Source organism: Paenarthrobacter sp. (assembly GCF_031180005.1).
Taxonomy (GTDB): domain Bacteria; phylum Actinomycetota; class Actinomycetes; order Actinomycetales; family Micrococcaceae; genus Arthrobacter.
Genome location: NZ_JAPSHI010000003.1, coordinates 56,538 through 113,216 on the forward strand (window position 1 = coordinate 56,538; position 56,679 = coordinate 113,216).

A 56,679-nucleotide genomic window follows, 5' to 3' on the forward strand; every position below is an offset into this window, starting at 1 on the left:
GCGGAAAGGAGTCGGGTGTCAGTGCCATCCAAGGGTTGCATAATGCGCAAGATTAGCACGGAGCTGAACGCCAAAACAGGGCAGAATGCTCAACTTCAACAAGAGTAGTTGTACCTGATGCGTGTTGTGAGTAGGGTCACAATTAACTCCGGCGAAGGTGCCGGAGGGCCGGTCTGCGACAGGATCACAAGTCCCGCCAGCGCCGACGAAAACGAGCCGGAAGGTTGCGATCACCTGTGTTAACGGATCAGGCGGGCAAGGGAGTGCACCATGACACTCCACGCCCAGGACATAGTGCACAAAATCCCTTGAGGACTGGCGGCGATCTGCTCCAGTTGGTGTCGCCGGACGGCGAGCGCATCAGCCACCCCGAATTTGATATCTGGGTCAAGGACATCGGCGATGAGCAACTGTGCTCCTTGTATGAGGACATGACCGTTATTCGCCGCATTGATGCGGAGGCTACGGCATTGCAGCGGCAGGGGGAGCTGGCATTGTGGCCGCCGCTGCTGGGGCAGGAAGCGGCCCAGATCGGCTCCAGCCGCTCGCTGAGGGACGATGACTTCGTCTTCCCGAGCTACCGGGAAAGCGGCGTGGCCTATGTCCGTGGCGCCCACCTCTCCGAGATTGCCCGCGTCTGGCGAGGAAACGCCTCTTATGGCTGGGATCCCCTGCGCATCAATCTGGCGACACCTCAGATCATTATTGGTTCCCAGAGCCTGCACGCAACCGGCTACGCCATGGGTGTCCAGTTGGATGGCGCCAACACTGCGGTCCTTGCCTACTTTGGCGATGGTGCCACGAGTGAAGGCGACGTGAACGAGGCCATGGTGTTCGCCGCGAGTTACCAGGCTCCCGTGGTGTTCTTTTGCCAGAACAACCATTGGGCAATATCCGAGCCCGTTCGTGTGCAGTCCCACGTTCAGCTGGCTGACAGGCCCACCGGCTTCGGTATCCCGAGCATGCGGGTTGATGGCAACGATGTCCTGGCTGTCATGGCTGCGACTCGGGTCGCCTTGGACAGGGCGCGCAAGGGCGGCGGACCTACCTTCATTGAGGCCGTCACCTACCGCATGGGTCCGCACACCACCGCTGATGACCCCACCCGGTACCGTGACCCCATCGAACTGGAGGATTGGGCCGCCAAGGATCCGATCCTGAGGCTGCGCAAACTGCTGGAGGCCAAGGGACTGCTGACCGAGGACGTTGAAACCCGCGTGAAGGCCAAGGCCGATGCGGTGGCCGCGGAACTTCGGTCCAGTTGCATCGATATGCCGGACCCGCAGCCGTTGGATGTTTTCAACCACGTCTACAGCACACCCAATTCCTGGATTGAACGCCAGAAGGACCACTACTCGCGCTACCTGAACAGTTTCAACCAGCCAGTCGAGGAAGGTGCACTCTGATGTCCAAGCTCACTTTTGCCCGAGCCATCAATGCCGGCCTCCGGAAGTCCCTCGAGAACGACCCCAAAGTAGTCCTCATGGGAGAAGACATCGGTTCGCTCGGCGGCGTTTTCCGCGTCACGGATGGGCTGCAGAAAGATTTCGGGAAGCACAGGGTGATCGATTCGCCGCTGGCCGAGTCCGGCATTATCGGCACCGCAGTTGGCTTGGCCTACCGTGGCTACCGGCCGGTGTGCGAGATCCAGTTCGATGGCTTCATCTACCCGGCGTTCGACCAGATCGTCAGCCAGGTAGCCAAGATGCATTACCGGACCCAAGGGCGGGTAAAGATGCCCATCACCATCCGTGTTCCGTTCGGTGGTGGCATTGGATCGCCGGAGCACCATTCCGAATCACCCGAGGCGTATTTCACACACACCTCCGGCCTCCGGGTGGTAGCTGTCTCAAATCCGCAGGATGCCTACACGATGATTCAGCAGGCCATCGCGTCCGATGACCCCGTCCTCTACTTCGAGCCCAAACGGCGTTACCACGACAAGGGCGACGTGGATGAGACCCTTGACCTTTCCACTGCACTTCCTTTGGACAAGGCTGCCGTGGTCACGAAAGGGTCTGACGTGACGCTGGTTGCCTACGGTCCCCTCGTTAAAACCGCCAAGGACGCTGCCATGGCCGCGGCCGATGAGGGCATTTCCGTGGAAGTCATAGATCTCCGCTCCCTGGCCCCTGTGGACTACCCCGTCGTCGAAACTTCTGTTCGCAAGACCGGTCGGCTGGTTATCACCCACGAGGCCGGCCAATCCGGTGGCCTCGGCGCCGAGATCGCCGCAAGCATCACCGAACGCTGCTTCCATTATTTGGAGTCCGCTCCGGTCCGGATTACCGGTTTCGATGTTCCCTACCCTTACTCGAAGCTCGAAATGCACCACTTGCCGGACCTGGACCGAATTCTCGACGGCGTGGACCGCGCCCTGGGCCGCCGCAATTCGCTGAGTGGACTGGAAGGATGACCGCCACCATGATCAAGGAATTCAGGCTGCCGGACCTTGGCGAGGGCCTGACCGAATCGGAAATCCTGAGCTGGAAAGTGGCGGTGGGGGATACCGTTACGCTGAACCAGGTCATCGCCGAGGTTGAAACCGCCAAGGCCGTTGTCGAGTTGCCCTCGCCGTTCGCAGGAGTGGTGGCGGAACTTCATGAGCAGCCCGGCACCGTGGTGGAGGTTGGCAAGCCGATCGTTTCGTTCGAGGTTGACGACGCCGGCTCCTCCAACGGGGGCAGCGCACCTGTTGCTGGTAAAGGGTCTGCTGGGACGGGGTCCGCTGATGGCGTATCCGCTGGTGACGATTCCTCTGGTGACCGGGCCGTCGTCGAGACATCGCCCAAGGGTGCCGCCGCCGCTGCCGCCGATGGGGTGGGGAGCCCCGCGAAACGTGAGCCGAACCTGGTGGGGTACGGCGCCGTCGTCGAACATTCCGGTCGCCCAACGCGGCGTGCCCGCGGTCAGGCCCAGGAAATGAAGTCTCCAATCCCGGAGGCGCCGGCAGGCGCCGAGCCAGTGGCGTCACGTCAAGTAGAGCCTGAAACCTCCGAGCGACCGCGCTCCACCCCGCCGGTCCGGAAGCTCGCCCGTGACCTGGGGGTAGACCTGGAGCTCGTTCCCGGAACCGGACCGGGCGGGCTCATCACCCGCGAGGACGTTCAGAACTTCTCCGGTACACCGGAACCTCCAGCTGAGGCTCCAGGTTCTGCTGCACAGGGTGAGCGGGAAACCCGAACGCCCATTAAGGGCGTTCGCAAGTTCACAGCCGCAGCCATGGTGCAGAGCGCGTTCACTGCCCCGCATGTGACGGAGTTCCTCACGGTGGACGTCACGGCAACCATGGAATTGCTGGCCAGGCTCAAGGGCAATAAGGCATTCGAAGGCTACAAGCTGACGCCCCTGACCATTGCGGCCAAGGCGGTTCTGGTGGCGTTGCGGAACAACCCATCGTTGAACTCGCGGTGGGATGAGGCCAACCAGGAAATTGTCCAGTTCAATTACGTGAACCTGGGCATCGCAGCCGCAACACCCCGGGGCCTGACGGTCCCGAACATCAAGGACGCGAACCGGCTGACGCTGCGTGAGCTCTCCACGGCGCTAACTGAACTGACTGATACGGCGCGGACAGGAAAGACGTCGCCGTCGGACTTGTCTGGCGGCACCATCTCCATCACCAACATCGGCGTGTTCGGCATCGACGCCGGAACTCCCATCCTGAACCCGGGCGAGGCCGCCATTGTGGCCCTCGGCGCTGTGAGGAAGGCGCCGTGGGTTGTTAACGACGAACTCGCCGTTCGGCAGGTCATGTCGCTCAGCCTGTCCTTCGACCACCGCTTGGTGGATGGGGAACAGGGGTCACGATTCCTTGCGGACCTCGGCTCACTCCTGGCCGACCCTGCCATGGTCATGACCATGATCTGACGCGTCCGAAGCTGCGCCCGGCCCATCCCTTTACGAGTGCTTGCAGGAGACTGCAGCTAAGGGGTGGGCCGTCGCGCGCGTCGGCCGGTGGGCGGTGTCAGTCTTCGGTTGGCGTGGTGCGGTTGGAGTGGACGTTGCGCCAGCTATGCTCCGGCTCAAAGCCCAACAACCTGCGGGCTTTGTCAATGGACAGCATGGTTTCGTGCTCGCCAAGTTCCTTGAGGACCTCGACGCCGGGGAAGACTTCGGCAGCCAATTCGGCGCTGCTTCGGCTCATCACGGTATCGGCGGCGGCAATGATGAAGGTCTCAAAGCCCTGTTCTCCATGTTCCAAGGCCCTTACCACCGCAAGGGCGCCATCCCGGGCGTCGATGTAGCCCCAGAGGTTCCATTTCCGGAGGTTTGCGTCGGAGTTGAAGGACGGGAACGCGTCGTAGTCCTCGGGGTCCATGACATTTGAGAAGCGCAGCGCCGTGATGCTCAACTCCGGATCCCATCGCGTCAGTTGGATGGCCATCTGCTCTTCCAGATGCTTAACCAGCGAGTAGGTGCTTTCCGGCCGGGCCGCGTACTCCTCATCCACGGGAATGTAGGGAGGCTCGATGTCGAAGGGGAGTCCCAGCACGGTCTCGCTGGAGGCATAGACCACCTTCTTGATGCCCGCTCTCCGCGCCGCCTGGAACACGTTGTAGGTGGAGACCATGTTGTTCTCAAAGATTGCAGCATCCGGGGCCAGCCCCGGTGCTGGAATGGCTGCCAAGTGAACTATCGCGTCCAGGCCGTCGTGTTGGTCATCCAGGCCCAGGATGACATCGAGGACCTGGCCGTAATTTCGAAGGTCAACGTTGACGTAACCCCGGCCGCGCGTGCCTGCGCGGTCCATGTTGAGCACCTCGTGGCCGTCCTGCGTAAGACGTCGGACCACGCTCCTGCCCAGTTTTCCGCTTCCGCCGGTGACTGCAATCCTCATGGGGCGCTCCTCGATAGTGGCTGGTACCCAGGCATGTGGCTTTCCAGATTCGACATGGGTTCGGGTTTCAGCCTAGGCGGCGCGGCGGCAGAAAACAGCCACTCAAGCTGGCCCTGGGAGTCCTAGGTACGTCGGAACGACCCACTGCTGGCTTGTGCGCAGGGCAGTCAGCAGTTTGCAAAATATATAGACCGGTCTATTATTTGGTTATGGCAATAAAAGGGAACCTGACAAAAGCACGGCTCACGGAGTCCATGCTCCAGCTCATCCAAACAAGTGGCTACAGCGGCACGGGGCTGAATTCCGTGATCGAACACGCGGCAGCACCGAAGGGGTCGGTTTACTTCCACTTCCCCGATGGGAAGGAGGGGCTTGGCGTCGCAGCGGTTGAGCTCGCCGCGAAACAGTTCGAAGCACTCATTGCAGAGGCCGCAGTTTCCGCGGGGAGCGCGGCTGAGGCTGCCCGCGCCGCGATTGAGGCCTTGACCGCCATCGTCAGCGAGAGCAACTTCCGGCTGGGTTGCCCCGTCTCCGTCGTCACCCTGGAGATGGGCGCGGAAAGCGAGCGGCTGAGGCAGGCGTGTGCAGCTGCCTTCGAGTCGTGGATCACCCCGACATCCGCGCTCCTCGAAGCCAGTGGTCTTGACGCCGAGGAGGCCAAATCCCTGGCAACCGTTGTTGTATCAACGATCGAGGGGGCGGTGATCGTCTCTCGCGCCATGCAAAGCACCCAACCCCTGCTGTCGGCCGCTGATGTCGTGGCAGAGCTCATTAACCAGCGCTGCAAGACCGTTGGCGGGACGCGATGACACCACATGAAGACTCCCGTCATGCCCTGGTCTTCGGGGCTTCGGGAATGGTCGGCCGGCACCTCGTCCTGTCCCTTGCTGAAGCTGGCGCTAACGTCACGGCGGCAGTTCGTACCCCAGAGTCCGGAGCGCGGGTCGAGGGATGGGCCAGGGAGCATGGTTTGGTGGGGAGCATCAGCACGACGATCGTCGACTTCGATGCTCCAGAGATCGTCGAGGGCGGCCCCTCGGCATTCCCGTTCATCACCGAGATCCATAACTGCGCCGGGTTGTATCGGTTCGGAATGACCGCGCAGGAGGCACGCAGTGCGAACGTCGGCATCGTCGAGAAGCTCATTGACTTTGCCGGAGAACTCCCCAATCTGCAGCGTGTCGTCCACGTCTCGGGCTACCGCGTCGGCGGGCAGGACCCCGCGACCGTTCCATGGTCAGAGGACCATCGCGCCGCGGTCTACGAGGAACTTGGAGCCTATGAAGCCTCAAAGGTGGAATCCGACGCCATCTTTCAAGCCCGGGCGCTGGAGCGGGGAGTCCCTTGGACCATCGTCAATCCGGCCAGTGTGATCGGGGACAGCGTGACCGGTGAGTCCGATCAACTCATCGGGCTGGCCACCACCATTGGGCAGATCTGGGACGGCACCATGGCCGCACTGCCTGGAAACCAAGAAACGTTCCTCCCGGTCGTCACGGTCGACTATCTGGCGGCCTTCATGACTGCAGCGGCGGTCGATCCGGTTGCTGACGGCAAGGCCTATTGGATTCTCGACGACGCCACCCCGCCGCTTGCAGATCTGCTCACGCACGTTGGCCGTCATCTCGGTGTCAAGGTCCCGCGGTTAAGAATGCCGATCGGTGTCATCAAGCGGCTCCCGCAGCGGATCACCAAGGCAGATCCTGAGACGCTGACGTTCATGTCAGCTGACCGGTATCCGACAGATTCAGCCATCGAGTTCGCCGCCAGGCACAGGATTCCGATGCCGGATGTGCTGGTGTCGCTGGAGCGGTGGGCCGACCACCTGGCTGCGCATCGGTTTGGCGCAGTCACGGCTGACGGTCGTCGATTCGCAGGCGTTGGCGGTCTAAGGACATTTGAGCTCGGCGTAGCCAGGTCCAGCAGGGTGGTCTTTCCCGGCTTACCGCTCAACGCAGATACGTGGGCCGAAGTGGCGTCGGGTATCGGCGCCCGGGTTGTAGACCTGCCCGGACTCGGCCTGAGTGGTGGAACAGGCGTTCAGGACTGGGAAAAGTGGCTGCCTGCTGTGTTGGGTGGGGAACCTGCTGACCTCATTGGCCACTCGATCGGTGCGGCTGCGGCGGTAGTCGCGGCTGACCGGCTCCCCGGGCAGGTCAAGTCCCTCACGCTGATAGCACCGTTCTTTCTCCAGGTCCCGATGGGTGGCCCGGCCGGAAAGCGGCCGCTCGTGTCCGCCTACTTGCGACACGTCAACCCGGCGCGGCTGTCACACCAACTGACCGGGTCAGGAGGGAGCGCGGCTGCTCTGGAGTCCAGTCTCAGTGACCTCAAGCGAAGCAGCGCCAAGAGGGTATCCGAGCACCTGGCCCTTGCGGGATCGAAGCCGTGGCGTACCGAGCTTCGGGAAGCGCTGTGGCGATTCACCGGCACGGTCCGCATCGTCACGGGAGGTGATGACCCCCTGGCCCCGGGTGTGGTTGAGCAGCTCAAGTCACTTCCGAATGTTCAGCTGATCTCGGTGCCGGGCGCCGGGCACCATCCGCAGCTGACGCATGGTGATGATCTCGTCGCGCTCATCAAGGGATCGCTCGAGTGAACAGGGCGCCCCGCACCGTGTGAGAATCCGCCAACGAGGCGTGGCGATCACGCTGAAGTGAGAGCCGCCAAAGCCATCTGTTCCAGGATCGGCCTGGCCGACTTCACAGCGATCTTCCTGCCGTGGTGGCGCACCGAGTGGGGTGTGGAGTTGATCAAACCAAAGGCTGCGTGTGCACGGACACGGAGGCCGGGGACGTCTGCGTCCGTGTGAATGCGGGCCAAGACGTCTACCCACGTTTCGACGTAACTGCGCTGGAGGGATCTGACTTCTGCCTGGTCGGCGTCGCTGAGGCTTCCGAAGTCCCGGTCCTGGACACGGATGACGTCAGGATTGCTGAGGGCGAAATCGACCTGAAACTGGATGAGTCCCTTCAGTGCGGTCCGGGGATCTTCGGACTCCGACACCACCCGCAATCCACCGTCCAGCAAGTCACGGCTGACGCTGAGTAGTAACTCTCCCAGGACCGCTTGCTTGCCGGGAAAGTGCCGGTAAACGGCGGGGCCACTGACGCCTGCTGCTGCTCCGAGGTCCTCGAGCGACACGCGGGTAAAACCGTTCTCCGCAAAGAGTCCGGCAGCAGCGGACAACAAGGCCAATCTGCGGAGCTCCTTCGCCTGGCCGCGCTGCGTGGCGGCGGCGCGGGTGCCGTTGATGCTTGCTTCCTGACCTGCGGTCACATCTTCCTCCTTGCGCCAGTCCGGCCCAGCGCTTGCTGGACCGCCTGTGCTGGACATCACAGTTAATAAAGACTAACCTAAATTTCAGTTACGTGGCACTAACCGAAATGGCCTGCGGCCGGGAATGGAACAGGGGTCAATGGAGACAATTGCCAGTCTGACGGGAGCCGCCAGTGGCACCTTTGAAGCCAACCAGCAAGCGCAACTGGCCCTGGTGGAGGAGCTGAGGGAGCGCCTGGCGACGGCGGCCCTTGGCGGCCCTGCCAAGTCCCGGGAGCGGCACATCGCCCGCGGGAAACTTCTGCCGCGGGAACGCATTGACTACTTGCTCGATGACGGCAGCCCGTTCCTTGAGATCGCACCCTTGGCTGCGAATGGCATGTACAACGACGATTCCCCGGGCGCCGGGGTCATTGCAGGCATTGGCCTGGTCCATGGCCGCCACGTTCTGGTGATCTCCAATGACGCCACGGTCAAGGGGGGCACTTACTATCCCATGACCGTGAAGAAACACCTCCGGGCCCAAGAGATCGCCTTGGAAAACAAGCTTCCGTGCATCTACCTCGTGGATTCCGGGGGAGCTTTCCTGCCCAAGCAGGACGAAGTCTTCCCGGACAAGGAGCATTTTGGCCGGATCTTCTATAACCAAGCCAAAATGTCCGCCGCCAAGATCCCGCAGATCGCCTCCGTCATGGGGTCGTGCACGGCCGGCGGTGCCTATGTACCCGCCATGAGTGATGAGACCGTCATAGTCCGGAACCAGGGCACCATCTTCCTGGGCGGTCCGCCCCTGGTAAAGGCAGCGATTGGTGAGATCGTCACAGCGGAGGAACTGGGCGGCGGCGACGTCCATTCAAGGATTTCCGGGGTCACGGACCACCTGGCCGAGAATGACCAACATGCCTTGGAGATCGTTCGGGACATCGTGGCGACGTTGCCGAAGCCGGCGCAGCCGGCCTGGGACGTGTCCGACGTCGTCCTGCCGCCCGTCGTCGATCCTTCAGAGATCTACGGTGTGGTTCCCACGGACGTCAACGCCCAATACGACGTCAGGGAAGTCATCGCAAGGTTGGTTGATGGATCCGAATTCCACGAGTTCAAGAAGAACTACGGCACCACCCTGGTGACCGGATTCGCGCACCTGCACGGCCATCCCGTGGGTATCGTAGCCAACAACGGCGTCCTCTTCAGCGAATCGTCCCTGAAGGGCGCACACTTCATTGAACTCTGCGATCAGCGCGGCATACCGCTGATCTTCCTGCAGAACCTCTCCGGCTTCATGGTGGGCAAGGACTACGAGCAAGGCGGCATCGCCAAGAACGGCGCCAAAATGGTTACAGCAGTGGCTACTGCCCGTGTGCCCAAGCTGACAGTGGTCATCGGTGGTTCCTTCGGCGCTGGCAACTACTCCATGTGCGGCCGGGCATACTCGCCACGGTTCCTGTGGATGTGGCCCGCGGCCCGCATCTCGGTGATGGGTGGAAACCAAGCCTCCAGCGTCCTGGCCACCGTCAAGAGGGATCAATATGAGGCAGCTGGCCAGGAATGGTCCGCGGAGGACGAAGAAGCCTTCAAAGCTCCCATCAAGCAACAGTACGAGGACCAAGGAAGCCCCTATTACTCCACCGCAAGATTGTGGGACGACGGCATTATCGATCCTGCTGACACACGGCACGTCCTGGGAATGGCCTTGGACGTCGTCTCACGCCAACAACTGCCCGAGACCTCCTTCGGTCTCTTCAGGATGTGACCATGAGCCTCCCAACAACAACCACAGCCCCACCCAGCGCGGCGGTCCAAGCCCGTACCTTCAGCGCCGTCCTTGTTGCCAATCGCGGGGAGATCGCCTGCCGCGTCATCAGGACCCTGAAGGAGATGGGCATCCGCTCTGTGGCCGTGTACTCGGACGTGGACAAAGATGCCAAGCACGTAGCCCTCGCCGATACTGCTGTCGCCATCGGTGGCACGGCGCCCGCAGACAGTTATCTCAAGATCGACGCCATCATTGATGCCTGCCGACGTAGTGGGGCCGAGGCTGTCCACCCGGGATACGGCTTCCTGTCCGAGAACGTGGAGTTCGCCAAGGCGCTGGACGCCGCCGGCATCACGTTCATCGGGCCGGGAGTTGGTGCCATTGAAGTCATGGGCGACAAGATCCGGTCCAAGAACCACGTGATGGCGTACGACGTGCCGTGCGTGCCCGGCATCGCCAAACCGGGGCTCACGGATCAGGAACTGATCGACGCCGCCCCGGGAGTCGGCTTTCCCTTGCTGATCAAGCCCTCAGCCGGTGGTGGTGGCAAGGGAATGCATGTGGTGGAACGGCCCCAGGACATGGCCTCAACGCTGGCCACAGCCAGGCGCGTGGCAGCAGCCGCATTTGGTGATGACACTCTCTTCCTTGAGCGGCTCATTCGCGCGCCCCGGCACATCGAGGTCCAGGTCCTGGCCGACAACCACGGCAACGTCATCCACCTCGGCGAGCGCGAGTGCTCACTCCAACGGCGCCACCAGAAGGTCATCGAAGAAGCCCCGTCCGCCCTCTTCGAATCACTGCCCGACGGCGCAGGGGAGCGGGCCCGCATCGGCGAGGCCGCCTGCAACGCGGCACGTTCGGTCAACTACAGCGGCGCGGGAACCGTCGAATTCCTGATCTCCGACGACCACCCTGACGAGTTCTTCTTCATGGAGATGAACACCCGGCTGCAGGTGGAGCATCCTGTCACGGAGATGGTCACGGGCATCGACCTCGTCGAATGGCAGGTGAGGATCGCCGCCGGTGAGGTGCTCACCGTTGCGCAGTCCGACGTCGTACTAAGGGGGCATGCCGTTGAGGCGCGCGTCTACGCCGAGGTGCCTGAACGTAATTTCATGCCATCGATGGGGCGCATTGTGGCGCTCGCGGAGCAGGGCGCAGCGGATGCAACCTTGTCCGGGCACCGACAGGCGCATGCGAACGTGCGGATTGATTCCGCCATGCGGGACAACCTGGAGATCACAGGGGACTACGATCCCATGCTCGCCAAGGTCATCGCGTGGGGCGAGGACAGGGCAGCGGCGCTGGACACCCTTGACGCTGCGCTCGGCCGGTACACCTTGCTGGGCGTGGACACGAACGTTGAATATCTGCGGTTGCTGATAAATGATCCCCAGGTCCGCGCCGGCCATTTGGATACGGGACTGATCGAGCGCAAGCTGCCGTCCATGGAATTCAGGCACGCTGGTCCCGCCGAATTGATCGCCGCCGCAGTCATCCTGTGGCTGGATCGCACGGGTTCGGCGCTCGCGGGCAACGCGTGGAAGACACTCGACTCCTGGCGTATCGGCGGCCGTGGGGCGTGGACAACTACCTTTGGTGTTCCGGGCGGTGAAATCGCCACGGTTTCCATCACAGAACGGGACAGTACCGTCACGGCAACCGTCGATGGCGGGAATCCAGTTCAGGTGAAGGTGACGGATCGCAGCGCGAACAGCATCACGTTGGAGTTCGACGACGGATTTGTCACCTTCGCGGTGGGCATTACCCGGGGTGATGCCCACGAAATCCACGTAGGCAACGATGGCTGGTCCTGCAAGCTGGAGGTCCTGAGTCGTGCTGAGCGTCTGCGGCGGATGCTCGCCGGCATTCAGCGCGAGGACGGGGCTGCGGACCCAGAGGTGCGCTCACCGATGCCCGGGACGGTGGTCTCGGTGTCCGTGGCCGACGGGGATTCCGTCGAGGAAGGCCAGGCGCTGCTAGCCGTGGAAGCGATGAAGATGGAGCACCAACTGGTGGCATCCGTTGCGGGAACCGTCCACCTCACCAGCAAACCCGGCGACCTGGTCAAAGCGGATCAGGTGCTCGCCACCATTCATATAGACAACAACAGCACAGACGAGGAAGTCCAGCGATGAGCACGTTTGAACTCAACGAGGAATACCAGGACCTTAGCGACTCCGTCCGCGAGTTCGCTGACGAGGTTGTCGCACCGGTCTCCGCCAAACACGACGAAGAGCATAGCTTCCCGTACGAGGTTGTGAAGCAGATGGGGGAGATGGGCCTGTTCGGCCTGCCATTCCCCGAGGAATTCGGTGGAATGGGTGGCGACTATTTTGCGCTGGCGCTGGCCTTGGAGCAGTTGGGCCGGGTTGACCAGTCGGTGGCCATCACCCTTGAAGCCGGTGTGTCGCTTGGCGCCATGCCGGTGTACCGGTTCGGCACGGAGGAGCAGAAGAAAGAGTGGCTACCGCAGCTGGCGTCCGGGCGTTCCTTGGCCGGGTTCGGCCTAACGGAACGTGAAGCCGGTTCGGACGCCGGCGGCACCAAGACCAATGCCCATCTGGAAAACGGCGAGTGGGTCATCAACGGCAACAAGGAGTTCATCACCAACTCCGGCACGGATATCACCACACTGGTCACCGTCACGGCAGTCACGGGACATAAAGAGAACGCTGACGGCAGTAACAAGAAGGAAATCTCCACCATCCTGGTACCTACCGACACGCCCGGTTTCAGGGCGGAAAAGCCGTACAACAAGGTGGGATGGAACGCTTCCGACACTCACCCGCTCACCCTGGACAATGTCCGCGTTCCTGAAGTGAACCTCCTGGGCGAGCGCGGCCGGGGTTATGCCAACTTCCTTTCCATCCTTGATGAGGGCCGCATAGCCATCGCCGCACTGGCCACCGGCGCAGCCCAGGGTTGCGTGGACTTGTCCGTGAAGTACGCGAAGGAACGCAGCGCGTTCGGGCAGAACATCGGCAAGTACCAGGCCATCCAGTTCAAGATCGCCCGGATGCAGGCAAGGGCCCACACTGCCCGCCTTGCCTACTACGACGCCGCCTCCAGGATGCTGGCAGGCAAGCCGTTCAAGACCGAAGCGGCCATCGCTAAGATGGTCGCAGGCGAGGCAGCCATGGATAACTCGCGGGACGCCACCCAGGTGTTCGGCGGCTATGGCTTCATCAACGAATTCACGGTGGCACGGCATTACCGCGACTCCAAGATCCTTGAAATCGGGGAGGGCACCACCGAGGTTCAACTGATGCTCATCGCCCGCGAGCTGGGTCTGTAACCGTACGGGAAGGATCAAGGATGATTGACAAGGTTGTTGCCAGTGCCGCGGAAGCGGTGAAGGACATCCCGGACGGTGCCTCACTGGCCGTTGGAGGTTTCGGCTTATGCGGCATCCCCGTTTCCCTGATCGATGCCGTCCACCAACAGGGCACCACGGATCTTGAAACGGTCAGCAACAACTGCGGCGTGGACGACTGGGGCCTTGGCATTCTCCTCAAGGACGGACGTATCCGTCGAACCATCAGCTCCTACGTGGGCGAGAACAAGGAATTTGCCCGGCAGTATCTGGCGGGGGAGCTGGAAGTAGTCCTCACTCCGCAGGGCACCTTGGCTGAGAAGCTCCGCGCGGGCGGTGCCGGCATCCCGGCCTTCTACACCAAAGCAGGTGTGGGAACCCAGGTGTCCGAGGGCGGCCTCCCGGAAAAGTACGACGCCGACGGAAACGTTGCGCTGGCCTCAGCACCGAAGGAGGTGCGCACCTTCAACGACGCGGACTACGTGCTGGAAGAGTCACTGACACCGGACTTCGGCTTGGTCCACGCCTGGAAGGGAGACCGGCACGGCAACCTGGTCTTCCACGCGACAGCGATGAACTTCAACCCCCTCTGTGCCATGGCGGCCAGGATCACCATTGCCGAAGTAGAGGAGTTGGTGGAACCCGGCGAACTTGACCCGGAGCACATCCACACACCGGGGATCTTCGTCCAAAGGGTAGTGGTGGCAACGTCGAACGAGAAACGGATAGAAAAGCGGACGGTAGCGCTGACGGCAGGAGCGGATCGATGACCGACAATACCTACCACGACATCCCGCCCCGCCCGGAAGCCGTCCGGCACGAGTACCGTCGCGCCGACGTCGAACATCACGAGGCCAAAGGCTGGACCCGCAACGAACTGGCCGCCCGCGTTGCCAGGGAACTCACGAACGGGCAATACGTGAACCTGGGAATCGGGATGCCCACGCTGATCCCCAACTACATTCCCGACGGGGTGGAGGTCATTCTTCACTCCGAGAACGGGATCCTTGGCGTTGGTCCGTACCCCACCGAGGACAAGATTGATCCGGACCTCATCAACGCGGGCAAGGAAACGGTCACCACGAATCCGGGGGCTGCGTTCTTCGACTCGGCGTCGTCGTTCGGCATGATCCGCGGCGGTCACGTGGACGTGGCCGTCCTGGGTGCCATGGAGGTGGCCGCGAACGGTGACCTGGCCAACTGGATGATTCCAGGCAAGATGGTCAAGGGCATGGGCGGTGCGATGGACCTGGTGTTCGGTGCCAAGAAGGTCATCGTCATGATGGAGCACGTAGACCGCAGCGGCCGGCCGAAAATCGTCCAGGACTGCACGCTCCCGCTCACAGGGAAAGGCTGTGTGGACCGGATCATCACGGATCTGGCAGTCATCGACGTCGTCAAGGACGAAGGTGACCCGCGCCTTGTCCTCCGTGAGTTGGCCCCCAACGTCACCCTTGAGGATGTCCTGGCCGCTACTGGTGCTGAGCTGTTCGAGGAAGACCAGGAGCTCACCGTATGACGCGAGTGGTTGAGCAGCGCGGGCTGTACTTCGATGAACTTGAAGAGGGCGTGATCTACGCCCACAAGCCGGGCCGCACTGTCACCGAGACTGACAATGTCCTCTTCACCACCATGACCATGAACACTCAGGCACTGCATTTGGACGCGGCCTGGAGCTCAGGGCAGCCGTTCGGGCAGCGCCTGATGAACTCGATGTTCACCCTGTCCACCATGGTGGGACAGTCCGTGACCCAGTTGACGCAGGGGACCATCATTGCGCAGTTAGGGCTCACGGATGTCACCTTCCCCCACCCGCTGTATCACGGCGATACCCTTTATACGGAAACAGTGATCACGGGAAAACGGCTGTCGTCGTCCCGCCCGGGTCAAGGCGTGGTGACCATGCAGCACACCGGCCGCAATCAGGACGGGGCAGTGGTGGCCTTGGCAACCCGGACCTGCCTGATGTGGACCAAGGCAGCGCACGCCGCGCAGTCCTGACCCACGAATTCCAAACTCTCTGTAGGACACCAGCAGCAAGGACCTTCATGCTTTCATCCAACGCGACTCCGTTCACCATGGGTCCGGCCCTCTTGTTCTGCCCTGCAGACCGGCCGGAGCGTTTCGGCAAGGCCGCTGATCGATCCGACGCCGTCATCCTGGACCTGGAAGATGCCGTAGCTCCTCCGGACAAGCCGGGGGCCCGCGAAGCGATTCTGAAGCAGGCGGATTCCGGTGGGCTGGAGCCAAGCCGCACCATTGTTCGGGTCAATCCAGTAGGGACGCCCGAGTTCGACCTCGACCTTGAGGCTTTGGCAAGAACGCCTTACCGCACGGTGATGCTGGCAAAGGCGGAGAGTGCGGAGCAGCTCAGGTCCTTGGAGGGCTATCAGGTCATCGCGCTGTGCGAAACTGCTGCGGGTATCGTCAACGCCTCTGCTATCGCCGCCGAACCGAACGTCGTGGGGCTGATGTGGGGTGCCGAGGATTTGCTGGCGTCGCTGGGTGGCCTCTCCAGCAGGAACGACGACGGCGGATACCGGGCAGTCGCCCTGTACTCCCGGTCCGCTGTACTGCTTGCCGCCAAAGCCGCGGGCAAGGAAGCCATCGACTCGGTGTACGTGAACATCCCGGATCTCGACGGCTTATTGGCAGAATCGGAGGATGCCGTCTCCAGTGGCTTCGGCGCCAAGGCCTGCATCCATCCGAATCAGGTAGCAGTAGTCCGTGAGGCCTATGCGCCCACCCCGGAAGTCATAGCCCAAGCCACCGAGCTACTGGAGGCGGCAGCATCTGCGGGCACGGGAGTGTTCCAGTTCAAGGGCAAAATGATCGACGGACCCATTCTCAAGCACGCCGAAGCGACACTTCGTCGCGCCGGACACCCCGCGAGATGACAGTTAACACCCATGTTCGGCGGGCAAACATGGGTGTTAACTGGCATCTCGGCGGGTGTGCCGAGCGCTAGGCGCGCACCGGCGTCGAGAGTTCCGTCAGTTCAACCACCGCTGGCCGGGAAGCAGTGCTCTTGATGGCCACTGCCTGCCCGTTCTTGGCCGATTCCAGCACCGATTCCATGACGTCCAAGGCGTGGAACGCCAATTGGCCGCCGGCACGGGGTTCCTGTCCGGCCGGAGTCGCGGCGAGGTCTGCAATACCAAAGCCGCGCCCTGAGTCCACGTAGCCGGCCGAGACAGGGAGCGTCTCCCAATCCTCGGCGCCGAGTGCGAACAATTGCACATCACCCTCAAAATAATTGGGGTCCGGGACCATCAGCGAACCCGTTTCACCGTGGATCTCAATGTTGGGGCTCTTCGTTTTTACGGCGTCGAAGCTCATGAACAAGGTGGATAAAGCACCGGACTCATGGACCAGTACTCCGGTGACATGCGAGTCGATATCCACCGGGACTTTTTGGCCTTGCCGCGGACCCGAACCAATCGTGCGCTCGTTGCGGGTGTGGCTCGCAGCGCCCACCACCGAAACCACGGGTCCAAGCAGTGTGACAAGCGCTGAGACGTAGTAGGGACCCATATCCAGCAAAGGTCCACCCCCTGGCTGGTAGTAGAAGTCAGGGTTCGGGTGCCAACGTTCGTGCCCGGGCGTCGCCATGGTGGCAGTCGCGGAAACAGGTGAGCCAATCAGTCCGTCGTCGATCGCTTTACGAGCTGTCTGGATGCCCGTTCCCAGCACAGTGTCGGGTGCGCAACCAACCACCACGCCGGCCGCGGCGGCCGCATCCAGCACCTGCCGTGCCTCCGCCGTGGTGGCTGCCAGCGGCTTTTCACCGTAGACGGACTTGCCTGCTGCGATGGCCCTGAGTGCGATGTCTGCGTGGGCGGCAGGAATGGTCAGGTTCAAGACGAGGTCAACGTCGTCTGCTGCCAAAAGGTCGTCCACGGTAAGTGCCCGGACACCGTCGTACGAGTCCGCGACGGCCTGTGCCCGTGCCGGATCAAGGTCCGCGACCGCCACTAGGTTAATGGAATCCAGCCGGCGGAAGTTGGCCAGGTACTGGGCGATGATGGCACCACAGCCGATGACTCCCACGTTCAGCGGTGTATCGGTCTTCAGCGGCTTGGCCTCGTTTATCGAGATGCCCACAGCATGCCCCTTTCGATGATGGTGCGGACGTTGCTGTCCTGGAGAATTTCCACCCGGTGGCCAGGGGTGCAGACAAAAATCTTTCCTTTGCCCCACTGACGGGTCCAGATGGCGGGAGAAGTGACTTCGCGGTTCCACGGGTCCCACTCGCGGACCTTTTGGGTGGTTGTGGCCAACACGTCGATGTAGTCGTCGGACAGGACCCAGTACTGTTCCGTGTCGAGGTCGAAGTCGCCGATTCCCCGAGTGATGGGGTGGTCGGATGCGGCAGGCAGCATGTTGACGGTGTACGGAACGTAGTTGTCTGACTGTTCGCCGATCTGCTCGTCAGCATGCTTGCCGGGGTGGCAGGCGAACTGGCCGCCGATCAGATGCAGGTAGTCCGAGTTGTTGCGGTACGAATCAGCGATCCCGCCGTGCCAGCCTGCCAGGCCGGTGCCGTTTTCGACCGCAGTGCGCAGGCCCTCGAACTCATCCTTCTCAATGGTGGTCATGGTCACGCATTGCACGATCAGGTCCACGGTGGCCATATATTCGGGGTCGGCGTAGATCTTGGGGGATTCCTCCACACGGACGTCGTAGCCGTTGCCCTTCAGGTAGGGAATGAACAGCTCTGTGGCTTCCACCGGCTGGTGTCCGTCCCAGCCGCCGCGAACCACCAGCGCTGTCTTGTTGTTGCTCGTCATGGTTTCCTTCGTTTTTGGGGCGTATATCAGTGAGTCGGGGTGTTGCGATCAGCGCGTTGCAAAAGCGGCGTCAAAGGCGGCAGCCGGCGGGCGTATGGCGGCGAGTTCCCGGACCATGCGAAGCGCTTGGGGGGCTCCGACCAGCCGGTCCATACCGGCGTCTTCCCACTCGATGCTGGTTGGTCCTTCATAGCCAATTGCATTGAGCGTGCGGAAGATTGGCTCCCAGTTCACGTCGCCGTGGCCCGCTGTGACAAAGTCCCACCCCCGGCGCGGATCAGCCCATGGCAGGTGCGAACCCAACCGGCCGTTCCGTCCGTTGAGTTGCCTGACCGACTCCTTCACATGGACGTGGAAGATCTTGTCCGCGAAGTCCTGGAGGAACATCACCGGGTCAAGGTCCTGCCAGATGAAATGGGACGGATCGAAGTTGAGGCCAAAGTTCTCCCGGTGCCCTACCGCGTCCAACGTTCGTTTGGCGGTCCAATAGTCGTAGGCGATCTCAGAGGGATGGACTTCCAACGCGAATCGGACACCCACCTCGTCAAAGACATCCAAGATGGGGTTCCAGCGGTCAGCAAAGTCCTGATATCCACGCTCGATCATGGCATCCGAGGCCGGTGGGAACATGGCCACGCATTTCCAAATTGACGAGCCGGTAAATCCAGTAACGGTCTTTACTCCCAGCCTCGCGGCCGCGCGCGCCGTGGTCTTCATGGCCTCTGCAGCCCGCTGACGGACGCCCTCCGGCTCACCTTCGCCCCACACCGAAGGGCTCAGGATGTCCTGATGACGTTCGTCAATCGGGTCGTCGCAGACTGCTTGCCCTGTGAGGTGGTTGGCGATTGCATGGACGGTCAGCTTGTGCTTTTCCAGGATGTCCAGCTTGCCCTGCAGATAGTTGTCGTCGGAGACAATGCGTTCGGGATCGAGATGATCGCCCCAGCAGGCGATCTCCAATCCGTCGAAGCCCCACTCTCCAGCAAGCCGTGCAACTTCCTCGAACGGAAGGTCTGCCCACTGACCAGTGAACAGGGTGATGGGTCGAATCATGTTGCTTCCTTTCACACGTTCTGCCAGCGGCTTGCGTTGTCGGCGCTTGTCTCGACGGCGGCCAGCACCTTTTGCACCTGCAAGGCGTCAGCGAACGACGGCGAGGGCTGCTCGGCTTTGCTGATGGCAGTCACGAGGTCCACCACCTGATGCGTGAAGCCGTGCTCGTAGCCGAGTCCATGCCCGGTGGGCCACCAGTTGCCGGTGTAGGGGTGGGACGGTTCGGTGACCATGATTTTTCGGAAGCCTGCGTCGGGTTCCAAGGATGCATCGTAGAACTGCAGGGAGTTCATGTCCTCGAAGTCGAAAGAAATGGAGCCTTTGGTGCCATTGAGTTCCAGGCGCATGGCGTTTTTGCGTCCCAAAGCAAAACGGGTGGCTTCGAAAATGCCGATGGGGCCGGAGCCGCCGCTGTTGGATAAGCCTGCGTCAGCGCCGTCGTCGTGCGTTGCCTCAAAGCGGGCAGTGAACAGCGCCGCGTCGTCCACGGTCACCGGACCGCGTGGACCGTCCACGCCACCGTGTCCGCCAAGGCCCACGAAGTCGCCGCCCACCGGGCGCTCCTTCACGAACGTCTCCAGCAGCGCCGACACACCGGTGATGTTGCAGCCGGTGATCCATTGCGCGGCGTCAATGCTGTGCGCGCCGATGTCACCCAGGGAACCGGACCCGGACTTGGACTTATCCAACCGCCAGGTCAGGGGAGCATCGGCGTCACTGAGCCAGTCCTGAAGGTACTGGGCGCGGACGTGGCGGATCTGGCCCAAACGACCGTCATCCACCATGCGCTTGGCCAGTGCCAAGGCAGGCGTGCGTCGGTAAGTGAAGCCGCACATGGAGAACACCCCGCGTTCGGCAGCTGCCTGGGCTACCCGCGTCATCTTTTCGGCTTCCTCCACCGAGTTGGCCAATGGCTTTTCGCACAGGACGTGCTTGCCGGCTTCGAGCGCAGCGATGGCTATCTCCGCATGGGTGTTGCCGGGAGTGCAGATGTCGATGAGATCGATGTCGTCGCGCTCAATGAGGCGGCGCCAATCCGTCTCAGTAAAGGCCCAGCCGTATTTGTTGGCCGCTGCCCGGACACCTTCCTCGTTCCGGCCCGCCACGGCGGTCAGTTGCGGAGCGAGCGGGAGGTCGAAGAAGCGGGGCGCCGTCCTCCATGCGTGGGAGTGGGCGGCGCCCATGAAGGCGTAGCCCACCATGCCCACCCGCAGGGGTTGAGGTTCTGTCATCGGAGATCCTTTCTACTTGCTGAAGCCTGCAGTGAGGCCGCTGACCAACTGGCGGCGTCCCAGGACGTAGATCACCAGGATGGGCAGGGTGCTCAGGACCACTGAGGCGAGGACGGCAGGGATGTTGACGCTGAATTCGCCTTGGAACGTCCAGAGGCCCAAGGGGAGGACCCGCAGTTCCGGGCTCTGGGTAAGGACCAGTGGAAGGAGGAACCCGTTCCAGACGTGCAGGCCGTTGTAGATGGCCACGGTAACTATGGCTGGCCGCGTCAGGGGGAGTGCCAAGCGCCACATGGTCTGCCAGTCGCTGCAGCCATCCAGCCGCATGGACTCGAACAGTTCGTTGGGAACATCCCTGATGAAGTTGGACAGGATCAGGACCGTCAACGGTATGGCAAACGCTATGGACGGAAGCATGATAGCCAGGAGGCTGTCGTAGAGATTCAGCCGGATGATCATCAGGTAAATGGGAATGATGGTTGCCTGGAGCGGAATGGCCAGGCCCATGAGGAACACACCATTCACGAACTTCAGGTATCTGCCACGTCCACGGACGATCGCGAAGGCGGCCATAAAGGAAATCAGAACGGTAGGGATAACTGAGCCCAACGTGACCATCACGCTGTTCATGAAGTAGGTCGAAAAGTTGGCCTCAAGAACAAGCTGGTAGTTCTCCAGCGTCGGTGAGGCCGGCAGGGCCATCGGATTCTGGCCGAAGTAGCCTTCGGAGGTCTTCAAGCTGGTGATGACAATGTAATAGATCGGAATGATGATGATGGCCAGCCAGATCCAGCCGCCCAGACCGCCGGGGATGTTCAGCCGTTTCATGCGTGTTCTGAGGCTCTGTTTGGCCTTGACCGAAGAGGTCGGGGAACCGGGGGACCCGGTGACCGGATCACTTTTCAGGAGTGTGCTCACCTTACATACCTTCCAATTGGCTGCCCTGTTTGTCTTTGCCTCCAAGTCGTTGGAGGAACAAAGCAAGCGCAAGTCCGATGACAACGAGGACCACCGCGATAACACTTGCCGGTCCCATGAGGTTGGCCCGGAAGCCGCGAAGGTACATATCGAGCGCCAGGATGCGTGTGGAGTTGCCCGGGCCGCCGCCGGTGAGGACAAAGATGAGGTCAAAGTAGGTCAACGAACCCACTACCATCAGCGTCGACGAAGTGATGATGGTGTACTTCAGCTGCGGAAGTGTGATGTGGAAGAACTGTTTAATTGTTCCCGCACCATCGATCTGGGCTGCCTCGTAGAGTGACTTGGGGATTTGCCGGACGCCGCCTTGATAAATAAGCGTGTGGAAAGGAACGAACTGCCAGGCGATCACAAAGATGATCAATCCAAGGGCCAATTGTGGAACCCCCAGCCAGTCCTGGGCCAGGAACGGGAGTCCCAGTCCCATGGCTAAACCGAAGTTGGGGTCCAACAGCGCTTTGTAGGCGATGGCCACGGCAGCGGAGGAAAGCAGCAGCGGCAAGAAGTACAGGACTGCCAAGGCCGCCCGATAGCGTTGGGTGCCTGCCGTGAACACACCCAGCAGCAGGCTGATGGGAGTTTGGACGAGCCAGGAAACAATCATGATCAGGAAGGTCAGGCCAAGGGAGTTGTAAAGATCGGGATCTGCCAGAACCGAGGTCCAGTTTTCCATCCCTGCTGCGCCGATGGCGCCAATGCCGTCCCACCTGGCGAAGCTGAGGATCAGTACCCCTATCAGGGGAATGACGGCGAAGACAACGAAGAAGAACAGCGCGGGTACCGTCAGCCAGGCCAATGCGGACTTTGGCTGCGACGTCAGCTCGTTTTTCGATAGCTCGCTGGGAGCCCTATGAGTGGTGGCGGCGCTCATTTGCCCAGGGTGGCATTCATGTTTTCGGCGAACTGCTGCGGGGTGATCGACTTGAGGAAGAGTTGGTCGATGTTGTTCAGCAATGCCTCGGCAGCAGTCGGGCTGAGGGCCTGGTCCCAGGACTGCTGGAAGTGGGGGGCGTTCTTGCCGAGATCGTAGACGAAGTTCAGGAAGTCTTTGTCCTCGGATGATGCGAGCTTGTCTTCAATTCCATTGACGATCGGAACGGATCCGGAGTTGATGTAGGCATCGATGACGGTGTCAGTCATGATCCCGTCCTTGAAGAACTTTTTCGCCGTCTCCTTTTCCTCGTCGGTAGCCTTAGCCGAGATCGACATGTACTGGGCGGGGTTGCCCACACCGTTCTTTGGATCGCCCTTGCCGCCCGGGAGGGTGGGGAAGCCGACGAAGCCAAGTTTCCCGTCCTGGACGAAGTTCTGTCCGTCCTTCTTCATGGCGCCGTACGTCCAGGAGCCGTGGAGCATCATGGCCGCCTTGCCCGTAAAGAGCAGCGCCTGGTCTGCCTTCGAATCTGCCGTAATGGAGGAGAAGCCCTTGATGAAACCGTCGGCAGAGACAAGTTCCTGGACCTTGGCGCCGGTTTCGATCACTGCCGGATCCATCCAAGCATTGGGTTTGCCTTCGAAAATGGCCTTGAACACCTCGGGGCCGCCGATGCGGTCCAGGAGATACTGCAGCCACATCATGGACGTCCAACGCGACTGTCCGCCCAGTGAGAAAGGAGCTACGCCCATATCGTTGAAAGTCTTCACCAGGGACATGACGTCGTCCCATGTCTTTGGCGGCTGAGCACCGGCCTTCTCGAAGAGTTCTTTGTTGTAGAACAGGACGATCGGGGCAATGTATTGGTTGGGGAGGGCGTAGATCTTGCCGTTGACCGTGGCGGCTCCGAAAGACGACGGGAAGAACTTGTTCTTGAGCTCCGGGTTGGCATCGAACCAGCTGGTCAGATCCTCCACCTGTTCGGCTTCGGCATAGGTCTTCAACGTTCCGCCACCCCAGCCGTAGACGATGGTGGGGGCTTGGCCGGCACCGATGGCCGTCTTGATCTTCGTCTTGAACGCGTCGTTCTGGAAGTACGTCACGGAGATCTTGTTGTCCGGATTGGACGATACGAAGGCATCAACGGCTTTCTGGATAGTCGTCTGGTTCGGTTCTCCTGAAAGGAACCACATGCTGGCTCCTCCACCCGCCGCGCCTCCGGGCCCGGAGGTCCCGCAGGCGGTGGTCGCCATTACTGCAAAGGGCGTCATGGCCGCCAGAGCCAGAAAGGAACGCCGGGATGATTGGAACTGCTTCATTGCTTCTCCAGGGGTAGTCGCGCTGCTGAGCAAGCTTCGGTGCTCACTTCCGAAAGGTGGCCCAGCTCCGAAAAATATCGAAATATTTCGCAGCCATGATTTAGGTCACGGTCCAAACTAAAGGGTTCACAGGCGGCCGTCAAGGCATTTCCAGAAGCAGATTTGTCCTCGGTGACGAGTAGTAAGTTGAGGTTTATGCGGAGTCGGGTCATACTCAACAGATCATCGAAATATTTCGAAAGCAGGAGTTCCGTGGATCGTGACACCCGCCCATCCAAGCTGACCCTTGCAGCCGTAGCTGCCGAGGTGGGTGTTTCTGCACCCACAGTGTCCAAGGTCGTCAATGGCCGCGAGGACGTGGCGGAAGCTACTCGTGCCCGGGTGATGGCAGCGCTTCAACGCACGGGTTACAAGTCGCCGCTCCAACGCAAGAGCGCACCGGTGCACCGTGCGGTTGAAGTAGTCTTCGACTCCTTGAATTCGGCCTATGGGGTGGAAATCCTCAACGGCTTGATGGAGCAGGCTGCGGCGTCGGACATGGAGGTGATCCTCTCCATCACCGGACGGCAGGCTGCTTCTGCACTGGGCCCCGAGGCACGGGCCCAGCGTATGGTCGACGAAGGCCGTGCCGGCATGATCGTGGTGACCTCGGCATTCGGCTCCGCCCAGCTTGAGGCCTTCAACCGCAGGCACATTCCCATCGTGGTGATTGATCCGCTTAATCCACCGCCTGCTGACGTCTTCAGCGTGGGCGCGAGCAACTGGGCTGGAGGTAAGGCGGCAGCATCACACCTGCTGGAGCTGGGACACCGAAAGATCGCCTACATCGGCGGCCCGTCCGCCGCGGAGTGCAGCCAGGCACGGCTGCACGGCTACATGGCTGCATTGATGGCAGCGGGAATAACCGTGGACGACGAGTACGTTTCCGCCGGCCCCTTCAAACCGGAGAACGGAGTCCGCGGAATGAAGGCACTGCTGGCCTTGGAAAATCCGCCCACTGCCATATTCGCTGCCAGCGACAGCATCGCGCTGGGAATCCTTGCCGAGGCTCGGCGGCATAACGTGCGCATTCCCGAAGACATGAGCCTGGTGGGCTTTGACGGAACGCCCCAGGCGGAGGAATCAGTGCCTCCGTTGACGTCCGTATCGCAGCCGCTGCAGGAAATGGGGCGCTCCGCCCTAAGTTTCATATTGCGGCAGATGCGTGGTGAAGATATCGATTCCCGAAGGGTAGAACTGGCCACTCACCTGGTGGTTCGTGAGTCCACGGGTCCGCCGCGGTAGTCGCACCGACGTCAGGAGGGCGTCGAACGCTAGAGCCGCCGCCGCCGTCGATGATCAAGCGAGAGTGGGGGGATCGCATCATATAGCAGCACCCGAACCCAACGTTCACCCGTCTCACGGAACTCCGCGCGGCTTGCGAAACGGTACAGGTAGCTGCGCGCCCTCACCCAACGGGGGCGAGCGCCGTCGAACGGGTCTTGGCGCAACAGCCCAAGCGTGGGCTTGTCGGCCTCCAATAGTCTGTACAGGAACACATAAAACCAGTCCTCATGGACGGTCCGCAGCGGCAGGAACCACATCAGCCAATCCAAGCGCAGGTGGTACGGCGCCCATTGCCGGGGGAGTCGCCGGACGTCGCCGGGCTTGCCCTTGAAGCCGTACTCAAGCCAGTGCTCCTCCGGTGCGTCGGGTTCCTCTGCCAGAGTGCCCTCCACCACAATCTCTATCCGTTGCTTGGTCACCGTCCCGAAAGCTCCATAGGCGTTCACCAAGCGCCACCGGTTGAAACTGGCGTTCATCAACTGATGGCTGGAGAACAGGTTGAGGAGCGGCCGGTAGCTGAACACCAGCAACAGAAGGGTGACAAGCACGACGACGGCGAGCCACCATACGGGGGTATCGGAACCCTCGTGCCACTCCAGCGGGATGAACGGAAAAACCGCATGGGCCACGGGATCACTGACGGCAGCGAAAGCCAGGATGATCGCCACCCAGTTCAGCCAGGCAAAGTTTCCGGTACCCACCAACCACAGCTGGGTCACGATGATGATGCCGGCAGCAATACTCGCCAGCGGTTGAGGCGCGAACAGGAAGAACGGCACCACCAACTGTGCGAAATGATTGCCCACCACTTCCACCTTGTGCAGCGGACGCGGCAAAAGGTGCGCCTGCCTGCTGAGAGGGCCAGGCATTGGCTGTGTTTCATGGTGATAGAACATCGCCGTCATGTCGCGCCACTCGCGACCGCCCCGGATCTTGATCATTCCAGCGCCGAATTCAAGCCGGAATACCAGCCACAGGATAAGAATGAGGATGGTTGTGGGCGGCGGAGTCTGGTCCGAGCCAAGGAACGCCACTATGAAACCGGCCTCAAGGAGAAGGATCTCCCAGCCAAACCCATAGAACGTTTGGCCGACATTAACGATTGACATGTAAAGGAACCAGAGGGCAAGGAAAGCGAGCATAGGCAGCCACGGAGGACCCATTTGGGGGAGGCCCGCCACCAGCAGAATCGACACACCGATCCCCGTCCAGCACAGGGCCTTGAGCAGAGCGTCCGAGTAGCGCCACTGGAACAGTGTGGGTCTCGCCAGCTTGCGGGCCATGTCCAGGAAAGCCGGAACCGGCAACAGCCCGCGCTCGCCGAGGAGTGCCGGGAACTGGTTCAACGTCGAGAGGAACGCAACTGCGTAGAGCGCGGCGATGCCGCGCTGCAAGACCTGCCGGGCGAACTCGTAGTCCCGCGCATCAAACCAGGACATCCACTCCACGATTCCACGGTACGCGGGGGAACGCGGTGGTCAAGCGGCGCCGGGTTTTCCACATACGCCCGAGCCCGTTCGCGGCCCCCGGTGGCGGCTGGGATACTTAAGCAATGCAGCCGCGCAAGATCGTCATCCTCGGGTCCACCGGTTCCATCGGCACACAAGCGATTGACGTCGTCGATGCTGCCCCGCACCGTTTCGAGGTGGTGGCACTCAGTGCCGGCGGAGGAAACCTTGAACTCATCGCGCAGCAGGCTGTCCACACCAAGGCTCAAGCCGTGGGCATTGCCCAAGGAGACCCGGCAGAGCTTCGGCGACTGATCGACGCCGTAGCCGCCCTTGCGGGCGTGCGGGACTTTGCACCGGAGATTTTTGTTGGTCCAGACGCTTCAACGGTCATCGCAGCCATCGAATGCGACGTCGTCCTCAACGGCATTACCGGTTCCATAGGACTGGCGCCTACCTTGGCCGCGCTCGGCACCGGAGCCACTCTGGCCCTTGCCAACAAGGAATCGCTGATTGTCGGCGGTGCCTTGGTCAAAGCTGCTGCCGTCCCCGGCCAGATTGTCCCCGTAGACTCCGAGCACTCCGCCATCGCGCAATGCCTCCGTTCGGGCACGGACCAGGAAGTTGAAAAGCTGATCCTGACCGCATCCGGCGGCCCTTTCCGCGGGCGCACGCGGGAACAACTTCGCAACGTCACACCACAGGAGGCGCTCGCGCACCCCACCTGGGACATGGGCCTCATGGTCACCACAAACTCAGCCAGCCTGGTCAACAAGGGTCTTGAAGTGATTGAGGCCCATTTGCTGTTCGACGTTCCCTTGGACAGGATCGATGTTGTGGTTCACCCACAGTCGGTGGTCCACTCGATGGTCCAGTTCGTGGACGGCTCCATCATCGCCCAGGCATCGCCACCGGACATGCGACTCCCGATTGCGCTCGGGCTGGGTTGGCCGGACCGTGTGCCCCGGGCTGCCCAAGCATGCGACTGGACCCAAGCGACCAGCTGGACGTTCGAACCCCTGGACACGGTGGCCTTCCCTGCAGTGGATCTCGCCAAGGACGCCGCCAAGCAGGGCAGTACGTTCCCCGCGGTGTTCAACGCCGCCAATGAAGAAGCCGTAGAGGCCTTCCATGCCGGGCGCATCCGGTTCACGGACATTGTGGATACCGTGGAATCCGTCCTCAGCGAACATTCAGGCTCTTCTGAGCTAACAGTGGAGTCCGTGCTGGATGCTGAAAAGTGGGCACGCGCCCGAACCCTTGATCGTTTAGCCAGCAGCGCCCTCTAGCTCACAACCCTTACGGAAGCAGTCCCCCGGCATGAGTCCCGTCCTTCTCTTCATTCTCGGAGTCGTCTTCGTCGCAATCGGCGTAGCTGTTTCCATTGCGCTTCACGAGGTGGGCCATCTGGTACCTGCCAAACTGTTCAAAGTGCGCGTCACCAAGTACATGATTGGTTTCGGGCCTACCTTGTGGTCCAAGAAGAAGGGCGAAACCGAATACGGCTTCAAGGCGCTTCCGCTGGGCGGCTACGTGTCCATGATTGGCATGTACCCACCCAACAAGGAAGACGGCGCCGTCCGCCCCTCCAGCACAGGCATGTTCCAGACGCTCGCCACTGAGGCCCGCTCCATGGCGCACGAGGAAGTGGGACCCGGCGACGAAAACCGTGTCTTCTACAAGCTTCCCGTCTGGAAAAAAATCATCGTCATGCTCGGCGGTCCTGCCATGAACATGCTGATCGGGTTGATACTGCTGGCTGTCCTGCTCATGGGCTTCGGCATGGCAACAGCAACCACCACCATCGCGGACGTTTCCAAGTGCCAGGTTGCTGCGGGGGAGACCGTGGACCCCGACTCAGCCGATTGCAAACTGACTCCCGCGGCGGCGGCGGGCCTCCAGCCGAATGACACCATTACTTCCTTCGACGGAAAAGCCGTCACCAGCTGGGAAGAACTCACCAGCTGGATCCGTGTGTCGGCCGGAAAAGACGTGCCCATCACAGTGGAGCGCAGCGGATCAACGGTGGAAACCACCGTGACGCCCGTACTTTCCTCGCGGCCGGTGGTCGGCGCCGACGGCAGGCCTGAGCAGGACGCCAACGGGGTGCTCAAATACCAGGAAGTCGGATTCCTTGGGATAGGGGCCCAAAGCGAACTGGTTCCCCAACCTGCTTCGGCCGTTTTGCCCATGGCCGGAGAGAACATCAAGCAGATATCCGGTGTGATCCTCAACCTGCCGGCCAGGGTGGTTGGAGTGGCGAAAGCAGCTTTCAGCGAAGAGCCCCGCGATCCGAACGGACCCATCAGCGTGGTGGGTGTGGGCCGGGTTGCAGGTGAAGTCGCGGCCATGGAACAGGTACCCATGCAAGCCCGTATCGGCACCCTGATCGGGTTGCTCGCCGGGCTCAACTTTGCCTTGGCGATCTTCAATCTCATCCCTCTTTTGCCCCTCGACGGCGGCCACGTAGCTGGCGCGCTCTATGAAGGGGCGCGACGCCGGGTGGCCAAGCTACTGGGCAAATCGGACCCGGGCGCGTTCGACATCGCCAAGCTGCTGCCAGCCACATATGTGGTTGCAGCGCTGCTGATGGCCATGGGCGCCCTCCTGATCTATGCGGACATCGTGAAGCCCGTGAACATTTTCGGCTGAGTAGGCGGGATAGGCTAGCTCCATGACTGTTTTCGCTGTTGAGTACGTATACGTCGCCGATTCCGGCGCCCTTCGCGACGAAGCCCGCCCGGCGCACCGTGACTGGCTCGCCGGCTTGGCCGAAGAAGACAAACTGCTTGCCAGTGGACCCTACGGTGACGGTGCAGGCGCCTTGCTGATCTTCAAGTCTGCAGGTGAAGCTGAACTCAATGATCTCCTCAAACAGGACCCATTCGCCGAGGCCGGGGTTATCGCAGGTATCCGCACCACCGAATGGGCCCCCAACACCGGCGTCCTGGCCGCCCACGCCTCTTAGCCAAAACGCCCTTCACCACAACGATCCACCCCAACCCAAGGAGTCCACGTGACCTCGGTCAGCCTGGGAATGCCAGCAGCCCCACCCCCCGTCCTTGCCCCGCGACGTAAGACGCGGCAGATCAAGGTTGGGTCTGTTGGTGTTGGTTCTGATTCGCCCATCAGCGTGCAGTCCATGACCACCACGCCCACCACGGATATAAATGCCACGCTGCAGCAAATTGCTGAGCTCACGGCTTCCGGCTGCGACATTGTGCGTGTTGCCTGCCCGTCAGCCGACGATGCCGAGGCTTTGCCGATCATCGCCCGCAAGTCGCAGATTCCCGTGATCGCGGACATCCATTTCCAGCCGAAGTACGTCTTCGCCGCAATTGAAGCCGGATGCGCGGCAGTTCGCGTGAACCCGGGCAATATCCGTAAGTTCGATGACCAGGTCAAAGAAATTGCTGCAGCGGCGCGTGACCACGGAACATCCATCCGGATAGGTGTCAACGCCGGCTCCCTTGAACCCGGCATCATGAAGAAGTACGGCAAGGCCACCCCGGAGGCACTTGTTGAGTCCGCCGTCTGGGAAGCCTCGCTGTTCGAAGAGCACGGTTTCCACGACTTCAAGATCTCGGTCAAGCACAACGATCCCGTGATCATGGTGGCCGCGTACGAGATGCTGGCCGAGAAGGGCGACTGGCCTTTGCACCTTGGCGTGACCGAGGCCGGACCGGCATTCCAGGGCACCATCAAGTCGGCTACGGCTTTCGGTGCACTCCTGTCCCGTGGCATTGGCGACACCATTCGTGTTTCCCTCTCGGCTCCGCCGGTGGAGGAGATCAAGGTGGGCAACCAGATCCTGCAATCCCTGAACCTGCGCCCGCGCAAGCTCGAAATCGTCTCCTGCCCGTCCTGTGGCCGCGCGCAGGTGGACGTGTACACGCTGGCCGAGCAGGTGACCGCAGGTTTGGAAGGCATGGAGATTCCGTTGCGCGTAGCCGTCATGGGTTGCGTAGTCAACGGACCCGGCGAGGCCCGTGAAGCGGACCTCGGTGTGGCGTCCGGAAATGGCAAGGGCCAGATTTTCGTGAAGGGCGAAGTCATTAAGACTGTGCCTGAAAGCGAAATTGTTGAGACACTGATCGAAGAGGCCATGCGCATCGCCGAAGAGATGGGGGAGGCCGATGGCGAAGATGCTGTCAAGGGTAGCCCCGTGGTTAGCGTCTCGTAACGAGACCGGCTTGGGAGTCAGGGTGCTCGGCCGTGCCGACACCCTGACTCTTCGCGCCCTGGCCAGCGAAGACGTGGTAGCCAACGTTTTCATCCTCGCCCACTTGGAAAGCACCGGAACAGCGGCGCCCACCAGCGGCGGTGCCAGTATTTTCGGAGTCTTCGACGGCGAGACGCTCCTCGGCGCGTGCTGGGCGGGAGCCAACCTGGTGCCTGTACAACTCGATCCCGGCCTGGCGGGGTACGTGGCCAGTGCGGCCCACGAAACAGGCCGCCGCTACGCGTCCATTTTTGGCCCGGCGGAAACCGTCCTGGCCCTCTACGCGCGATTCGAGCAATTGGGCCACGGCGCCCACGAAGTTCGCTCCCAGCAGCCGCTGCTTACTATTTCAGGTCCGCCGGTCATCGGCGCCAACCCTGACCTGACATTCGGCACCATGGCGGACTTCGACCGCATCCTGCCAGCCTGCGCAGCCATGTTCGAAGAAGAAGTTGGCTACTCACCCTTCCTCGGCGGTCAGGAGTTCTACAGCAGGCGCGTTGCCGGCCTTATTCGTGAGGGCCATTCGTTGGTCCACATCGATGCCAACGGCACTGTGGTCTTCAAGGCCGAGCTGGGGGCAGTCACGCGGGACGTCACCCAGGTCCAGGGCGTATGGATGAATCCCGAGTTGCGGGGCCGCGGCCAAAGCGGTGGCTACATGGCCGCCGTCGTGAATCTCTCAAAAACCTTTGCCCCGGTGACCAGCCTCTATGTCAACGACTACAACGCCAAAGCCCGCGCCACATATGAGCGGGTCGGCTTCGAGCAAGTGGGCACCTTCGCGACGGTTCTGTTTTAGACCCAACCTCGCTACTTGTAGTCTTATCCCGGTTGGCGAATGCCACCAATCACTCGAACTTCCCTGGGGAACAAATGAATAAGAATGCGTTGCGCGGTTTTGCCGTGTCTGGACTGTTGGTTGTGGGCCTCACGGCGTGCGGCGGTGCCGGAACCTCCACGGAGGCTGCGTCCGCTCCGGCCAGCGAAGTGACCACGCCCACTCCCACGCCGGTAAAGCAGTACACCTTGGATGAATTGACAGCCATCGTTGGGCAGATCAAGGACAAGCAGGGCGCCAAGCTGAGCGTCATGACAACTGCCGATATGTCCGGCACCATGGAACAGACGAAAGCGCTCATGGCGCAGACCGAGGTGCAGCCTGCCGCCTGCAAAGACATGGCCACGGGATCGCTGGCCCAACCGACAGATGGCCTAAAGGCTGCTGTCGGAGTCAGCCAGGATGCCACCACAGGCAGCATCAGCACAATTTCATTGGGAACGGGGCTGGGAGAAGGAGCGTTGAAGAAGGCGCAGGAGAACCTGGGCCAGATTTCCGCTTGCAGCACTATGACTTTGACTGGACCCACGGGCGCGAGCACTGTCACCCTGACGGATTTGGCTGGCAAGAAACCCACAAATGCCCTGCTGGCCTACCGCGTGAATACAGAGTTGTCTACAGGAGAAAAAGGTTCGGTCCTCATGGCACAGGCCGTAGAGCAGGAAGTCCTGGTCTCGGTGATCGCAGTAGGCGGCGCTTCCGAAGACGTCGCCCTTGCCAACCTGACCAACCTCCTCGATCAGTCAGTTGAGCTCATCAAATAGCCCACTTGCTGGCAGTTGTGGCTGCTCAGGCCCAAGTAGGGCCACAACTGCCAGCTAACCGGACGAGTTCAAGTCCCCCGTGAGGTAGCGCTGGATGTTTGGTGCAACGAAGCGCACCACGTCTTCCTGATCGGCTGAGGCCAGGGGCTCGAGCCGGATCACGTAGCGGACCAACATCAGCCCTACCACTTGGGTGGCCACAAGATTTCCGCGCACGCGTACTTCTTCGGGCGTCCCGGGCAACCCCGCCATGATCCTGGACAGGATGGTGCGGTTGACCATTTCGCGCATGAGCGCCGTTTTGGCCCTGGAACCGATGGTTCCCCGGACAAAGGCCACCAAGCCATGCTGAGCAGGGCTTTCCCATAGTCGCAGTACGGCCCGGACAATCGCTTCCGCCCTTATGGCCGGGTCCAGGGTTTCGACGCCGGCAAGTACCTCGGCCGGGTCAGCGGGCAACTCCACGCTGGCGGCAAAAAGCTCGTCCTTTCCGCCGAAAAAGTGGTGCACCATGGCCGGGTCCACCGATGATTCGCGGGCTACTTGGCGCAGGCTCGTTCCCTCGAATCCCTGTTCAGCGAACAGTTTCCGTGCAGCTGCGAGGATGGCTTCCCGAGAATGATCTCCTGAATTTCGGCGGCCTCGGCGCGCCTGTGGGAGGCTCATCGGGTTTGGCGCCTTAGGGTCAGTGATGCCAGGACCAGAACTCCTACAACAATCCCGCCCATGATCAGGGCGTCTTGCCACATTGCGGACGTGGCGTCGACATTTCCAGCAATCTCCTTCAGTGCCTCCACGGAGAACGTGAGCGGCAAAACACCGGAGATTGCTTCCAAGACCTCGTTCATATCGTCCCGGGCCACGAACAGGCCGCACAACAGGATCTGGGGCACCACCACCACGGGCATGAACTGCACTGCTTGGAACTCGGTGCGGGCGAACGCTGAACAGAACAGCCCCAACGCGACGCCCAAGACGGCGTTGATGACGGCGATCATCACCACGAAGCCGGGACTTCCTTTGATGTCGAGGTCGAAAATCCAGTAGGCCACCGCTGTTGCCACCAAGGACTGCAGGGCGGCCATGATGGAGAAGGCCAGGGCATAGCCGAACAGCAGGTCTGCCTTGTGGATCGGAGTGGTCAGGAGGCGTTCGAGGGTCCCGGAGGTGCGTTCCCGAAGCATGGTAATGGACGTGACCAGGAACATCACCACGAAGGGGAAGATGGCCAACATCATCAAGCCCACGCGGTCAAAGGTGCGTGGGAATCCTGGCGGTGAGGTTTCGTTCTCGTAAAGGAAATAGACCGCGGTCAGGAGCAGTGCAGGGACCACGAGGATCAGTGCGACGCTTCGATGGTCGTGCCTCAGTTGTCCCAGGACCCGGGCGGTGGTGGCAATTGTCATGCGGAGATTCAGGGCGTCACCTGGCTTTCTTCCTGGCCCCGAGTGCTCTTGATGACCTGCTCAGCGGCTTTGATGATGGTCAGGAACGCCCTCTCCAGATCGTCGCTCCCGCCGCGTTCGGCCAGCTCTGCAGGAGTCAGTTGAGCCAGCAGCAGGCCATCGCGAAGCAGCAGGAGTGAGGAACAGTGGGATGCTTCCTCCATGACATGGCTGGACACCAGCAGGGTTGTTCCGCCGGCTGCCATGGCGGCAAAACGCTCCCACAACTCGGCACGGAGTACGGGATCCAGCCCCACAGTGGGCTCGTCCAGGATGAGGAGCTGTGGATGGGCCACCAGTGCACAGGCAAGGGACACACGGCTGAATTGTCCGCCGGACAGGTCCGCGGCCTTTTGCCGTGCGAACTTCTCAAGCCCGACGGCGGAAATTGCTTCCGCGGCGTCGGCCGCCGTTGCGCCGTGCATGGCTCCGAAGTAGCGGACGTTCGCTTCGACGCTTAGGTCCGCATAAACGCTTGCACCTTGGGTGACGTACCCGACGTCGTGCCTGAGCGGTGCGCTGCCTGCCGGACGGCCGAGGACGGTAACGGTTCCCCGCGTGATTCGCTGGACGCCGACGATTGCCCTCATGAGTGTCGTTTTGCCGCTGCCGGAAGGGCCCAGAAGCCCGGTGATGCGACCGGCGTCAACCGTGAAGTCCAGGCCTCGCAGGATCTTGGTGCGTGAGCGGGAGACATGAAGTCGCGTCGCCTCGATGGCCGATGGTGTGGGTGTCATTCGGGCCTCCGCTGACTCCATTAATTCACCAACTGATGAATTAAAGCTAGATCCAGCGAACATGCAGGTCAAGGGGTCCACCATCGAAGGCAGTCCTTGAAAATGTGTCTGCTATCACATAGGTTCTTCCCAAGCCGTGTCGTTGGGGTGCGGGTGGTACAGGGGGAATCATGACCAAGACCTTGAAGGGCGCCATCGGCGGCCGTGCCATCCGTGTTTTCGGCAGTGACCAATGCCTCCCAGCCGCAGGCGATCCCGTTCCGCTGGAGGGAACGGCGATCTAGTCCCAGGACAGAGTCTGCGGCCGGCCGGCCGCTGAGCCACGCCATTGCAGGATGACCAGCCGGTTGCGGCCAGGGGCTTCCAAACGCGACGGCGTGGCTCTTCTGTTTTCAAGCTGTCCGGACGCAATCCGGGCCCGTTCAAGCGGCCCAGCCTTCAGCCGGTAGATTAGTAGGCAGTTGTTTTTGCCACATCTGCCATAGAAACGGATACGTACCCGTGGTCCTTCGCCTTTCCCAGCTGTTCCTGCGCACCCTGCGTGAAGATCCCGTCGACGCCGAGGTCGCAAGCCACAAGCTCCTGGTCCGCGCCGGCTACATCCGCCGCGCCGCGCCCGGCATCTACACGTGGCTGCCGCTGGGCCTGAGCGTTCTGCGGAAGGTGGAAGACATCATCCGCCAGGAAATGTCCGCCATCGGAGCCCAGGAAGTTCATTTCCCGGCGCTGCTTCCCCGCGAGCCGTATGAGGCCACCAACCGCTGGACCGAATACGGTGAAGGCCTGTTCCGCCTCCAGGACCGCAAGGGTGCGGACTATCTCCTTGCCCCCACGCATGAGGAAATGTTCACGCTCCTGGTCAAGGACCTGTATTCCTCGTACAAGGACCTGCCGCTGAGCCTGTACCAGATCCAAAACAAGTACCGCGACGAAGCCCGTCCGCGGGCAGGACTCCTCCGTGGCCGCGAGTTCATCATGAAGGATTCCTACTCCTTCGACATCGACGACGCCGGCTTGGACGCAAGCTACATGGCCCACCGTGGTGCTTACCTGAAGATCTTTGCGCGCCTGGGCCTGGAAGTCATTCCTGTTGCCGCCACCGCTGGTGCCATGGGTGGCTCCAAGAGCGAGGAATTCCTGTTTCCCACCGAGATCGGCGAGGACACGTTCGTACGCTCTGCCGGCGGCTACTACGCCAACGTTGAAGCCGTGACCACCGTGGTTCCGGACGATATCGACTTCACAAACGCTCCGGCCGCTGAGGTCCTGGACACCCCGGACACCCCCACGATCGATACTCTGGTGGACGCCGCCAACCAACTCGCTCCCCGCAGCGAGGCCGACGGCGGCGCCTGGACGGCCGCTGACACCCTCAAGAATGTTGTCCTCGCCGTCACGCTGCCCACGGGTGAGCGCCAAATCGTGGTTATCGGCGTTCCGGGTGACCGCGGCGTAGACCTCAAGCGCGTGGAAGCGAACATCGGCTCCCACCTGCCCATCGCCGGTGAAATCGGCCTCGAGGCTGCCAACGAAGAGGACCTCAAAAAGCTGCCGTGGCTGGTCAAGGGCTACATCGGTCCGGGCCTGTCCCTCAACGAGCCCGTCCTTGGCCTTGAAGGGTCCTCCAAGGTGCTCTTCCTTGTGGATCCCCGCGTTGTGTCCGGCACCAGCTGGGTGACCGGGGCCAACGCTGAAGGCAAGCACGTCTTCGGATTGGTCGCCGGCCGTGACTTCACCTGGGACGGCGTCATTGAGAGCACTGACGTGCGCGCCGGCGACCCCGCCCCGGACGGCTCCGGACCGCTGGAAACCGCACGCGGCATCGAAATGGGCCACATCTTCCAGCTCGGACGCAAGTACGCTGAGGCACTGGACCTGAAGGTCCTGGATCAGAACGGCAAGCAGCAGGTAGTCACCATGGGCTCTTATGGCGTTGGCGTGACGCGTGCTGTCGCAGCCCTGGCGGAAGCAAACCATGACGACCGCGGCCTCGTGTGGCCGCGCTCCGTGGCCCCGGCAGATGTCCATGTCGTGGCAGTCGGCCGTGGCGATGAGATCTTTGAAGCTGCTGAAAGGCTCTCGGCCGAGCTTGAAGCTGCAGGCTTGGACGTCATTTTCGATGACCGCCCGAAGGTATCTCCCGGCGTAAAGTTCGGCGACGCCGAACTCGTGGGTGTGCCCACCATCCTGGCCGTTGGCCGCGGGCTGGTAGACGGTGTAGTTGAAATCAAGGACCGCCGCAGCGGCGAAGCCGAGAACATTTCGGTGGACAAAGCCGTGGACTACGTGGTCAACGCTGTACGAACCCGGTGATTTCCGGCTTCGAATCGATCCAGTTCACCACACTCATCCTGATTGTGGTGGCCGGATTCGCAGCAGGCTGGGTTGATGCCGTAGTTGGGGGCGGGGGACTGATTCAGCTCCCCGCCCTGCTGCTGGTCCCGGGCATCACGCCGGTCCAGGCCTTGGCCACGAACAAGATGGGCTCCATTTTCGGGACCACCACAAGCGCGGTCACCTACTATCGCCGTGTCGGCCCGGATCTCAAGACCGCGATTCCCATGGCGGTCATCGCCCTTGCCGGCAGCTTCGGTGGTGCCATTCTTGCCGCGTCCCTTCCGGCCAACGTCTTCAAGCCGATCATTGTGGTGGCGCTGATCGCCGTCGCTGTTTTCACCGCCTTGCGTCCCGGCGCCGGTGAACTGACAGCGCTCCGCCACGATGGCCATAAGCATTACGTGGTGGCCTGCCTTATCGGCGGCGTCATCGGCTTTTATGACGGTCTGATCGGACCCGGTACTGGCTCGTTCTTAGTGATTGCCCTCGTTTCGGCGATGGGCTATGCCTTCCTCGAAGCCAGCGCCAAAGCGAAAATCGTCAACATGGCCACCAACGCCGGTGCCTTGATCTTCTTCCTTCCGCACGGCTCACTGCTCTGGGGCGTGGGACTGCTCCTGGGCCTGGCCAACATGGCGGGCGGCTACCTCGGGGCCAGAACCGCCGTGGCGAGGGGAAGTAAGTTTGTGCGCCTCGTTTTCCTGGTGGTGGTGGCGGGGCTGATCATCAAACTTGGCATGGACGTCTGGAATGAGAATTTCGCAGCATAGGACCGATGCCGGCGGCAAGACCTCGGTGTCAGGCCGCTTCACCGGGATCGGGGAGATCATGCGCAGGCGGCAGGCCGGCCAGTGTGCTGCCGGCCAGGGTGCTGGCGACCCATAGGGAGCGGGCAAGGTCACCGCCGTGTCCAGGTTTGGCGGCATACCACAAAGCATTCTGAACTTCGCGGGCGATGCTCCACTGCCGGGCAACCTCAGGGTCCAATCCAGCGGCGTGGCTGAAGTCCTGGCATCGCTCCAGCAACCCGGCCTCCGGACCGGTCCGCGGAAGGTCGTGGATGCGGTTCCACAGGATGGGGGCGACGGCGAACTCTGCCTCGCCGATTTGTGGTTGAGGATCTATGGCCAGATAGTCTCTGCGGAGGGATTGTCTTTCGGCAGTTGTGGTGGCAAGGATATTCATGAAGTGAAGGTCAGTATGCACCAGGACATCCGTGCCGGAGCGGCGTCCCACGGCCCCGCGCGTCTGGCATACCTCCAGTGCCGCTTCAAGGAGCCACCTCGGGAAGGGGCGGTCAAGGCGCTCCCATTCGGCAGGGAGCTCATCGCTCCATCGCTCGGCGGTTGCGGCAACATGGTCGAAAGCCCGCCACTCGAGTCGGTCATCGGGCGGGATCGAGAGCTCGCGCATGATGCTTCCCCACACGTCCCTGGCTTCGTCCAAGGGAACGTCCTGGAGCCAGCATGATGCGTCCAGCCGTTCGAGCAACATGGAGCAACTTCCGTCGTCGGACGCGAGGAGGCGAACCGCACCGCGGCCATTCCAAAGTGCCAGCGCGTGGCGCTCCACCAGAGCTTCTTCATGGGGGAAAGCGACCTTCAGTGCTGCGGGTGCGCCGCTCCGAAGGACGGGCACCACCAAGGCACCGTGACCGTTCCAAGGCTCAGCGCCCGGCGCCAGGTCCACCGATAGCTGCCATCGGTCCAATGCGGCCGAGATAAGCCCCGGGAGGCTGGCCAGCCAATCCCTGCCCACGGAGTCGCGGTTGTACCGGGCGTGGAGGTCGCCCGGAATAGGTATCATCGCGTGAAGGGTCACGCCAACAGCCTAACTCCGAGTCAACGCGAGCCTCCTAGAAAACGCCGCTCGCTCCCAACAGGGTTCCGATCGAGAATGTAGCCGCCAGCGCCAAAGCCCCTCCGAGGACCACCCGGGCTGCCGCGCGGAAGCGGGCAGCGCCGCCGATCCATGCGCCCACCGCGCCGGTGATTGCCAAGGCCAACAGGACTGCAATAAACGTCAGGGGCACCCGCAACTCCGGAGGAGGCAACAGAATGGCAAGCATCGGAAGTGCCGCTCCGAGCGTAAATGCCACGGCGGAAGCCAAGGCTGCATTCCACGGGCTGACGATGTCGTCTTCATGGATATTCAGCTCGGCAGAGAGGTGGGCGGCCAAGGCGTCGTGTTCCGTCAGCTCCTGCGCGACGGTTCGGGCTGTCTTGGCGCTGAGCCCTTTCGATTCGTAGATCGCGGCCAGCTCGTCGAGTTCATCTTCCGGTTGATCCGCCAATTCACGTTTTTCTTTTTCGATCAACGCTTTTTGAGTGTCGCTTTGGCTGCTGACGGATACGTATTCGCCCAAAGCCATGGAGATGGCGCCACCCACCAGGCCAGCGGTGCCTGCAGCGAGGATGCTGCCGGTGCTGGTGGTGGCTCCTGCCACACCCACCACAATCGCTGCGACCGACACGATGCCGTCATTGGCCCCCAGGACTCCTGCCCGCAGCCAGTTCAGCCGGTGGGCCAGATCGTCCCGGTGGGGTTCGTTTTCATGAGTGGTGGCAGTTTCTGCGGAGGCCATGCATCAAGCCAATCACTGGCAGACGGCCCTGACCAGCATGGCTAGGCTCGCCTATCCACCGTTGGAAGTGGGCGTAGCCGTGGGCGTCGGCAGCGACGGTAGGTCGCCGACGTCGAGCATGAGGCCCGGCAAAGCAGGCAGGGCCGCACCCCAGGCCGTGCTCCTGCGGGCCGCGGCCAGAAGCCCGTCAATAGCCCACGTCCGGGTCTCATCAGTGGACAAGGCAACAAGATCACCGAATCGGGGCAGAGAGGAAAGTTCTACGGAACCCAGGAACGCGGCAGGGTCCTGGGTGAATTGTTCCGGCAGCCGGTAGCCTGCCTCGCCGGGAGGCGCGTCGGCGCAGTTGGCGCTGGTGAGCGATTCTGCCTGCTGGAGCAGTACCTCGTGCGTTTGCAAGTACTTGCCGGCAGCCGCCGAGTTCGAAGTGTCCAGCCGTTTCAGTGTCACCTGATAAACGTAGATCGCTTCCTGCTGCGAGCGAACCACCGAAGCCAGGGCGGTGTCAGTAGTGGCGGATGTCGGCTCCGGGGCGGGGCTGGCCGACGGACAGGAGGCCGCCAAAGGTGTTGCCGTAGGTGCTTTGGTGTCCGCCGCTGTTGGCTGCTGTTGTAACGGCAGCTGCCACTCCGCGGCCAGCCTTTCCGCCTGAAGCAGCTGAGCGGTTCCGACGGCGGCAAGCAGGCGGGCGATCCCGCCGTCGGCCTCGCGGGCATCGTCCAGTCGCTTCTGACCGCTGCCGGCCAAGGCGGTCAGAAAAGAGGCGCGGCGGCTGGTTGGTGCGGCTGCACGTTCTTGATCAGCAGTGGCCGGACCGACGGATGACGGGGCGCGGGACGCTACGCTGTTAGGGCTCTGCAGAGCCTGCGCGTGGGTTGTCAGCAAAGTCACAGCGTTGCCGAGCGTCGGCATTCCCGCATCGGAAGCCGCCGCCTCCACCATCAAGGCGGCTGATTCCCGCAACCGCTGTGTGTCCTCCAACGCCACCACGCGGGCGGTTTCGGAGAAGGGAACCGCCGTGGGAGTGCCGGAATCACGCGGAATAAGCACCATTCCGGTGCCTGCAACAAGCAAAGCCACCACGGTAGCCAGCAAGACCCGGCCCCAGGGTGGTGTTTGTCGTTTTTCGCTTGTCTGCCCGTTCACAACAGACCATGGTGTCACGTGGGCGGGGAAGTCCGTGCACCATGTTCCCGGGAAAATCGTTAGGCTAGTAGTCACAACAACATCTATCGGGAGGCGGCGGGCAACGTGAGTGACTCGGAAGCCACGACTTCAACAGACCGTTCTGAATCGAACTCAGCGGCCACCATCCACAACCCGGAAGAGAGCGGGCTTAAGGCGCTGCTTGAACCGACTGTCCTTGCCAGCAGGCTCTACCTCGAGGATGTTTCCATCCACGTTGCCGGTTCACACCGCACGGTCCACGTCGTCGTGGACCTTCCGCAGGAAGAGACCGGGGGCGTCAGCCTTGACGCCATCGCAGAGGTCTCCCGCGGCCTGTCCGATATTCTGGACAACGATCCCCATGACGACGGCCGTCCGTACGACCTTGAGGTTTCTTCCCCGGGAGTAGGCCGTCCCCTCACCGAACCGCGTCACTGGCACCGCGCCCGCGGCCGCATGGTCAGGGTCAACGTCATTCAGGGGGATAATCTCCTGGGCCGTATCGCCTCGGTTGGGGATGACGCCGTGACGCTCATTCCCGAGCACGAGGTCAAGAAGGGCATGAAGCCCAAACAGGGCGAACCCATCACTATTCCTTTCGACAGGATCCGCCAAGGAAAAGTCGAGATTGAATTCAGCCACCTCCACGAGGCTGCGCTGGAAGACGAGCACAACGGACCTTCCGAGGAGGCCTAATGGATATTGACATGAGCGCACTGAGACTCCTGGAGCGTGAGCGTGAAATCCCGCTGGATCTCCTGATTCCCACCATCGAGCAGGCGCTGCTGGTGGCGTACCACAAGACGCCCGGTGCCTTCGAAAAGGCCCGCGCTGAACTGGACCGCAAGAGCGGTCACGTGACCATTTGGGCCACGGAAATCGATGACGACGGCGAGCCCATTGGCGAGTTCGAGGACACCCCTGCCGGTTTCGGCCGCATCGCGGCAAGCACCGCCCGCCAGATCATCCTGCAGCGCCTTCGCGACGTGGAAGACGACAACGTGCTGGGCGAGTTCAAGGGACGTGAAGGCGAGCTTGTGGCCGGCATGATCCAGCAGGGCAACAACCCGCATATGATTCAGGTCAACCTTGGAGCTGTGGAAGCGTTGCTGCCGCCGCCCGAGCAGGTTCCGGGTGAGAAGTACCTCCACGGAAGCCGCTTGCGCGCCTTCGTGGTGGACGTACACCGCGGTACCAAAGGCCCATCAATCACGTTGTCCCGCTCGCACCCCGGCCTGGTCCGGAAGCTGTTCGAAATGGAAGTTCCGGAGATTGCGGACCACTCCGTGGAGATCGTGGCCCTGGCCCGCGAAGCCGGTCACCGGACCAAGATTGCCGTTAAGGCGAACACTCCCGGCGTCAATGCCAAGGGTGCCTGCATCGGTGAAATGGGTTCCCGCGTCCGTGCAGTCATGACCGAACTTAACGACGAGAAGATCGATATCGTCGACTTCAGCGATGATCCGGCGACCTTCATCGCCAACTCGTTGTCGCCGTCGCGAGTGAATTCCGTCACTATCACGGACGAAGCCACCCGCTCCGCCCGCGTGGTAGTGCCTGATTACCAGCTTTCACTGGCGATCGGAAAAGAAGGTCAGAACGCCCGACTCGCAGCAAAGCTGACGGGCTGGCGCATCGATATCGTCTCGGACGCGGCTCCGGCCAAGACGGACTAACGGTTCAACCGGCGGCCACGCCGCCGGTTCCGCGCCGCGCTGGCGGCGAACTTGGTTTCGGGAGTCCGGGGCCGGGGGGCTAGACTAGATGGAACCGGGCTTACGTCCGGTATCCGCGCGCTTTGGCGTGCCTCAGCTGCATCCGCAGGACCGGGGCCCGTCGGGTGCCAGTAGCGTAAGGCAGGTTGGACACGTCGTGGCTGAACTGCTTGAACATGGCCACCTGCCTGTTCGCACGTGCATCGGATGCCGGAAGCAAGGCTCCCGGTCAGAGCTTGTCCGGCTGGTCGCCCAAGGCGGCGGTTCGTCCGCTGTCCTGGTGGATGAACGACGCCGGATGGCCGGCAGGGGTGCGTGGCTGCACCCCAGCGAAAAGTGCTTGGCATTGGCGATCAAGCGGCGAGCTTTTGGAAGGGCCCTCGCGGGTGCTTCCGATACAGGCGCCGTGGAACGATACCTGATACCCGGTACGCCACTTGTGGAGGCCCAGGCCGCCGCAGGAAAACCGTCCAAACCTGAAAGCGGGTCAGAAAACTGATGGAAACCCGATGAGTTCCCAGCGATGAGTGCGTAACGATGACAACTTTGTTGCGCTCTGCAATGGGCCTTTCAATCGCGCAAGCGGCGAAGGCCCGCAGTAAGAAGTAGACGGTTCGTGCCTGGCTCGGTGCGGACCGAGACAGGAGAAATGTGGCCAAGGTCCGCGTACATGAGCTCGCCAAAGAGCTCGGTATTACTTCCAAAGATGCAGTAACCAAACTGCAGGAATTGGGCGAATTCGTTCGCTCCGCCTCTTCAACCATTGAGGCCCCCGTCGTGAAGAAGCTTCGCGACGCCTACCCGGGTGCCGGCGCTGCCAAAGCCGCCGCACCCGCTGCAGCCCCCAAAGCTCCCGCAGCATCCCGTCCGGCAGCTCCGGCACCGGGTCCTGCAGCGCCGAAGGCTCCGGCCCCGGCACCTGCAGCCCCTGCTCCGGCAGCTCCGGCCACCACTACACCGGCTCCGGCTGCCACTTCACCGGCAGCACCCGCGCCGGCAGCCCCTGCGGCTCCTGCCGCATCCAGCTCGGTTTCGGCCAAGCCCGGCGCCCGTCCTGCTCCCAAGGCAGAGACTCCGGCTCCGGCACGTCAAGGTGGCCAGGCTCCGCGTCCCGGCGGTCCTCGTCCGGGCAACAACCCGTTTGCTACGTCCCAGGGCATGCCCAGGGGCCGTGGTGGCGACGGAGACCGTCCGCCGCGTCCGGGCAACAACCCGTTTGCACCGTCCCAGGGCATGCCCCGAGGCGAACGCCGCAACGACGGCGAACGCCCCGGTGGACCGCGTCCAGCGGCCGGCGCAGGCGGACCCCGTCCCGCAGCAGGTACCGGTGGGCCCCGTCCCGGCGCTCCGCGTCCCGGTGCACCCCGTCCGGGCGCACCGCGTCCCGCCGGCGGTCCGGGTGCCGGAAACCGTCCTACTCCGGGCATGATGCCCAACCGCACTGAGCGTCCGGCTCCCGGTGGCGCAGGCCGTCCGGGTGGCGCAGGCCGTCCCGGTGGCGGACCTGGTCGTCCCGGTGGCGCACCTGGTGCAGGTACCGGTGGCGGGGCTCCCGCCGGCGGTGGCTTCGGTAAGGGTGGCCGCGGTCGCGGTGGCACCCAGGGTGCCTTCGGTAAGGGCGGCGCCGGTCGTGGCAAGCAGCGCAAGTCGAAGCGTGCCAAGCGCCAGGAACTGGAGCAGATGAGTGCTCCGTCGCTGGGCGGCGTATCAGTACCCCGCGGTGACGGCGAGACCATCATCCGCCTGCGTCGTGGCTCGTCCATCACGGACTTTGCCGAGAAGATCGATGCGAACCCCGCATCGCTCGTAACCGTACTGTTCCACCTCGGTGAGATGGCAACGGCTACGCAGTCCCTGGACGAAGACACCTTTGGCCTGCTTGGCGCCGAACTCGGCTACAAGCTCCAGGTTGTTTCCCCGGAGGATGAAGAGCGCGAGCTGCTGGACCAGTTCGACATCAACATCCAGGACGAACTCGACGCCGAAGGCGACGACGTCCTCGAAGCCCGTGCACCGGTTGTCACCGTCATGGGTCACGTTGACCACGGTAAGACCCGCCTGTTGGACGCCATCCGCAACTCGAACGTTGTGGCCGGCGAGCACGGTGGCATCACCCAGCACATCGGTGCCTACCAGATCAGCCACGTCCACGAGGGCACGGCCCGCGATATCACCTTCATTGACACCCCCGGTCACGAGGCCTTCACGGCCATGCGTGCACGTGGTGCCAAGGTCACTGACATCGCGATCCTGGTTGTCGCAGCCGACGACGGCGTTATGCCGCAGACGGTGGAAGCACTCAACCACGCCCAGGCAGCAAACGTGCCGATCGTCGTCGCCGTGAACAAGATCGACAAGGAAGGCGCCAACCCTGACAAGGTCAAGGGCCAGCTGACCGAGTACGGCCTGGTTCCCGAAGAATACGGTGGCGACACCATGTTCGTAGAGGTCTCTGCCCGCCAGAACCTCAACATCGACGAACTGATCGACGCCGTGCTGCTGACCGCCGATGCCGCACTGGATCTGCGCGCCAACCCGGACAAGGACGCTCGAGGCATTGCCATCGAAGCGAACCTCGACAAGGGCCGCGGTGCCGTTGCTACTGTCCTGGTGCAGTCCGGAACCTTGGCAGTGGGCGACACGATCGTGGCCGGTACGGCTCACGGCCGCGTCCGCGCCATGTTCGACGAGAACGGCGAGGCACTCGATGTCGCACTGCCGTCCCGCCCGGTCCAGGTCCTCGGCCTGTCCAACGTGCCGCGTGCAGGTGACACCTTCCTGGTGACCCCTGACGAGCGTACGGCCCGCCAGATCGCTGAGAAGCGCGAAGCTGCCGACCGCAACGCTGCACTGGCCAAGCGTCGCAAGCGCATCAGCCTGGAAGACTTCGACCAGGCCGTTGCCGAAGGCAAGATCGACACCCTCAACCTCATCCTCAAGGGTGACGTATCCGGTGCCGTGGAAGCCCTCGAAGACGCCTTGCTCAAGATCGACGTCGGAGACGACGACGTTCAGCTTCGTGTCATCCACCGCGGTGTGGGTGCCATCACGCAGAACGACGTCAACCTCGCCACGGTGGACAACGCCATCATCATCGGCTTCAACGTCAAGCCGGCCGAGCGTGTTGCTGAACTGGCCGACCGTGAAGGCGTGGATATGCGCTTCTACTCGGTCATCTACGCAGCAATCGATGACATCGAGATGGCCCTCAAGGGCATGCTCAAGCCGGAATACGAAGAAGTTCAGCTCGGTACTGCCGAGGTTCGCGAAGTCTTCCGTTCTTCCAAGTTCGGAAACATCGCCGGCTCGATCGTCCGCACGGGCATCATCCGCCGTAACAGCAAGGCACGTGTCAGCCGCGACGGCAAGGTCATCGGTGACAACCTCACCGTTGAGACGCTCAAGCGCTTCAAGGATGACGCCACCGAAGTCCGCACCGACTTCGAGTGTGGTATCGGTCTTGGCTCCTTCAATGACATCAATGAAGGCGACATCATCGAGACCTTCGAAATGCGCGAAAAGCCGCGTAGCTAGGTTCCGTTTGGAACGGGTCCGTCGGGTAGCCCCGGCGGACCCGTTCCTTCCCCTTTTCTACTTTCCAGGAGGAAGTCATGGCTGATCCCGCACGCGCCGCCAAGCTGGCACAGCGGATAAAGGTCGTCGTTGCTGAGGCCCTCGGACGCCGGGTCAAGGATCCGCGGGTCGAGTCCATCACGGTCACGGACGCCCGCGTCACCAACGACCTTCAGCACGCCACCATCTACTACACCGTTTTTGGTGACGACATAGCTCAGGCTGATGCCGCCAGGGCGCTCGAGAAGGCCAAAGGTGTGCTGCGTCAGGAAGTCGGCCGCAACATCACTGTTCGCCTCACTCCGACACTCGAGTTCGTGGCTGACCAGATTCCGGTCAATGCCTCCAACCTTGAGGAGCTCCTACGTGATGCCAAGCGTCGCGACGCAGAGGTAGCCGCTTTGGCTGCCAGTGCCAAACACGCAGGCGAGGCAGACCCTTACAAGGGCGACTCACCGGAGGACCTCGACGAGGACGACTTCGACGAAGACGCCAAAGACTAGTTTTTTGTGCAGTTGATGCCCCTAAGAAGCGTTCTTAGGGGCATTTGCTGTACTCAAACTCGCTATGATCGGGAGCATGTCGCCGCACAATGCTCAGCAACGTGATGAATACCTGAAGCTGGCCATCAAACTGGCCGTGCACAACGTTTCCGACGGCGGCGGCCCTTTCGGCGCCGTCGTTGTCACCCCGGACGGAACCATCCATGAGGGAGTCAATCGGGTCACCCGGGACCACGACCCCACAGCACATGCCGAAGTGGTGGCGATTCGCCGTGCCGCAGCTGCAACCAAGAGCTTCGACCTCACGGGCTCCGTTCTCTACGCAAGCTGTGAACCATGCCCGCTGTGCTTATCCGCCACCCTCTGGGCCAGGATCGGGCACGTCTATTTTGCGGCAGATCGGCACGGCGCGGCCAAAGCGGGCTTCGACGACGCTGTGTTCTACGAGTATTTCGCAGGCACCAGACCGGAACTGCTGCCCGTGGAGCATGCGCAGTTGGACGCTTCAGATGAACCCTTCGACGCGTGGCGTAGCCACGCGCACCGGACGGCCTACTGAGCCGCCTTACTCAAAGGACCGGAAACTAGACCTTGCCAGGGAGGCGGCTGACGCCGTCGAGCAGGTCTTGTTGACCCCCACAGAGGGCGATCCTGATCCAGCCCTCGCCGATCGAGCCGAATGCCGTCCCAGGAGCGAAGGACACTCCGGACTCAGCGAGGAAGGCCCGCGCCCAGGTCCTGACATCCCCGCCGCTCACGTGCGAGACGTCAGCCCAAAGGTAAAAAGCCCCTTGGGCACCCAGGAACGGAATTCCTTTCTTGGCCAGCACGCCGGAGGCTGCATCCCGGTTACTCCGGTAGTGGTCGCGAACCTGGGAAACATAGTCCTGGGGGCCTGTCAGCGCGGCCAAGGCGGCGTACTGCGAAGGCGACGCGACGCAGGACACGATCGACTCCATCACGTTGTTCATCTTCCGTTCCAACCCGGGCGGGCAGATCAACGCTCCAATCCGGAGGCCTGTCAGCCCGTAGGTCTTGGACAGTGTCAGGGAAGTGAAGACCCGGGCTTCACCGGGGACGTCGCTGTCGAAGCGCGCAGGACTGACATGGGGCACATCGAACGTGAAGGCTTCATAGCACTCATCGGAGATGATCCAGAGGTCATGGCGAACGGCAAGCTCCACAAGTTGGCGGGTGGATTCCTCGCTAAAGACGGCACCCAAGGGATTGGAGGGGGAGTTCAACACGAGGACGCGGGTCCTTGGCGTGATAAGGGTCTCGATGTCCTCGATGTGCGGCTGGAAATCGTTCCGCGGATACAGCGGATACTGCACCGGCACGGCGTGCAGCAGTCTGCTGGTCATGGCGAAGGTGGGGTAGCCGGGATTGGGGATGAGAATCTCGTCGCCGGGGGAGAGAAGGAGGCTCATGGCGAAGTGCAGTCCCTGCTGGGCGCCGTCCACAACATACACACGCTCCGCGCCGAGATCCGCCCTTTGCTGTTCGCGGAAGCGGGCGGCAAAAGCCTCGCGGAGGGCCGGGATCCCGGCATTGGGTGTGTAGTTGGTCTCATCGCGATCCAGGCAGTCCATGCCGGCGTCGAGGATGTGCCGGGGTAAGGCAAAGCCCGGCTCCCCGATGCTGAGGACGATTGCTCCGGGGGTGGACCACGCGGCTTCGGTGATCTCACGGATCTGGTTCACGGGGACGTCGCGGACATGCGCGGCAAGCTCAGGCATGGGAGCCATCCTAGCCACCCATATACTGGTAAGCGTGCTTTCTGGACTGGTAATCGTTGACAAACCGCAGGGATGGACCAGCCATGACGTGGTTGGCCGGATGCGGCGGCTGGCCGGCACCCGGAAAGTGGGCCACGCCGGCACGCTTGATCCCATGGCAACCGGCGTTCTGGTGCTCGGCATCAACAAGGCCACCCGCCTGCTGACCTACATCGTGGGCACGTCCAAGACGTACACGGCCACCATCAGGCTGGGCGAAACCACCATCACAGATGATGCCGAGGGCGAGGTCACGGAGGCCCGCACCGCAGCGGACATTACTGACGATGCCGTTGCCGCCGGCGTCGCCGCGCTGTCCGGGCCTATCCAGCAGGTTCCCAGCAGCGTCAGCGCCATCAAGGTCAACGGCGAACGCTCCTACGCCCGCGTCCGCTCGGGTGAAGAGGTCAAACTCGCGGCTCGTCCAGTCACCATCCACCGCTTCGATATCCATTCCATCACCAGGATCGACGGCGGCAGGGTAGTTGACGTCGACGTCACCGTTGAGTGTTCTTCCGGCACGTACATCAGGGCGTTGGCCCGGGACCTCGGCAACGCCTTGGGTGTCGGTGGGCACCTCACAGCCCTGCGCAGGACCAAAGTTGGCCCTTACTCCCTTGATCAGGCCCGAACGCTGGAGGAGCTCGCAGAAGAGCTCGAGGTTCTGGAGATGTCCCTGGCGGCACGCTCGCTGATGCCCAACCGGGAGCTGAGCGAGGCAGAAACCATCGAAATCTCCTTTGGCCGCCGCATCGCTGCCGGGCCGGAAGCAGGAACGCCGGACGCCGCCACGGCCGAAAAGCCCGCCGCGGCATTCGCGCCGTCGGGGGAGCTTGTGGCACTGCTTGCAGACACGGGCAGCTTCGCTAAACCGGTGCTGGTCTTCGCGCCGGGAACTGGAACAGGGCAGGCAAAATAGGCATGGACGGATATTTCTACGCCATCCTCATCGTTGGACTGGTGTCCACGATCATGTGCGTCGTGGCCGGCTTGATGAAGAAAGCCCCGAACGACCCCACCATCTTTTCCGTGCTCGCCGTCGAGCTTGTGCTCGTGGTGTATTTGGTGGGCTCGATCGTCCGCGTTGCCATGGGTGAGCAAATGGCAGGTGAACCATGGGAGTTCTGGGGCTACCTCATTGTTGCCCTGATGATTCCGCTTGGGGCCGTCTATTGGGCCATCCTTGAACGGACCCGCTGGAGCAACTTCGTCCTTGCGGCAGTGGGCGTTACCGCACTGGTGATGGCTGCCCGCATGAACCAGATCTGGTACTGACCATGAAGGAAGAACACAACGTGACTGGAACCGAGACCAACCCTGCGAACCGGCAGTCGGTGCAGAAGGACACCCGGAACACAGGGCCCGGACGCTTGCTGATCGCGGTCTACGCCGTGTTCGCGTTGTCCGCGACGGCACGTGCCGGCTACCAGATCGCCACCAAATTCGCCGAAGCTCCGTTGGCGCACATCCTCTCAGCGTTCGCCGCTGCGGTGTATATCGTGGCCACCATCTCGCTCGCAAAGCCGGGCAGGACCTGGTTCAAGGTTTCCTTGGCCGCTGTGCTCATTGAGCTCGTGGGGGTACTGGTGGTGGGTGCGATCAGCCTTTTTGATCCTGTTGCTTTCCCGCACGACACTGTGTGGTCCCTGTTTGGCCGCGGTTATGGCTTTGTCCCGCTGGTCCTGCCGATCCTTGGCCTTCTGTGGCTCAACAAACGCCGGCCGTCCTGAGTCAAACACCCCAGCGGGTAACCTTAGAATGTTCCGGCGCCGGGAGGTTGCCGGGCGGAACGAACATCTGCAGTAAAAAGGCGAGGTTGATGGTCCACATCTGGAACGATCCCACCGAAGTCCCTAAGGACTTCGGACCTACTGTCGTTACCATCGGGAACTTTGACGGCGTCCATCGTGGCCACCAGCACGTTCTGTCGCAGTTGACCGACACAGCAAAGCGGCACAACATTCCCTCGGTTGCCGTCACGTTCGATCCCCACCCCGCCCAGGTGCACAGGCCGGATTCCGCTCCGGAGCTCATCATGGGGTTACAGGACAAACTTGAGGCCCTCGGCGATACCGGTGTGGATGCTGTCCTGGTGATGAAGTACACCTTGGACCTCGCTGCGATGACCCCGCTGGAGTTTGTCCGCGAGGTCCTTCTCGACGGACTTCACGCCGCACACCTCGTTGTAGGGCACGACCTCCGCTTCGGTGCCGGCAACTCAGGCGACGTCGTCACCATGCAGGAGCTGGGTGACCAGCTCGGCTTCGGGGTGCAGGTTGTCAATGAATACGGCGCGGGAGGCTTCCCGGTTCACGACGACGGCGATGCTGACCGCCGCTGTTCCTCCACTTGGGTGAGGGAGGCGTTGTCCGAAGGAGATGTAGTTACTGCTGCCGCAGTACTGGGCCGGCCCCACCGCATGCGCGGGGAAGTGGTGCACGGTGCTGCCCGCGGGCGGGATCTCGGTTTCCCCACGGCAAACCTTTCCCACGATTCCACCGGTTACGTCCCGGCGGACGGCATCTATGCGGGGTGGCTGATCGACCAGGCGGGCACGCGTTGGCCTGCCGCCATCTCCGTTGGCTCCAACCCCACGTTCGACGGCGTCAGCCGGCAGGTTGAGGCGCACGTCATCGACCGTCCTGAAGAGAACGTTGAAGACTTCGACCTCTACGGGCAGATTGTCGCCGTCGAATTTACGCAGCGGCTGCGGGGCATGGTGGCTTACCGGGGACCGGAAGCGTTGGTCGAACAAATGTGCCTGGACGTAGCCCAGGCGCATGAGCTGTTGACCCGGCGCTAGCGGCATTTCGACAACACTGCTGACGTGCCGGTAAACTGATGAGTGGATCCGGCTGCAGTCCGTGGCGGCTGGACCTGTTTTTGTGTGCGGCAACGTACCAGGGACAACCCGTCAGCGAGGCGCTGCACCGGGAGGCACGGCACAACTCTAGGAGTTCACGTGGCACTTGACGCCGCTGTAAAGCAGTCCATCATCAAGGAATACGCAACCTCTGAAGGCGACACCGGTTCGCCCGAGGTGCAGGTTGCGGTCCTGACCCAGCGGATCAAGGATCTGACTGAGCACATGAAGGAGCACAAGCACGACTTCCACACCCAGCGCGGTTTGCTGGCCATGGTTGGTCGTCGCAAGCGCATGCTTTCCTACCTGAAGAACACTGACATCGCCCGCTACCGTGCGCTCATCGAGCGTCTCGGCCTGCGCCGCTAGTCTGCATTTAGGGGCGGCCCGCTCCATATCGGAACGGGCCGCCTTCTTTACCAACAACTAAAAACAGGAATCAACCGCATCGCGCATTCGCGGTCCTCGGTAGTGATTCCCGGGAAGCCATCTGTGACGATGAGCCCGTGGATCTCGATCGATGACCGGGTGTCGTACAGGCCAGGAATAAAGAAGAGGCCTGGGTTGATGCGGCGGACTTCCGCTAACAGAAACGGAGGTGACTCTCTATGGAGGGTCCCGAAATCCAGTTCTCCGAAGCCATTATCGACAACGGACGTTTTGGCAAGCGAGTTATTCGCTTCGAAACCGGCCGCCTTGCCAAGCAGGCAGCCGGCGCCTCGATGGTCTACATCGACGAAGACACCGCACTGCTCTCGGCAACCACCGCAGGCAAGCAGCCGCGCGAAGGTTTCGACTTCTTCCCGCTGACGGTTGATGTTGAAGAGCGCATGTACGCTGCCGGCCGTATCCCGGGCTCGTTCTTCCGCCGCGAAGGCCGCCCCTCGACCGAAGCCATCCTGGCTTGCCGCCTGATGGACCGTCCGCTGCGCCCCGCCTTCGTAAAGGGGCTGCGCAATGAGGTCCAGATCGTGGTTACCGTCCTGGCCATCAACCCGGATGAGCTCTACGACGTCGTCGCCATCAACGCGTCCTCGATGTCCACGCAGCTGTCCGGTCTCCCGTTCTCCGGCCCGATTGGTGGCGTCCGCGTTGCCCTCATCGCCGACGAGCAGGGTTCGCAGTGGGTCGCTTTCCCCAAGCACTCCCAGCTTGAGAACGCCGTGTTCAACATGGTTGTTGCCGGCCGCATCGCCGGTGACGACGTCGCCATCATGATGGTTGAAGCCGAAGCCACGGACAACTCCTGGAACCTCATCAAGGAACAGGGCGCAACCGCTCCTACCGAAGAGGTTGTTTCCGAGGGCCTCGAGGCTGCCAAGCCGTTCATCAAGGCACTCTGCGAAGCACAGGCAGACCTTGCAGCCCGCGCTGCCAAGCCTACGGTTGAGTTCCCGGTCTTCCTTGACTACCAGGATGACGTCTACGCTGCGGTTGAAGCCGCTGCCGCTGACAAGCTGGCTGCTGTCTTCCAGATCGCTGACAAGCAGGAGCGCGACAACGCCTCCGACGAGCTCAAGGACGAGGTCCTTGGTGCACTTGCAGGCCAGTTCGAAGGCCGCGAAAAGGAACTGTCCGCAGCTTTCCGCTCGGTGACCAAGCATGTTGTGCGCCAGCGCATCCTCAAGGACCAGGTCCGCATCGACGGCCGTGGCCTCACGGACATCCGCCAGCTGACCGCGGAGGTAGAGGTTCTGCCCCGCGTTCACGGTTCCGCGATCTTCGAGCGCGGCGAAACCCAGATCATGGGCGTCACCACGCTGAACATGCTCAAGATGGAGCAGCAGATCGACTCGTTGTCGCCGGTAACGCGCAAGCGCTACATGCACAACTACAACTTCCCGCCGTACTCCACCGGTGAAACCGGCCGCGTCGGTTCCCCGAAGCGCCGCGAAATCGGCCACGGTGCCCTCGCTGAGCGCGCCCTGGTACCGGTTCTGCCCACCCGTGAAGAGTTCCCGTACGCCATCCGCCAGGTGTCCGAGGCTCTCGGTTCCAACGGTTCGACGTCCATGGGTTCGGTCTGCGCTTCGACGCTCTCCATGCTTAACGCAGGTGTGCCGCTGAAGGCAGCTGTTGCCGGTATCGCCATGGGCCTGGTTTCCGACCAGGTTGACGGCCAGACCCGCTACGCAGCCCTGACTGACATCCTCGGCGCCGAAGACGCATTCGGCGACATGGACTTCAAGGTTGCAGGTACCTCCGAGTTCGTCACGGCCATCCAGCTGGACACCAAGCTCGACGGTATCCCGGCTTCTGTACTGGCGGCAGCCCTGAAGCAGGCCCGCGAAGCCCGCCTCCACATCCTCGAGGTCATCAACGCAGCGATCGACACCCCGGACGAACTCTCTGAGTTCGCACCGCGCGTTATCGCCGTCAAGATCCCCGTGGACAAGATCGGAGAGGTCATCGGCCCCAAGGGCAAGATGATCAACCAGATCCAGGAAGACACGGGCGCGGACATCTCTATCGAAGATGACGGCACTGTCTACATTGGCGCCACCAACGGTCCGTCTGCAGATGCAGCCCGTTCCGCCATCAATGCCATCGCCAACCCGCAGGTGCCGGAAATCGGCGAGCGCTACCTGGGTACGGTCGTCAAGACCACCACGTTCGGTGCTTTCGTTTCCCTGACGCCGGGTAAGGACGGCCTGCTGCACATCTCCGAGCTGCGCAAGCTGGCCAATGGCAAGCGCGTGGACAACGTTGATGACGTTGTCTCCGTTGGCCAGAAGGTCCAGGTCGAGATCACCAAGATCGACGACCGTGGAAAGCTCTCCCTCTCCCCGGTAGTTGCCGAGGAAGAAGGAGCAGCCTCCGAGGACGCTCCGGCCGAGGCCGCTGAAGAGTCCGCAGAGTAGTCTGTAAGCAGTACACCCGGCAGGGCCGGTGGGCTTGAAAAAGCTCCACCGGCCCTTCCGGCCTTAACCTGAAAGGCCTTAATGACTGTCGTACCCTTGCCGCTGGAGCAAACCCTTCCCGGCGGCGAACTGATCCACGGTGCCGAGGGCGGTTCCGTCGTGCGGCGCTCTGTCCTCCCCGGCGGCGTGCGCGTCCTCACCGAGGCGATGCCCGGCCAGCGTTCGGCCACCATCGGGTTCTGGGTGGCAGTGGGTTCACGCGACGAAGCGGACGGCCAGCACGGTTCCACACACTTCCTTGAGCACCTGCTGTTCAAGGGCACCAAGCGGCGCACAGCCTTGGAGATCGCCTCCGCCTTTGACGAGGTGGGTGGCGAATCCAACGCAGCGACCGCCAAGGAAAGCACCTGCTACTTCGCCCGGGTCCTGGACACGGACCTGCCCATGGCCATCGATGTCATCGCTGACATGATTACCGGCGCGGTTCTCGATCCTGCCGAATTGGAGCAGGAACGCGACGTCATCCTTGAAGAAATTGCCATGGACAGTGATGACCCTACAGATGTCGCCCACGAAAAATTCGTAGCGGCCGTCCTCGGCCACCACCCGTTGGCGCGGCCAATCGGGGGAACCCCGGATGCCATCAAAGCTGTGGCCAGGGATTCGGTCTGGGCGCACTACCAGCGCTACTACCGCCCGGAGGAACTGGTCATTACCGCGGCCGGCGGACTGGATCACGATGTCGTCTGCCAGCTTGTCCTGGATGCTCTCAAAGCTGCGGGCTGGCAGCTTGACGCTGATGCCGCGCCGGTAGACCGCCGGGGTTCTGACCGGGCCGTCATCACTGGCACATCAGGACTGCACGTGGTTAAACGTCCCGTGGAGCAAGCCAACATTATTATGGGTTGCCCCACGATCGTTGCCACGGATGACCGCCGGTTCGTCATGAGCGTGCTGAACGCCGTACTGGGAGGCGGCATGTCTTCCCGCCTGTTCCAGGAAATTCGTGAGAAGCGCGGCTTGGTGTACTCCACGTACTCGTTCACGGCAGCGTATGCGGATGCCGGATACTTCGGGATGTACGCCGGATGCACTCCTTCCAAGGTTCGCCAGGTATTGGAACTCCTGGGCCTGGAGCTGGATAAGCTCGCCAAGGAAGGCATCACTGACGAAGAGCTTCGTAAAGCAGTAGGACAGCTCAGCGGCGGGATTGTGCTCGCACTTGAGGACACAGGTTCGCGGATGTCGCGGCTTGGACGGGCGGAACTGGTCTCCGGTGAATTCCAGGACATAGACGAGACCCTGGCGCGCATCAAGGCCGTCACGGTGGATGACGTTCAGGAACTTGCCCGTGAGCTCGCAGCGGCGCCCCGCACCATCACCGTTGTTGGTCCGTTCGAGGAAACCGAGACTTTCGGCCTTTAGTAGGTTCCAGTCCGAAATCTCTGGACTCCCGCACTGTAAACAGGGCAGCATGATCACACGATGATGCTGCCCTGACTACTTTGGAGACCTGATGGATCTGCCCTCAAGCGGCCATGCTGGCGAGATGCTGCGGGACTTCATCGGTCACTGGCGTGGCATTACGGAGATCGCTGCGTCACCGTGGGGAACGGCGCGGACAGCCGAGGCCGAGGCGGTATTTACCAAGGCCGCCGGCGGCTATGCCGTGGTCCAGAGCTACAGGCACCGCGAAGCCGACGGTACGCACTTCGAAGGTCACGGCATGTTCACTGTTGACCGGGACCACGGGGACACGCTGTGGTACTACGTGGACAGCATGGGACGGCCGCCAGCCAGCCCGGTCCGGGGGTCATGGCACGCAGGAACGCTGACACTTGACCGGAGAACGGCCGACGGCGTGGCCAGGCACACCTTCCGCGTAGAAGACGGTGTATTGGTGCACACAGCTGATTTGAGGCTCGAGGGAGGTGCCGAGTTCAGCCCTTTGTTGAAGAGCGTCTTTCGTAAGGTCTAATGAAGCGGCGAGGGGGATGGCTCCCTTCTAACCCCCGGCGAAAGGCGGCAGGACGTCAATGACGTCGTCGCTCCCCAAGGGAGCCGCACGGTCCCGGACAGCCACCTCATTACGGAGAAAACTGCTGCGCGCCACGATCCTGGCGAGCGGCGGCGTCCCTTCGGGAGGCAGCGGACGTTCGACGGCGAGGGCAGCTTCCAGTAGCGCTTCCAGGCTGGTGCCTTCCGGGAGGACGTGCAGTTCCTCTTCGACACCGGCGGCCGCGCGGGCGGCAGCGAAGTAACGGACAAGCAAGGGTTCAGCCTCCGATTGCGCTCATGCTGCGGTCCGGCTGGACGAAGTCCGCTGCGCCGAGACCTGTGTGGTCCATGCCGTGGGCTTTGGGCTTGACCCACATGGCGTCCTGCCAGCGTGATACCAGTTGGTCATCCGTGGCGCCCTCACGGAGAAGGCCCAGGAGATCGAATTCTTCGCGGGAGAAAAGGCAACTCATGATCTTGCCCTCCGCGGTGATCCGGGTACGGCGGCAGTCGGAGCAGAACGGCTCAGTGACAGAGGCAATGATGCCCACTGTACCGAGGACCGGACCCGTGGCAGCGCCTGTTGCCGTGTCCCGGCGTCGTACTTCAAAGCGTTCGGCCGGTGCGCCGTCCCGCTCGCGGGGGTCGCGGCCCAGTATGAAGTCCCGCGAGAGCAGTTCACGGATCTCGGCGGCGGTGATCATGTTGCGCCGGGTCCATCCATGGTCGGCATCCAGGGGCATTTGCTCGATGAACCGAAGTTCGTAGCCGCGGCCCAGGGCCCATGCCAAGAGGTCCGGCGATTCGGCGTCGTTGATCCCGCGCATCAGCACAGCATTCAGCTTAACCGGACCCAATCCGGCTGCCCAAGCGGCATCTACGCCGGCCAGGACGCGGTCCAGGAAGGGGCGACGGGTGAGTTTGGTAAAGGTTTCCTCGTGGAGGGAATCGAGCGAGACGTTGATCCGGGTGAGGCCAGCGGCCTTCAACGCGGCGGCCTTCTTATCCAGTCCCACGCCGTTGGTGGTCATGGAAATGGGGAGGTCCGGGTGGTCGTTCCGGATTCCGGCGATGACGTCC

At 62.1% G+C, this 56,679-nt stretch carries 55 protein-coding genes (2 of these 55 running past the window's edge); 35 read left to right on the forward strand and 20 right to left on the reverse strand.

The window, feature by feature from the left end; all coding sequences use genetic code 11:
- On the reverse strand, positions 1-41 hold the 5' portion of the coding sequence (locus RIF72_RS03825) for an Lrp/AsnC family transcriptional regulator (RefSeq protein ID WP_309073645.1). The gene continues 430 nt to the left of window position 1, outside the view; 41 of the gene's 471 nt are visible here — the first part of the coding sequence; the start codon lies at positions 39-41; its stop codon lies off the left edge, out of view.
- Positions 42-236: 195 nt separating this feature from the next.
- Here RIF72_RS03825 and pdhA point away from each other — a divergent pair, with 195 nt between their 5' ends.
- From pdhA to RIF72_RS03840, 3 genes are read left to right on the forward strand one after another with little or no spacing between them, the layout of a single operon-like run.
- Complete coding sequence (pdhA, locus tag RIF72_RS03830) at positions 237-1,406, forward strand: pyruvate dehydrogenase (acetyl-transferring) E1 component subunit alpha (RefSeq protein WP_375164192.1); 1,170 nt, start codon at positions 237-239, stop codon at positions 1,404-1,406.
- The gene (locus RIF72_RS03835; RefSeq protein ID WP_309073534.1) at positions 1,406-2,416 is read left to right on the forward strand and encodes an alpha-ketoacid dehydrogenase subunit beta; all 1,011 of its coding nucleotides are present in this window, start codon (positions 1,406-1,408) and stop codon (positions 2,414-2,416) included. Before pdhA ends, RIF72_RS03835 begins: the two co-directional genes overlap by 1 nt.
- Positions 2,413-3,870 carry a dihydrolipoamide acetyltransferase family protein gene (locus tag RIF72_RS03840; RefSeq protein WP_309073535.1) on the forward strand — a complete coding sequence of 486 codons (1,458 nt, stop codon included), beginning with the start codon at positions 2,413-2,415 and terminating at the stop codon, positions 3,868-3,870. Before RIF72_RS03835 ends, RIF72_RS03840 begins: the two co-directional genes overlap by 4 nt.
- A gap of 97 nt (positions 3,871-3,967) precedes the next feature.
- Here RIF72_RS03840 and RIF72_RS03845 read toward each other — a convergent pair whose 3' ends face one another.
- A complete protein-coding gene (locus RIF72_RS03845; protein ID WP_309073536.1) occupies positions 3,968-4,840 on the reverse strand; it encodes an NAD(P)-dependent oxidoreductase in 873 nt (290 codons plus the stop codon).
- 209 nt (positions 4,841-5,049) lie between these two features.
- Here RIF72_RS03845 and RIF72_RS03850 point away from each other — a divergent pair, with 209 nt between their 5' ends.
- Together RIF72_RS03850 and RIF72_RS03855 are read left to right on the forward strand one after the other, a co-directional pair.
- On the forward strand, positions 5,050-5,649 hold the full coding sequence (locus RIF72_RS03850) for a TetR/AcrR family transcriptional regulator (RefSeq protein ID WP_309073537.1): 600 nt from the start codon (positions 5,050-5,052) through the stop codon (positions 5,647-5,649).
- The gene (locus RIF72_RS03855) at positions 5,646-7,439 is read left to right on the forward strand and encodes an alpha/beta fold hydrolase (protein ID WP_309073538.1); all 1,794 of its coding nucleotides are present in this window, start codon (positions 5,646-5,648) and stop codon (positions 7,437-7,439) included. Before RIF72_RS03850 ends, RIF72_RS03855 begins: the two co-directional genes overlap by 4 nt.
- Positions 7,440-7,486: 47 nt before the next feature.
- Here the strand turns inward: RIF72_RS03855 and RIF72_RS03860 are convergent, their stop codons facing one another.
- The gene (locus RIF72_RS03860) at positions 7,487-8,119 is read right to left on the reverse strand and encodes a TetR/AcrR family transcriptional regulator (RefSeq protein WP_091467621.1); all 633 of its coding nucleotides are present in this window, start codon (positions 8,117-8,119) and stop codon (positions 7,487-7,489) included.
- 139 nt (positions 8,120-8,258) lie between these two features.
- Here RIF72_RS03860 and RIF72_RS03865 point away from each other — a divergent pair, with 139 nt between their 5' ends.
- Genes RIF72_RS03865 through RIF72_RS03895 form a run of 7 tightly spaced genes read left to right on the forward strand, consistent with a single transcriptional unit; the run spans position 8,259 to position 16,088 of the window.
- Positions 8,259-9,869 (forward strand): carboxyl transferase domain-containing protein, encoded by a 1,611-nt coding sequence (locus RIF72_RS03865; protein ID WP_309073539.1) that lies wholly within the window; start codon positions 8,259-8,261, stop codon positions 9,867-9,869.
- 2 nt (positions 9,870-9,871) lie between these two features.
- Positions 9,872-12,013, forward strand: a complete 2,142-nt coding sequence (locus RIF72_RS03870; protein ID WP_309073540.1) for a biotin carboxylase N-terminal domain-containing protein — start codon at positions 9,872-9,874, stop codon at positions 12,011-12,013.
- Complete coding sequence (locus RIF72_RS03875; RefSeq protein ID WP_309073541.1) at positions 12,010-13,173, forward strand: acyl-CoA dehydrogenase family protein; 1,164 nt, start codon at positions 12,010-12,012, stop codon at positions 13,171-13,173. Before RIF72_RS03870 ends, RIF72_RS03875 begins: the two co-directional genes overlap by 4 nt.
- A gap of 20 nt (positions 13,174-13,193) precedes the next feature.
- A complete protein-coding gene (locus RIF72_RS03880; RefSeq protein WP_309073542.1) occupies positions 13,194-13,961 on the forward strand; it encodes a CoA transferase subunit A in 768 nt (255 codons plus the stop codon).
- Positions 13,958-14,710, forward strand: a complete 753-nt coding sequence (locus RIF72_RS03885) for a CoA transferase subunit B (protein ID WP_309073543.1) — start codon at positions 13,958-13,960, stop codon at positions 14,708-14,710. The genes RIF72_RS03880 and RIF72_RS03885 overlap by 4 nt, the downstream gene beginning before the upstream one ends.
- Complete coding sequence (locus RIF72_RS03890; protein WP_309073544.1) at positions 14,707-15,192, forward strand: MaoC family dehydratase; 486 nt, start codon at positions 14,707-14,709, stop codon at positions 15,190-15,192. Before RIF72_RS03885 ends, RIF72_RS03890 begins: the two co-directional genes overlap by 4 nt.
- A 47-nt stretch (positions 15,193-15,239) precedes the next feature.
- Positions 15,240-16,088, forward strand: coding sequence for a CoA ester lyase (locus RIF72_RS03895; RefSeq protein WP_309073545.1), 849 nt, complete (start codon positions 15,240-15,242; stop codon positions 16,086-16,088).
- A gap of 67 nt (positions 16,089-16,155) precedes the next feature.
- Here RIF72_RS03895 and RIF72_RS03900 read toward each other — a convergent pair whose 3' ends face one another.
- The 7 genes from RIF72_RS03900 to RIF72_RS03930 are packed head-to-tail and all read right to left on the reverse strand — an operon-like array spanning position 16,156 to position 23,437.
- On the reverse strand, positions 16,156-17,295 hold the full coding sequence (locus tag RIF72_RS03900; protein ID WP_309073546.1) for a Gfo/Idh/MocA family oxidoreductase: 1,140 nt from the start codon (positions 17,293-17,295) through the stop codon (positions 16,156-16,158).
- Entirely contained in the window at positions 17,280-17,981 is a 702-nt protein-coding gene (locus RIF72_RS03905; RefSeq protein ID WP_309073547.1) for a ThuA domain-containing protein, read from the reverse strand. Before RIF72_RS03905 ends, RIF72_RS03900 begins: the two co-directional genes overlap by 16 nt.
- A 48-nt stretch (positions 17,982-18,029) precedes the next feature.
- The gene (locus RIF72_RS03910; RefSeq protein ID WP_309073548.1) at positions 18,030-19,034 is read right to left on the reverse strand and encodes a sugar phosphate isomerase/epimerase family protein; all 1,005 of its coding nucleotides are present in this window, start codon (positions 19,032-19,034) and stop codon (positions 18,030-18,032) included.
- 11 nt (positions 19,035-19,045) lie between these two features.
- On the reverse strand, positions 19,046-20,266 hold the full coding sequence (locus RIF72_RS03915; RefSeq protein WP_309073549.1) for a Gfo/Idh/MocA family oxidoreductase: 1,221 nt from the start codon (positions 20,264-20,266) through the stop codon (positions 19,046-19,048).
- 12 nt (positions 20,267-20,278) lie between these two features.
- Positions 20,279-21,184, reverse strand: coding sequence for a carbohydrate ABC transporter permease (locus RIF72_RS03920; RefSeq protein ID WP_375164193.1), 906 nt, complete (start codon positions 21,182-21,184; stop codon positions 20,279-20,281).
- A gap of 1 nt (position 21,185) precedes the next feature.
- Positions 21,186-22,115, reverse strand: a complete 930-nt coding sequence (locus RIF72_RS03925) for a sugar ABC transporter permease (RefSeq protein ID WP_309073551.1) — start codon at positions 22,113-22,115, stop codon at positions 21,186-21,188.
- On the reverse strand, positions 22,112-23,437 hold the full coding sequence (locus RIF72_RS03930) for an extracellular solute-binding protein (RefSeq protein WP_309073552.1): 1,326 nt from the start codon (positions 23,435-23,437) through the stop codon (positions 22,112-22,114). Before RIF72_RS03930 ends, RIF72_RS03925 begins: the two co-directional genes overlap by 4 nt.
- A gap of 252 nt (positions 23,438-23,689) precedes the next feature.
- Between RIF72_RS03930 and RIF72_RS03935 the strand changes: the two genes are divergently transcribed.
- A complete protein-coding gene (locus tag RIF72_RS03935) occupies positions 23,690-24,721 on the forward strand; it encodes a LacI family DNA-binding transcriptional regulator (RefSeq protein WP_309073553.1) in 1,032 nt (343 codons plus the stop codon).
- A 29-nt stretch (positions 24,722-24,750) separates the two neighbouring features.
- Here the strand turns inward: RIF72_RS03935 and RIF72_RS03940 are convergent, their stop codons facing one another.
- Entirely contained in the window at positions 24,751-26,211 is a 1,461-nt protein-coding gene (locus tag RIF72_RS03940; RefSeq protein WP_309073554.1) for a lipase maturation factor family protein, read from the reverse strand.
- A 104-nt stretch (positions 26,212-26,315) separates the two neighbouring features.
- Here RIF72_RS03940 and dxr point away from each other — a divergent pair, with 104 nt between their 5' ends.
- The 6 genes from dxr (at position 26,316) to RIF72_RS03970 (ending at position 32,038) form a co-directional block, all read left to right on the forward strand.
- Positions 26,316-27,500 carry a 1-deoxy-D-xylulose-5-phosphate reductoisomerase gene (gene dxr, locus RIF72_RS03945; protein ID WP_309073555.1) on the forward strand — a complete coding sequence of 395 codons (1,185 nt, stop codon included), beginning with the start codon at positions 26,316-26,318 and terminating at the stop codon, positions 27,498-27,500.
- Positions 27,501-27,531: 31 nt separating this feature from the next.
- The gene (locus RIF72_RS03950) at positions 27,532-28,863 is read left to right on the forward strand and encodes a site-2 protease family protein (RefSeq protein ID WP_309073556.1); all 1,332 of its coding nucleotides are present in this window, start codon (positions 27,532-27,534) and stop codon (positions 28,861-28,863) included.
- Between the two features lie 22 nt (positions 28,864-28,885).
- Positions 28,886-29,179, forward strand: coding sequence for a YciI family protein (locus tag RIF72_RS03955; protein ID WP_309073557.1), 294 nt, complete (start codon positions 28,886-28,888; stop codon positions 29,177-29,179).
- A 48-nt stretch (positions 29,180-29,227) separates the two neighbouring features.
- Entirely contained in the window at positions 29,228-30,394 is a 1,167-nt protein-coding gene (gene ispG / locus RIF72_RS03960; RefSeq protein WP_011774258.1) for a flavodoxin-dependent (E)-4-hydroxy-3-methylbut-2-enyl-diphosphate synthase, read from the forward strand.
- Entirely contained in the window at positions 30,357-31,235 is an 879-nt protein-coding gene (locus RIF72_RS03965; RefSeq protein ID WP_309073646.1) for a GNAT family N-acetyltransferase, read from the forward strand. Before ispG ends, RIF72_RS03965 begins: the two co-directional genes overlap by 38 nt.
- A gap of 74 nt (positions 31,236-31,309) precedes the next feature.
- Complete coding sequence (locus tag RIF72_RS03970; protein WP_309073558.1) at positions 31,310-32,038, forward strand: hypothetical protein; 729 nt, start codon at positions 31,310-31,312, stop codon at positions 32,036-32,038.
- Positions 32,039-32,092: 54 nt separating this feature from the next.
- Here RIF72_RS03970 and RIF72_RS03975 read toward each other — a convergent pair whose 3' ends face one another.
- The 3 genes from RIF72_RS03975 to RIF72_RS03985 are packed head-to-tail and all read right to left on the reverse strand — an operon-like array spanning position 32,093 to position 34,220.
- Positions 32,093-32,704 (reverse strand): TetR family transcriptional regulator, encoded by a 612-nt coding sequence (locus RIF72_RS03975; RefSeq protein WP_309073559.1) that lies wholly within the window; start codon positions 32,702-32,704, stop codon positions 32,093-32,095.
- Positions 32,701-33,444 (reverse strand): ABC transporter permease, encoded by a 744-nt coding sequence (locus RIF72_RS03980; protein WP_309073560.1) that lies wholly within the window; start codon positions 33,442-33,444, stop codon positions 32,701-32,703. The genes RIF72_RS03975 and RIF72_RS03980 overlap by 4 nt, the downstream gene beginning before the upstream one ends.
- Positions 33,445-33,452: 8 nt before the next feature.
- A complete protein-coding gene (locus tag RIF72_RS03985; protein ID WP_309073561.1) occupies positions 33,453-34,220 on the reverse strand; it encodes an ABC transporter ATP-binding protein in 768 nt (255 codons plus the stop codon).
- A gap of 501 nt (positions 34,221-34,721) precedes the next feature.
- Here RIF72_RS03985 and RIF72_RS03990 point away from each other — a divergent pair.
- Both RIF72_RS03990 and RIF72_RS03995 read left to right on the forward strand, forming a co-directional pair.
- Complete coding sequence (locus RIF72_RS03990) at positions 34,722-36,533, forward strand: proline--tRNA ligase (RefSeq protein ID WP_309073562.1); 1,812 nt, start codon at positions 34,722-34,724, stop codon at positions 36,531-36,533.
- Positions 36,530-37,327, forward strand: a complete 798-nt coding sequence (locus RIF72_RS03995) for a TSUP family transporter (RefSeq protein ID WP_309073563.1) — start codon at positions 36,530-36,532, stop codon at positions 37,325-37,327. The genes RIF72_RS03990 and RIF72_RS03995 overlap by 4 nt, the downstream gene beginning before the upstream one ends.
- A 28-nt stretch (positions 37,328-37,355) precedes the next feature.
- Here RIF72_RS03995 and RIF72_RS04000 read toward each other — a convergent pair whose 3' ends face one another.
- The 3 genes from RIF72_RS04000 to RIF72_RS04010 are packed head-to-tail and all read right to left on the reverse strand — an operon-like array spanning position 37,356 to position 40,362.
- Entirely contained in the window at positions 37,356-38,363 is a 1,008-nt protein-coding gene (locus RIF72_RS04000; protein WP_375164195.1) for an aminoglycoside phosphotransferase family protein, read from the reverse strand.
- Positions 38,364-38,412: 49 nt separating this feature from the next.
- Positions 38,413-39,141, reverse strand: coding sequence for a VIT family protein (locus RIF72_RS04005; RefSeq protein ID WP_309073565.1), 729 nt, complete (start codon positions 39,139-39,141; stop codon positions 38,413-38,415).
- Positions 39,142-39,192: 51 nt separating this feature from the next.
- Positions 39,193-40,362 (reverse strand): DUF4439 domain-containing protein, encoded by a 1,170-nt coding sequence (locus RIF72_RS04010; protein WP_309073566.1) that lies wholly within the window; start codon positions 40,360-40,362, stop codon positions 39,193-39,195.
- Positions 40,363-40,392: 30 nt separating this feature from the next.
- On the opposite strand from RIF72_RS04010, the gene rimP reads away from it, so the two are divergent.
- The 6 genes from rimP to RIF72_RS04040 all read left to right on the forward strand — a co-directional run bounded on the left by rimP (position 40,393) and on the right by RIF72_RS04040 (position 46,658).
- Complete coding sequence (gene rimP, locus RIF72_RS04015; protein ID WP_309073567.1) at positions 40,393-41,004, forward strand: ribosome maturation factor RimP; 612 nt, start codon at positions 40,393-40,395, stop codon at positions 41,002-41,004.
- Positions 41,004-41,984 carry a transcription termination factor NusA gene (gene nusA / locus RIF72_RS04020; protein ID WP_309073568.1) on the forward strand — a complete coding sequence of 327 codons (981 nt, stop codon included), beginning with the start codon at positions 41,004-41,006 and terminating at the stop codon, positions 41,982-41,984. The genes rimP and nusA overlap by 1 nt, the downstream gene beginning before the upstream one ends.
- Before the next feature lie 196 nt (positions 41,985-42,180).
- On the forward strand, positions 42,181-42,522 hold the full coding sequence (locus RIF72_RS04025; RefSeq protein ID WP_309073569.1) for a YlxR family protein: 342 nt from the start codon (positions 42,181-42,183) through the stop codon (positions 42,520-42,522).
- A 152-nt stretch (positions 42,523-42,674) separates the two neighbouring features.
- A complete protein-coding gene (gene infB / locus RIF72_RS04030; protein WP_309073570.1) occupies positions 42,675-45,557 on the forward strand; it encodes a translation initiation factor IF-2 in 2,883 nt (960 codons plus the stop codon).
- A 77-nt stretch (positions 45,558-45,634) separates the two neighbouring features.
- Complete coding sequence (rbfA, locus tag RIF72_RS04035) at positions 45,635-46,099, forward strand: 30S ribosome-binding factor RbfA (RefSeq protein ID WP_309073571.1); 465 nt, start codon at positions 45,635-45,637, stop codon at positions 46,097-46,099.
- Positions 46,100-46,175: 76 nt separating this feature from the next.
- Positions 46,176-46,658, forward strand: a complete 483-nt coding sequence (locus RIF72_RS04040; protein WP_309073572.1) for a nucleoside deaminase — start codon at positions 46,176-46,178, stop codon at positions 46,656-46,658.
- Positions 46,659-46,683: 25 nt separating this feature from the next.
- Here RIF72_RS04040 and RIF72_RS04045 read toward each other — a convergent pair whose 3' ends face one another.
- On the reverse strand, positions 46,684-47,838 hold the full coding sequence (locus RIF72_RS04045; RefSeq protein WP_309073573.1) for a pyridoxal phosphate-dependent aminotransferase: 1,155 nt from the start codon (positions 47,836-47,838) through the stop codon (positions 46,684-46,686).
- A 34-nt stretch (positions 47,839-47,872) separates the two neighbouring features.
- Between RIF72_RS04045 and truB the strand changes: the two genes are divergently transcribed.
- The 8 genes from truB (at position 47,873) to RIF72_RS04085 (ending at position 55,579) form a co-directional block, all read left to right on the forward strand.
- Positions 47,873-48,796 (forward strand): tRNA pseudouridine(55) synthase TruB, encoded by a 924-nt coding sequence (gene truB, locus RIF72_RS04050; RefSeq protein WP_309073574.1) that lies wholly within the window; start codon positions 47,873-47,875, stop codon positions 48,794-48,796.
- A 2-nt stretch (positions 48,797-48,798) separates the two neighbouring features.
- Positions 48,799-49,152, forward strand: a complete 354-nt coding sequence (locus tag RIF72_RS04055; protein ID WP_309073575.1) for a hypothetical protein — start codon at positions 48,799-48,801, stop codon at positions 49,150-49,152.
- Between the two features lie 2 nt (positions 49,153-49,154).
- Positions 49,155-49,607: a hypothetical protein gene (locus tag RIF72_RS04060; protein ID WP_309073576.1), complete on the forward strand. Its 453-nt coding sequence runs from the start codon at positions 49,155-49,157 to the stop codon at positions 49,605-49,607.
- A gap of 89 nt (positions 49,608-49,696) precedes the next feature.
- On the forward strand, positions 49,697-50,680 hold the full coding sequence (locus RIF72_RS04065) for a bifunctional riboflavin kinase/FAD synthetase (protein WP_309073577.1): 984 nt from the start codon (positions 49,697-49,699) through the stop codon (positions 50,678-50,680).
- Positions 50,681-50,839: 159 nt separating this feature from the next.
- Entirely contained in the window at positions 50,840-51,109 is a 270-nt protein-coding gene (gene rpsO / locus RIF72_RS04070; RefSeq protein WP_017198030.1) for a 30S ribosomal protein S15, read from the forward strand.
- A gap of 239 nt (positions 51,110-51,348) precedes the next feature.
- Complete coding sequence (locus tag RIF72_RS04075) at positions 51,349-53,601, forward strand: polyribonucleotide nucleotidyltransferase (RefSeq protein WP_309073578.1); 2,253 nt, start codon at positions 51,349-51,351, stop codon at positions 53,599-53,601.
- Between the two features lie 81 nt (positions 53,602-53,682).
- Positions 53,683-55,026: a pitrilysin family protein gene (locus tag RIF72_RS04080; RefSeq protein ID WP_309073579.1), complete on the forward strand. Its 1,344-nt coding sequence runs from the start codon at positions 53,683-53,685 to the stop codon at positions 55,024-55,026.
- A 91-nt stretch (positions 55,027-55,117) separates the two neighbouring features.
- Positions 55,118-55,579 (forward strand): DUF1579 family protein, encoded by a 462-nt coding sequence (locus RIF72_RS04085; protein WP_309073580.1) that lies wholly within the window; start codon positions 55,118-55,120, stop codon positions 55,577-55,579.
- 27 nt (positions 55,580-55,606) lie between these two features.
- Here the strand turns inward: RIF72_RS04085 and RIF72_RS04090 are convergent, their stop codons facing one another.
- Both RIF72_RS04090 and moaA read right to left on the reverse strand, forming a co-directional pair.
- Positions 55,607-55,873 (reverse strand): MoaD/ThiS family protein, encoded by a 267-nt coding sequence (locus RIF72_RS04090; RefSeq protein WP_309073581.1) that lies wholly within the window; start codon positions 55,871-55,873, stop codon positions 55,607-55,609.
- Between the two features lie 4 nt (positions 55,874-55,877).
- Positions 55,878-56,679: the 3' portion of a GTP 3',8-cyclase MoaA gene (gene moaA, locus RIF72_RS04095; protein WP_309073582.1), read on the reverse strand. The gene runs 338 nt beyond the window's last position; only the last 802 of its 1,140 coding nucleotides appear in the window; its start codon lies off the right edge, out of view — the gene reads right to left on this strand; the stop codon is at positions 55,878-55,880.

Excerpts from the sequence above, each read along its gene's own strand:
- RIF72_RS03835 (WP_309073534.1), top strand. The coding sequence starts at position 1,406 with ATGTCCAAGCTCACTTTTGCCCGAGCCATCAATGCCGGCCTCCGGAAG.
- RIF72_RS03840 (WP_309073535.1), top strand. The coding sequence starts at position 2,413 with ATGACCGCCACCATGATCAAGGAATTCAGGCTGCCGGACCTTGGCGAG.
- RIF72_RS03845 (WP_309073536.1), bottom strand. The coding sequence starts at position 4,840 with ATGAGGATTGCAGTCACCGGCGGAAGCGGAAAACTGGGCAGGAGCGTG.
- RIF72_RS03850 (WP_309073537.1), top strand. The coding sequence starts at position 5,050 with ATGGCAATAAAAGGGAACCTGACAAAAGCACGGCTCACGGAGTCCATG.
- RIF72_RS03855 (WP_309073538.1), top strand. The coding sequence starts at position 5,646 with ATGACACCACATGAAGACTCCCGTCATGCCCTGGTCTTCGGGGCTTCG.
- RIF72_RS03865 (WP_309073539.1), top strand. The coding sequence starts at position 8,259 with ATGGAGACAATTGCCAGTCTGACGGGAGCCGCCAGTGGCACCTTTGAA.
- RIF72_RS03870 (WP_309073540.1), top strand. The coding sequence starts at position 9,872 with ATGAGCCTCCCAACAACAACCACAGCCCCACCCAGCGCGGCGGTCCAA.
- RIF72_RS03875 (WP_309073541.1), top strand. The coding sequence starts at position 12,010 with ATGAGCACGTTTGAACTCAACGAGGAATACCAGGACCTTAGCGACTCC.
- RIF72_RS03880 (WP_309073542.1), top strand. The coding sequence starts at position 13,194 with ATGATTGACAAGGTTGTTGCCAGTGCCGCGGAAGCGGTGAAGGACATC.
- RIF72_RS03885 (WP_309073543.1), top strand. The coding sequence starts at position 13,958 with ATGACCGACAATACCTACCACGACATCCCGCCCCGCCCGGAAGCCGTC.
- RIF72_RS03890 (WP_309073544.1), top strand. The coding sequence starts at position 14,707 with ATGACGCGAGTGGTTGAGCAGCGCGGGCTGTACTTCGATGAACTTGAA.
- RIF72_RS03895 (WP_309073545.1), top strand. The coding sequence starts at position 15,240 with ATGCTTTCATCCAACGCGACTCCGTTCACCATGGGTCCGGCCCTCTTG.
- RIF72_RS03905 (WP_309073547.1), bottom strand. The coding sequence starts at position 17,981 with ATGACGAGCAACAACAAGACAGCGCTGGTGGTTCGCGGCGGCTGGGAC.
- RIF72_RS03910 (WP_309073548.1), bottom strand. The coding sequence starts at position 19,034 with ATGATTCGACCCATCACCCTGTTCACTGGTCAGTGGGCAGACCTTCCG.
- RIF72_RS03915 (WP_309073549.1), bottom strand. The coding sequence starts at position 20,266 with ATGACAGAACCTCAACCCCTGCGGGTGGGCATGGTGGGCTACGCCTTC.
- RIF72_RS03925 (WP_309073551.1), bottom strand. The coding sequence starts at position 22,115 with ATGAGCGCCGCCACCACTCATAGGGCTCCCAGCGAGCTATCGAAAAAC.
- RIF72_RS03930 (WP_309073552.1), bottom strand. The coding sequence starts at position 23,437 with ATGAAGCAGTTCCAATCATCCCGGCGTTCCTTTCTGGCTCTGGCGGCC.
- dxr (WP_309073555.1), top strand. The coding sequence starts at position 26,316 with ATGCAGCCGCGCAAGATCGTCATCCTCGGGTCCACCGGTTCCATCGGC.
- RIF72_RS03950 (WP_309073556.1), top strand. The coding sequence starts at position 27,532 with ATGAGTCCCGTCCTTCTCTTCATTCTCGGAGTCGTCTTCGTCGCAATC.
- RIF72_RS03955 (WP_309073557.1), top strand. The coding sequence starts at position 28,886 with ATGACTGTTTTCGCTGTTGAGTACGTATACGTCGCCGATTCCGGCGCC.
- RIF72_RS03965 (WP_309073646.1), top strand. The coding sequence starts at position 30,357 with ATGCTGTCAAGGGTAGCCCCGTGGTTAGCGTCTCGTAACGAGACCGGC.
- RIF72_RS03970 (WP_309073558.1), top strand. The coding sequence starts at position 31,310 with ATGAATAAGAATGCGTTGCGCGGTTTTGCCGTGTCTGGACTGTTGGTT.
- RIF72_RS03975 (WP_309073559.1), bottom strand. The coding sequence starts at position 32,704 with ATGAGCCTCCCACAGGCGCGCCGAGGCCGCCGAAATTCAGGAGATCAT.
- RIF72_RS03980 (WP_309073560.1), bottom strand. The coding sequence starts at position 33,444 with ATGACAATTGCCACCACCGCCCGGGTCCTGGGACAACTGAGGCACGAC.
- RIF72_RS03985 (WP_309073561.1), bottom strand. The coding sequence starts at position 34,220 with ATGACACCCACACCATCGGCCATCGAGGCGACGCGACTTCATGTCTCC.
- RIF72_RS04000 (WP_375164195.1), bottom strand. The coding sequence starts at position 38,363 with ATGATACCTATTCCGGGCGACCTCCACGCCCGGTACAACCGCGACTCC.
- RIF72_RS04005 (WP_309073565.1), bottom strand. The coding sequence starts at position 39,141 with ATGGCCTCCGCAGAAACTGCCACCACTCATGAAAACGAACCCCACCGG.
- nusA (WP_309073568.1), top strand. The coding sequence starts at position 41,004 with ATGGATATTGACATGAGCGCACTGAGACTCCTGGAGCGTGAGCGTGAA.
- rbfA (WP_309073571.1), top strand. The coding sequence starts at position 45,635 with ATGGCTGATCCCGCACGCGCCGCCAAGCTGGCACAGCGGATAAAGGTC.
- RIF72_RS04040 (WP_309073572.1), top strand. The coding sequence starts at position 46,176 with ATGTCGCCGCACAATGCTCAGCAACGTGATGAATACCTGAAGCTGGCC.
- RIF72_RS04045 (WP_309073573.1), bottom strand. The coding sequence starts at position 47,838 with ATGCCTGAGCTTGCCGCGCATGTCCGCGACGTCCCCGTGAACCAGATC.
- RIF72_RS04055 (WP_309073575.1), top strand. The coding sequence starts at position 48,799 with ATGGACGGATATTTCTACGCCATCCTCATCGTTGGACTGGTGTCCACG.
- RIF72_RS04060 (WP_309073576.1), top strand. The coding sequence starts at position 49,155 with ATGAAGGAAGAACACAACGTGACTGGAACCGAGACCAACCCTGCGAAC.
- RIF72_RS04065 (WP_309073577.1), top strand. The coding sequence starts at position 49,697 with ATGGTCCACATCTGGAACGATCCCACCGAAGTCCCTAAGGACTTCGGA.
- RIF72_RS04075 (WP_309073578.1), top strand. The coding sequence starts at position 51,349 with ATGGAGGGTCCCGAAATCCAGTTCTCCGAAGCCATTATCGACAACGGA.
- RIF72_RS04080 (WP_309073579.1), top strand. The coding sequence starts at position 53,683 with ATGACTGTCGTACCCTTGCCGCTGGAGCAAACCCTTCCCGGCGGCGAA.
- RIF72_RS04085 (WP_309073580.1), top strand. The coding sequence starts at position 55,118 with ATGGATCTGCCCTCAAGCGGCCATGCTGGCGAGATGCTGCGGGACTTC.